This is a genomic window from Corynebacterium sp. HMSC077G07 (assembly GCF_001809225.1).
In the GTDB taxonomy this organism is placed as follows: domain Bacteria; phylum Actinomycetota; class Actinomycetes; order Mycobacteriales; family Mycobacteriaceae; genus Corynebacterium; species Corynebacterium jeikeium_D.
In genome coordinates, this window is the sequence record NZ_KV796529.1 from 1 (window position 1) to 57,671 (window position 57,671).

Consider the following 57,671-nt stretch of genomic DNA (forward strand, 5'->3'; position numbering starts at 1 on the left):
AACTCACACAGTTTCACATTTGCAGCCCGTAAATTTTGCGTTAAGTAGCAAGAAGCGTGTCCAATCGGCGTGCACCGGGGTCTACTTTTCTCTTAACCCCCGGTTTTTCGGCCGTCCCGCACGAGCCCCGCACGAGTCCCGCACGAGCCCCGCACGAGTCCGGCACTACACCATCCACCAGCTCGCCAGCAGCCGCACGCATCAGCCTCGCTGATCACACCCTCATTTCGCCAACCAAGCACAGGCCGCTACAACGATTGCCTCTGCTCCCCGGTCAAGAGTGGGTTGGAGGTCAGGGGCGAAAGCTGGGTTGTGGTTGCCAACAGCGCTGCTCTCATCCGCGAAACCGCCGAGCCCCCAGTACGTATATGGCACGCCAAGCGCATCGGGGATGATTGAGAAATCTTCAGAGGCGGGCACTGCGTCCAAGTCGGAGACTTCTTCACCGAAGTACGCGTCGAATGCCTCACGCACAGTATTCGTGGCATCCCCGTCATTATTCGTGAGGGGATAGCGGTCGTAGTAAGTGAACTGCGGGTCTTGAGGGCTGCGGGCAGCAACGCACTCTGCTCGTACAATGCGCTCGATTGCCTCTTTGAGGTGTTCGGTCACGGCGCTGTTGTAGGCACGAGTGTTGATGAGCAGCTCTGCGGAGTCAGGAATGATGTTGGACTTAGTTCCCGCTTGAATCGCACCAACGGTCACCACTGCGGTCTCGGTGGCCGCTACCTCACGCGAGACAATGGTCTGAAGGCGCATCACAATGGTGGATGCCAAGACAACGGGATCGACACTGAGCTCCGGCATGGATCCATGGGAGCCATTACCGTGCACAGTGACTTTGACCGAGAATGCAGAGGAGAGAACTGGCCCGCGGCGAGTTCCCACATAACCGCCGGGCAAGCTAGCTAGTACGTGTTGACCGAGATAAACGTCGGGACGCGGAATAGCCCTCTCCAGATCTGCCGCCAGCATTGCGCGTGCACCTTCGGCGGTTTCTTCAGCGGGTTGGAAAATACCGATGAATGTGCCAGACCACTGATCAAGGTTTTCGTTGAAAGCCTGCAGCGCTGTGAGCAAAGACATCAGGTGGAAGTCGTGCCCACAAGCGTGGGCGACGGGGACCTCTGTGCCGGTCTTTTCATCAATCTGCGTTGCCGTGGAGGCGTAGTCTTTGCCGGAAGTCTCCTTCACCGGTAGCGCATCAATGTCTGCGCGCATAGCTACAATCGGCCCGGCACCGTTCTCAATAATGGCAACGATGCCGGTGTCTCCGACGCGATTTGTGGAAATACCTGAAGATTCGAGCTCCTGAATAATCCGGTCTGCAGTGCTGTGCTCCTGCATGGAAAGCTCAGGGTGCCGGTGGAAATATTTGTACAGTTCCTCGCGCTGGGATTGGGTGGACGCGAGACCATTCAGAATCTTTCTGGCGCTCTCAGTATTAGTGGGCATACCTAAAATGTACGCCGACCTAAAGCGGACGGTGGAGGCCCTGGAAGGCATCCCCGTCCCGCCCCAAACCTCTAAGAGCTGCCTACGTCGTCACAAAGAACTTCTGGTTACGCTCGCCGCGGTAGGACTGGGCGGTTGCAGTTGCGGCGATGATAGAGGCAACAATCAGCAGGCCAGCTGTAATCAAACCGAGCGCCGACGAGTCTCCGGAGCGTACCTGGGAAATCGTTCCGACCAGCGTCATTGATGCATTAATGACAAAAACTGCCGCCGCCACGGACAGCACCGTGCGCGCTGCAGTCGATCCTTCAAGGAGTTTGCCAGCAAGCCACCAGCACGCAATCGCCGTTGCCGTCTGCGCGAGAATCGCAAACGCGAAGCTCACGGCCAAGCTGGTCTGTGCAGCAGAAACCTCGATGTTGTTGGCCTTTGCCGCTTCCGTAACAGTCGCGTCCCATTTCAATAGGGAACTGACCACGGTGAGGATTAGCGCTGGGACGTAAACATATACCGCGAGCCGCCACCACCTAAAGGACTGCGCCGCATGGAAAGGAACGTCTTTAGCCGAATTGACTGCCATAATTCCATACTCTAAACCACGCTGTCGCGGCGCGAAACGTCACTGCTAGGTTGAACTTATCGCTTGCCGACGAGCAGATAACCGGCAACCACCACAAAAGCTAACTTTTATACAGCGCTGGTGCGGTGCGGGTCGGTGAAGTCGACACCTTGGGTTTCCCACACGCGACGCAGTTCGTCAACGCCCTTAGCCCGAGCAAGGGCAAATTCGTTGGTCGTGGCCGGGACCGGCTGGAAGATTGTGACTTCGGTTTCCTCCACCGCGACCGGCGGGATTTCTGCCTTGAACAGCACAAAACCGGTGAAGCGCGACTGATCCCACAGTGGCTGGCCGAAGTCAATAAGTGCCCCCTCGGTCAGGACGAGGCCTTCGATGCTTGGGGAAGCGGCAAGAATACCCAGCGGGCGGATGACTTCGTCCAGTCCACCACGAATAGGCAAGATGAGTTCGGCACGCGGGCCAGAGTTGGTGTCCACCACCATTGCGGACGGATCTTGCATCGCCTCGGCACTGCAACCCAGTGTTGCATAGGTGACAATCCGGTCTGTGTCAGGTCCGAAGCGCAGCATCTTCAGTGGCGCAGAGCCAAGGAAGGTCAGCTGGGCTTCGCCGGGGTTGGACTCTTCAAAATAGGAGGTAAATGCTGCTCGGACTGCTTTGATGATCGCATTGCTGTCAGGACCGGCGGGAGGAATGGGGCCGGTTAAGTTATCGAACACGGGCGGTACTCCTTGTTGAGGTGGTCATTTTAGGCTGCGGGCGAAAGCTCGACAGCATCAGCCCACGTCGCATCGAGGTTCAAAGTCTGCATCCACGTATCAATGTTGTCACCGTGTGCAGCGATTGCGGCGCGCGCAGTCAGCGTGGTCTCGATAGCGAATTCGGTGAGTTCATCGCTAATCAGCCCTTGGGTGTGGGCCGCGACGAGCTCGTCGACATCTTCAACGCGAATCTGTGTGGTCGCATCGACAGGTAGGGGAGCTATGGCCTCAGGATCGGTCGGTGCCTGCAGGATGTCGAGATACAAATCGGTCATACGCCAGCACTGCGGATCAGTCCGGTCGATGCTGACAATATCGACGTAACGTTGGTGTTCCACCTTCACGCCCGGGCGGAAGTGATAAATGCTGATGCGCAACCCCTCGTCGGCAAGCAGGAATGACTCTAGATATCCAAACTTTGGATGATCCATCCCACGGCGCATATAAAGGCGGCTGGGTGTGAGAGTTCGGAACTCGTCGACATTGCGCTGAAAGCCCTTGGGGTCGGTGTTGACCATTTCACGTAGGTCAAAGGTCTCGACTTTCGGAGGATGTGTGTCCTGACTCGAGCGAATTGGGGAGAGCGCAGGAGCTGCCGCGGTCGAAGCCGAAGTGGCCGGTGAAGTGGACATGCGAATACCTTAACGTGTAGGGGTTGCCTTTTTGGGCATAGAAAAGCCCTTTCTGCATACGTGATGCAAAAAGGGCTAGGGGAGAACTAGAAAAACTTAGTTCAGGCCGACCGGGAAGACACCGGCGGTCGGGGTGTAGCTGCAGTTGGTCGGACCAGGCTCTTCCTGAGTGGTGATACCGCCCTGCATGACAGCGATGACCACGCCCTTGCCCGTGTCAGCGGTGCCGTTGACAGCACCCGGGCCCTCCTCGGCGTTGATGCCGTTGTTCTCCAGGGTGGTCTTGCCGTACTTGCCGTTAGCAACGTTGACCCAGTAGACATTCATCTCTGTGTCCTGCTGCTTAGCCAGCTGCTTGGTGCCCAGGCCAGTGAAAATGAAGCCAAGCTGGTTTTCTGGAACACCTGGCAGAGGCAGGTCTGCCGGGCCCGGAACGGTAGTGGCCAGGCCGAAGGAACGACCTTCGCCGCCGATGCACTTGTCGGCAACAGTAGGCAGCAGGAACTGGTTGGTCTTCGGGGCACCTTCCGGAACCTTGAAGCCCGGCTCGCCCTCGCCCTCACCAGTCAGGAAGTCAATTCCCTTGTTCAGTGCGCTGGAAATTTCCTCAGGAACGCCTGGGGAGTTAATGATGTCGCGCGCGTTGCCGTAGAGATTCGGCGAAGCGATGTTCAGGGAGTCCAGCGACGGGGAAGCAGAAGCGGCGGGAGTCATGCCCGCAGTGAGAATTGCAGCTGCACCCAAGGTCGCTGCGGCACGGCGCAGGAAGGAGCGTCCAGTCGAAACCACGGTGAAGAACCTCTCATTCGTGGGCTATTGGAGTCGGAATCAAAATTTCGGAATCGTTGCTCATCTTAGAACGACTCCAACGGGAATTGGAAAGATTTGAAAAAGAAATGTTCAGAATCTTCTCAGGAGATTAACGCACGGATTCCCGCGTGTCGCAAGTTAATTAGAGTGATTTTTGGTGTAGAACGAGATGATTGTGAAAATTGTGACGTCATGTATGCCTGTGGTGTTAATGGTGTTTCGCAGCGCGTAAGCGGGTGAAGTCAAGTCTCATCCCGTGGGGTTACAACTATGGCATTTGGTCACATGTGTCACATGGCGGGCTGAGAGATTGCCGTCGTGAAGCGTTGTGGCGTTGGCGGATATGCCGTTATGACTGTCGGTAAAGCGGGGGTGCAGTAAGGGGGTAATTTATCCCTAAGGGTGGCGCGGCAGTGCCACTTTGCATGACGGATAGGTGCTCGGGGTTGTGAGAATCTCTGCCAGATGTGCAGGGCCATTAAGAAGGAGTACACTGTAGAACGCTTTATTACGCGTTGATGCGGGGCGTTAAAGGCAGTCGTAAAGACAGTTCTTTAGAGCAAGGCCGTATCTTGTTTCTTTTAGTCCTCTTAGCTTGTTAGGAGCTATCCGCCTGTGAGCGATACCGAGTTCCGTAATGTCGCCATTGTCGCACACGTCGACCATGGCAAGACCACTCTCGTGAACGCCATGCTGGAGCAGTCCGGCGTTTTCAGCGACCACGAAGAAGTTGCAGACCGAGTGATGGACTCTGGTGACCTTGAAAAGGAAAAGGGCATCACCATCTTGGCGAAGAACACCGCTATTCGCCGAAAAGGTGAGGGCAAGAACGGCGAAGACCTCATCATCAACGTCATTGACACCCCTGGTCACGCCGACTTTGGTGGCGAGGTGGAGCGCGCACTGTCCATGGTTGACGGTGTCGTGCTGCTGATCGACTCCTCTGAAGGTCCGCTGCCGCAGACCCGCTTCGTCCTGGGCAAGGCGCTTGCTGCCTGCATGCCGGTGATTATCGTGGTCAATAAGACTGACCGCCCAGATGCACGTATCGACGAGGTTGTCGAGGAAGCACAGGATCTGCTGCTCGAGCTAGCCTCCACCCTGGAAGACCCGGAAGCTGCTGAGGTCGCTGAGCGCAACCTTGAGCTGCCGGTTCTCTATGCCTCTGGTCGTGCCGGTAAGGCTTCTACCGAGAACCCGGGTAACGGCAACTTGCCGGAGTCTGAGAACCTGCAGCCGCTGTTCGACGTCATCACCGAGGTGCTCCCGGAGCCGTCCGCTGAGATTGATGCCCCGCTGCAGGCGCAGGTTACCAACCTGGACTCCAGCTCCTTCCTCGGTCGAATTGGTCTGATTCGTATCCATAAGGGCCGTATCCGCAAGGGACAGCAGATTTCGTGGATTCATTACGACTCCGAGGGCAATGAGCATGTCAAGAATGCGAAGGTCGCGGAGCTGCTGCGTACCGTCGGCGTGACCCGCGTACCTGCTGAAGAGGCCATTGCTGGTGACATCGCCGCTATCTCCGGTATCGACGAGGTCATGATCGGTGACTCTCTCTGTGATGCCGAGCATCCGGACCCGCTGCCGCGCATCCTGGTCGATGAGCCGGCTATTTCTATGACGATCGGCGTGAACACCTCGCCACTGGCAGGCCAGGGTGGTGGCGATAAGCTGACCGCTCGTATGGTCAAGGCCCGCCTGGACCAGGAGTTGATTGGTAACGTCTCGCTGCGCGTGCTGCCGACCGAGCGCCCGGATGCCTGGGAGGTGCAGGGCCGTGGTGAAATGGCGCTGTCCGTTCTGGTTGAAACTATGCGTCGTGAGGGCTTTGAGCTGACCGTCGGTAAGCCGCAGGTTGTTACCAAGACCGTCGACGGCAAGGTTCAGGAGCCGTACGAGCACCTGACCATCGATGTTCCAGAAGAGCACCTGGGTGCTGTCACTCAGCTGATGGCGGCTCGTAAGGGGCGCATGGAGCAGATGGGTAACCAGGGCACCGGTTGGGTGCGCATGGAGTTCCTCATTCCGTCCCGCGGTCTGATTGGCTTCCGCACTACTTTCATGACGGAGACCAAGGGCACCGGTATCGCCAATCACTACTCGGCCGGTTACGGCGAGTGGGCAGGCGAGATTAAGGATCGTCCGACAGGATCGTTGGTCGCTGACCGTACTGGCCAGATCACCGCTTACGCGCTGATTCAGCTTTCTGACCGCGGTACCTTCTTCGTCGAGCCGGGTGACCAGGCTTACGAGGGCATGGTCGTTGGCCAGAATCCGCGTGATGAGGACATGGACATCAACATCACCAAGGAAAAGAAGCTGACGAATATGCGCGCAGCCTCGGCTGATGCGACCGTGACTCTGGAGAAGGCGCACAAGCTTTCCCTCGATGAGGCTATGGAGTTCTGTGGCGCTGACGAGTGTGTTGAGGTCACTCCGGAGGGTATCCGCGTACGCAAGCAGATCCTCAGCGCTACCGATCGCGCTCGCGCTCGTTCCCGCGCGAAGGCCATGAATAAGAAGTAATTCGGGTTGCTAGGGGACTGGACCACCTGAAAACCAGTCTCGGGGTAACTGACTCGGCCAGGTGTCGAGTAATCTCGTGGATATGTTTATTCGCAGCCGTCGTCACGCAGCTTCTCGTCGATTTTTCGTAGCATCGACACTCTGCGTGACGGCGGCTTTGGCGTCTTCGTGCATGGCTCGCCCGTCGGACGCTCCGACTGTGCCCGGGCAGCAGGAAGTGCCGGTGCAGCAGGAAGACACCGCTGACCAGGCTAAAAAGATGCGTGAAGTCACGGTCGGTGTCGACGAGTTTGTCGAAGGTTTCAATCCGCATTTGCTTGCCGACGTCTCCCCGGTGACCAGCCTGGTAGCGCGACTGACACTGCCTAGTGTTTTTACCCCTGCGCCGGTTGAGGGCGAGGCTGGTGACGCTAGTGCCTCCGCGCAAGCTCCCGGAGTGGTGGATAACGCTGCCAATGCTCGCTCGGCAGGTGCTCCCCAGTGGCTACTCAACTCCGACTTGCTGGATTCCGTGCAGGTCATCGAGAGTGATGACAGCAAAGACGGTGACGCCAGAAACGGAGCTGGAAACGGAAAAGCGGCCGATGTTGACATCACGGATCCGACGGTAGCGGCAGAGCATGTCCGCTACCGCATTCGAAAAGGGGCGCAGTGGAGCGATGGCACGCCAATCAGTGGCGAGGACTTCCGCTACCTATTTTCCCAAGTCACGTCCACGCCAGGATCGCTGGATACGGCGACTTATGAGCTGATTAAATCCATTGATGTCTCCGATGGTGGCCGTCAGATTGATGTGACGTTCACTCAGCCGATTACGCATTGGCAGCGCCTGTTTGCACATCTCTTGCCAGCGCATTTGATGCGGTCGAACACTGATGGTTTTTCCGAAGGGCTGGCCAGCCGTTTCCCGGCCTCCGGTGGGCAGTACACCGTCGAGTCGATGGATGTCGGCCGCAACATCATTCGACTGGTTCGAAATGACCGCTACTGGGGTGAGCAGCCAGCAGCCTCGGAGGTTATTACGCTGCGTGCCATGCGTAGTGCCATCGATGGTGCGGAGCAACTGCGTTCGAAGCAGATCCATGCCGTGCAGGTCCGTCCGACGGAGACCTCTGAGCTGACGTACGGTCTGGTCCCCGGTGTTGCTGAGTTCTTCCATGAGCCGAACCGGGAACTGGTTTTCAGTACCAATCTCGCGTCGAGCAGGCTTGCCGACGAGTCCGTCCGCCGGGCCATTCTGCGCACCATCAACGTTGCAGAGGTCTCAGAGGTGGCCACCGGGCGCCGAATTGCGGGTGGTTCTGGTGACGGTGGTGGCCAGGAGAAATCCGAGGCACCTCAGGCCGGATTTACCGAGGACAATCCGCTACGAATCGGCATCATTAGCGACGGTATAGCGGCACGCGCTGCGGCTTTTGCGGTCGCTGACCAGTTGACTGCAGCTGGTATCCCCGCCACCGTTGTTTCGTATTCTCCGGCGGACATGCTGCGGTCTTCGTTGCCCTACGGAACCGTCGATGCCGTGGTGGCATGGGCAGAGCAGCCCAATTCCGTCCAGGCGGCCCGGGAACGCTATGCGTGTACGGAAGGCTCGGTGAGTTCGCTACCGCCGAAGGACTTGGATGAAGCAGGCGCAGAGTCGGCTACCGAGTCTGAGTCAGAATCCGAGTCTGAGTCTGAGGGCGTTGACAGTTCGACAAAACCTGCACCAAGTGAAGACCGGAGAAAGAGCGCTGAAGAGCAGAGCTCGCTGGACGGGACGACACCGTCTGAACGGTCCAAATCTTCTACCTCAGCGGAACCGGCTGACCTAAATGGAGTACCTGTCGCTCCGAAATCGGCTGCTCGGAGCGAGAATCTTTCCGGCCTTTGTGACCCGCAGGTTGATGAGCTGCTCGCTCCCGACAGTTCTGCGTTGCCCGCTGAACTCGCCGATATCATTGCTGGCCACAGTATCGAGCTGACCTTGGTGAAAGACGGCCTGCTGACGGTCGTCAGCCCGGAAATTACAATTACCGGGCGGAAGGACTCTTCGCAGTGGACTGATGACCCAGTGTTGGGTCGCCTCGGTGTTCTGGGCGAGGTTCGCCGAGTCTCGACGCAAAGCGGGACTCGAGAATCGTCTGAGAATTCTCAACCGGGAGATAGTCCGCGCGAAGATACTGAGCAGGACGGTTCGGGTCAGAACCAAGAAGTCCGCGATAACGCCGACCAGGAGAACAAGGGGAAGTAAGAAAGCCCGTGAAGTTACTTTTTGTTCACGCACATCCAGATGACGAGTCCATTTGGACAGGTGGTTTGATTGCGGCTGCCGCGCGCTCCGGAGCGTCGGTAAGCGTAGTGACCTGCACGATGGGCGAGCTGGGCGAGGTCATCGGCGCGCCGTACCAGGGGCTAGTTGCTGATGAAGCTGACCAGCTGGGCGGTTTCCGCGTCGCCGAGTTGCGCTCGGCGCTGCGTGCGCTGGGGGCCAATGGCCCAGACAATGCACCGCGTTTCCTCGGTGGTGCCGGGCGTTGGCGTGATTCCGGTATGGCAGGGGACAAGGGCAATGAGCATCCCCGTGCGTTCGTGAACTCGGGTGATGAGGCGGTCGCCCAGCTTCGCACCATCCTCGATGAGCTGCAGCCGGACCTGGTCATTACTTACGATGCCGATGGTGGCTATGGGCACCCGGACCACATTCGCGCACACGATATCACTGTCGCGGCGTGCGGAAATCGCTTTCCGACGCTGTGGGCGGTCACCGATCGTGAGGCAATGGCGGCGGGGCTGGATGCCATTACCGTGGTGCCGGAGAGCTGGCAGGCGTGCGATGTCGACGACTTCGCCACCGTGACCGGCCGTTTCGAGGTTCAGCTGGATGATGCCGCTGTGGCTGCCAAGGTTGAGGCCATGCGCGCGCATGCGACACAAGTGTGGTTCGCCGATGGTTCCGTCAGCGAGGTCAATCCAGATGCTGTCTATGGGCAGACCGACGGCTCTGGTCATGCGCGAGCCGTCTGGGCGTTTTCCAATTTGCTGTGTCAGCCGGTGACGCCGACTGAGGCATACCGTTTTGGTACGGCGACTGCTGCGTCCCTGGAAGAGCTGGGGGAACTGGTGAATGTCCGATTGCTGCAGGACCCGGCAGCAAGTGCCGGCTCAGTGCCGAGCGCGGACCTGGCAGTGGAGGGGAGCGCGGACGATGAGTAACCCTCAGCCTCACGAAAGCGAAGACTTGATTAACGCTGCTGGCGGAAAGTTGAAGAACGAGCGCTTGAGTATTGAAAAGCGCACATTCGGGGATGAGCGCTATTGGGGCGACCCGGAACGTTCGCAGCCACGCGAGAATTTCCATCAGGGTGAGGTCACGGTAGCGCTGGTCTGGCTGTCACTCGCTGCGTTGGCGGCGCTGGTGATTGAGGTAGTTTTCCTCGGAGCGTGGATTACCATGGGCTCGGTTGCTATTCCGTTGCCGTGGACTATTCCGCTGGCCTATATTGCCAATCTGATCATCACCAACACAGCGTTGCTGTGGACACGTGATCGCTCCAAAGCTGCGATTCCGACTGTCATCTGGGTGCTGGGCTTTGCCGGCATTTTGCTGTGGGCAGTGCTGCCCTTCGGTGGTGATTTGGCAATGGGGCAGTGGTTGCGAACAGTGCTGCTGCTTGTTTGCGGTGTGCTGGGCGGTGCCTGGCCGTTGCGCCATCTGCGGGCACTCTAGCGGAAACTGCAGTAGACGGTGAGGAATTGATGCAGGGCAAGCCTGCATCAATGTGGCCCTTTCTGGAGCCAGTTGATAACAACACCCACGTTGGGTGTAGACTCCAATCTGAATATACCGCTCTGTCTATTTTGCTCTGTTTCTCGTCGGAACGGCATAATCGACAGATAGCGAAAGCCTCATCCCATATCTTGTGAGAAAGGTTCTTAAACCTAAAACCATGACTTACATCATTGCCCAGCCATGTGTTGACGTCCTCGACCGTGCCTGTGTTGAAGAGTGCCCGGTTGACTGTATTTACGAGGGCAAGCGCATGCTCTACATTCATCCTGATGAGTGCGTGGACTGCGGCGCTTGTGAACCGGTCTGCCCAGTCGAGGCCATCTTCTACGAGGACGATGTTCCGGATGAGTGGGTTGAATTTATCGATGCCAATGTCGACTGGTTCGATGAGCTGGGTTCCCCGGGCGGTGCCGCCAAGCTCGGCCCCCAGGACTTCGATGTGCCGTTCGTGGCAGCGCTGCCGCCGCAGGCAGAAGACTAAAACCACAGAGGACTAAACCTATTTCTTTTCCCGGGAAGGACTTCATCACCGCTCATGTCAGCTGCTCGTAAGCGCGTAACTCCCGGTTCTCTTTTGCCTCAGTTTCCGTGGGATTCTCTCACGCAGGCGAAAGCCACTGCGGCTGCGCATGAAGAGGGCATGGTGAATCTCTCGGTCGGCACACCGGTCGATGAAGTCGCTCCGATAATCCGGCAGGGCCTTTCCGAAGGCTCTGCCGCACCGGGCTACCCACAGACCGTCGGCACGCCTGAGCTACGCGCGGCGATTGTTGCAGCAATGGCGCGGCGCTACGGCGTGACGGGACTGGAGTCAGCGGTCAACGGCGGCAATGTGCTTCCGGTCATCGGCACCAAGGAAGCGATTGGCTGGCTTCCCTTCCTCCTCGGCGTAGGCGCGGGGCATACCGTCGTCATCCCCGAGCTGGCATATCCCACCTACGAGGTCGGCGTGCGCATCGCAGGCGCTGAGCTGCTGCGTGCGGACTCGCTGACGCAAATCGGTCCCGCCTCGCCGACGCTGATGTTCATCAATTCCCCGGGCAACCCCAACGGCAAGGTCCTCGGTGTTGAACACCTGCGCAAGGTGGTTGAGTGGGCGCGTGCTCGGGACGTCATTGTTGCCTCTGACGAGTGCTACCTGGGGCTCGGCTGGACTGAACAGCCAGTCAGTATTCTCGACCCGCGAGTGTGCGACGGTGATTTCACCAACCTGCTGGCTATCCACTCGCTGTCCAAGACGTCGAACATGGCGTCGTACCGCACCGGCTGGTTCGCCGGCGATGCGGACCTTATTGCCGAGCTGGTTTCCGTGCGCCGTCACATGGGGCTGATGATGCCGGGGCCCATCCAGCACGCCACGATCGCCGCGCTTAACGACGACTCCCACGAGGCTGAACAAAAACAGCGCTACTGTGACCGCCGTGAGATTCTGCGCGATGCACTGGTAGCCGCAGGTTTTCGTATCGACGACTCCGAGGGCGGGCTCTATCTGTGGGCTACGCGCGGGGAAGACTGCTGGCAGACGGTTGATTGGCTGGCCGAACGTGGCATCCTGGTCGCACCGGGTAGCTTCTACGGCCCCAAGGGTGCGCAGCACGTGCGGGTGGGGCTCACAGCAACGCTCAACGACATCGAAGCGGCCGCAGCGCGTATTCGTGGCTAGCCCCGGCCAGATGTGCTGGCTCTAGTAGGCCGAATGCTGCAAACGGTGCCGACATCGGCATAGGACCAAATCATGAAAAAGGGAGTGCGCCGTGGGACGTGCCGCAGGTAACCGAGATGCTTGGTGGGGCCTTGAGAAGAACTGTCAGACAGCGCAAGTCGATGCTGCCGCTCACGAGCGCGAGGAGTACATCCCCTTTGAGCCGGCAATTGTGGCCGACACCGATGAGTTTCTGGTCGTAGACAAGCCACCTTTTCTGCCCGCAACCCCCAATGGCCGCATCGTGGCCAATACCGTTCAGGAGCGACTGCGACGTAGTCTCGGGGAACCGGAGATAGTGGCCGTCCACCGCCTGGATCTGCTAACCAGTGGGCTGCTGTTGCTTTCCCGGAATCCGGCTACCCGTGCGCGCTACCAGCAGCTTTTCCAAAACCAGGAAATCACCAAAGAATACGAATGCCTCACCGTGATGCCCGATGATTGGCATGTGGGGGAAACCAGGGATGTCACGCTTCTGCTCGATCCCAACCCTGCGGGGCGCGGAGTAAATGTCGTGGAGACCGACGATTCCGCTCGCGCTGCCGCGAAGAATCCCAAGTTCAAGCTCGCACGCACAACCGTGACCTTCCTCGGCCAGGTAGCCGCGGACATCGGCGATGTGCTGGCGAGCAGCAGTGGCGGTGGCGGTGGTGTGACCAGCGCCAGCGTTCCGCTGCACGCAGTCGGCTGTGGTTGTGGGCATTGCGGCAGCCGCATGCAGGTGGGGCGCTGGCGGCTACAGCCCCATACGGGCCGCACGCATCAGCTGCGGGCGACGTTGGACTGGCTAGGCTATCCCATTCTCGGTGAGGATACCTATGGCCGGGGAGCGGGGGCGCAGGGGCCGTCGGCAAGCGCGAGTGGCGTGCCAAAGTACACGCCGCAGTTGCGATTGACGGCGACCGCGCTGGCCTTTGTCGACCCCGTCACTGGTGAGCGACGTGCCTACCGGAGCGCGCGGAATATCGCGGCCCCGGCAGACGTGCCGACCACCTCTTAGTTAGAGTGCAGCTCCGCGCTGAGCTTCACCTTTTCGGCAGCCCACGGCACAACCTCGACTGCACCAGAGAGCGAGTTGCGGCGGAAGAGCATATTCGATCCGCCCGAGAGCTCGCGGGCCTTGAGCGTCTTCTTCACACCGTCTAGGGCAACGAGGCACTTGGTGCCGGCAGTGATGTAGAGCCCGGCTTCGAGTACGCAGTCATCGCCGAGCGAGATTCCGAGTCCAGCGTTCGCACCGAGTAGGCATCGCTTGCCGACGGACACAACTTCCTTACCTCCACCGGATAGTGTGCCCATGATGGACGCACCACCGCCGATATCGGAGCCGTCGTCGACGACGACCCCCTGAGAGATACGGCCTTCCACCATGGAGTGTCCAAGCGTGCCTGCGTTGAAGTTGACGAAGCCCTCGTGCATGACTGTGGTGCCCTCTGCGAGGTGGGCGCCCAGGCGCACGCGGTCAGCGTCACCGATGCGAACTCCGGTGGGAGTGACGTAGTCGACCATGCGGGGGAATTTATCGATGGAGTAGACGGTGACAGGCCCGCGGCGTGACAGCTTGGCTCGGGTTACCTCGAAGCCTTCGACAGCACAGGGGCCAAAATTCGTCCACACCACATTGTTGAGCTTGCCGAAGATGCCGTCCAGGTTGATGCTGTTGGGGGTGGCCAGGCGGTGGGACAGCAGATGGAGACGCAGGTAGGCATCGATGGTGTCGACTGGTGCGTCATCGAGTGAAGCGATGGTAGCTGTGACCAGACGGCGGGTGGTGCCACGGTCCGCATCGGCTACGGCCAGATCTGTGAGGTAGGTGAAATTTTCGGGCAGTGCGTCGGCGTCGATGGTTCCGGTCGTGGTGGAGGTTGCCACGCCCTCTTCGATGAGCTTGGGGGCGGGGAACCAGACGTCGAGAACAGTATCGTTGTTAAAAGTGGCAATGCCGGTAGCTTGTGCTCCAAATTTCATGGAAAACAGGCTACCGGCATATCCCTATCTATGAAAAGTGTTCCGCAAATGTGTAGCAAGGAAATGTTCGGATAGGGGTAGCAGGGTGGTTAGGCCCTGCAGCCAGTTGCTAACGGCTAGTTGCTATCGCTGGACTCGAGAGCCTCGCGGGCCGCGGTGCGGCTCTTCTTAGTCAGTGCAGCGAGCACCGCGAGGAACGCAGTGACACACACAACGGCGATAACCTGCTGGCGAGCACCAGAATCGGTGAGCATGCCAACAGCGAGGCCCAGAATCAGGATGACCGCTACCCAGGACAGTGCCGGGTAGGCCCACATGCGAACGGAAAGCTCGTTGTTGGCCTCCATCTGCGGGCGCAGCTTAATCTCAGACAGGGCGATGACCAGCCAGATCACCAGCAAGCAGCCGCCGACAGCGTTCAGTAGGAAGACCAGGACACTCGAGCCGTCGAAGACAACCTGCAGGCCCACGGAGACGAAGGCGAAGACCATCGACATGATGACCGCACGGTTCGGAACTGCGCCTTCATTGGTGTGGGCGAAGAAGCGCGGTGCCTCACCGCGGGTGGACATCGAGTAGACCAGGCGAGAGGTTGCGTAAATCTGAGCGTTGAACGCGGACAGCAGCGCCAGAACGATAATGGCCTCCATGAAGCCAACGGCACCCGGAATGTTCGCCTGCTTCAGAACCTGGGTGAACGGCGACTCAGCTGCGGAGTCAGCGCCGTCAATCTGGGAGTACGGCAACAGCAGGATGATGACGGTCACGCAGCCCAGGTAGAACACAGAGATGCGGAAGATTACCGAGCGGACAGCAGCAGCGATGGAGCGCTGCGGATCTTCAGCCTCAGCAGCGGCAATTGTGACAATCTCGATACCGCCGAAGGCGAAGGCCACGGCCAACAGACCAGCGGCAATGCCGGACACGCCATTCGGGAGGAATCCGGACTCGGCAATATGCGTCGTACCGACGAAGCTGGTGCCTGGCAGCAGACCGAAGAAAAGAAGAACGCCAATGACCAGGAACGCGATAATCACCGCGACCTTGATGAACGCGAACCAGAACTCAAACTCGCCGAAACCGCGCACATTCGCCAAATTCACTACAGCGAAGAAGACAACACAGATCAGGCCTGGAATCCAGCCCGGAATACCGAACCACGCACCCATGATGGCACCGGCACCGGTAATTTCAGCGCCGAGCACCATGATGAGCATGAACCAGTAGAGCCAGCCGAGGACAAAGCCAGCCGAGGAACCAAAGGCCATCTCGGCATAGGTGGAGAAGCTACCCGGTGTCGGGCGGGCAGCGGCCATCTCGCCGAGCATCTGCATGACGAGGACGACAATGAAGCCAGCGATGACATAGGAAACTAGAACACCCGGGCCAGCTGCCTTAATGCCGACGCCCGTACCAAGGAAAAGACCGGCACCGATTGCGGAGCCAAGACCCATCATGGTCAGGTGTCGAACCTGCAGCCCCTTGCCCAGCTGAGCTGTCTCGCCGGAGGTGGAGGTAATTTGCGATTCGGTCATGTCGCAAACATTACCTCGCTGATAACAGGGGCAATAACCGTATTACGGGTTTACCCCCATTCACCGTTTTGGGGTCAACTAATGTGCCTTCACGAGCACCGAAAGTAGGTTATCCGGCCAGCTCATCCGGCACGTCGGCAAGCTGAGCGAAAGCAGCGGCACCTTCGTCATTGCCCGGGCGTTCCGTGCGGCGGACGCACACCGCCGAGTGGTCCGGGTGATGGTAGAAGTGCATGTTGTCGCGGCCCGAAATTTCCCATGCCTGAATACGGCGGTTCTCCGCGGGGACATCGATGGGCGTATCGGGGGCAATGAGGATGCTTCGGTCAATAATGCAGTCATTACCGAGGCTGACGCCGACGGTGCCGGCCGCGATATCGATGTGGCAGCGCTCGCCAACCGTGAGCGGCTTACGCTGACCGGAATCGTCATGAGCGGCAATGATGGAGGCCGACAGTCCCACCTTCGTGTGCGCGCCAATGACGACACCGGAGGATAGACGTCCCTCAATCTTGCATGGGCCCAGAGTACCCGAGTTCAGCGAGACAAATCCCTCGCGCAGTACGGACGTACCCGGTGCCAAGTAAGCGCCCAACCGCACGCGCTCGGCCTCTGCAATGCGCACACCGGCGGGCAGCACATAATCGACCATGCGCGGCATGCGGTCGATGGCGTAGACGTGAATCAGACCGCGGACGCGCAAGTGGGTGCGCAGTTGCTCGAAGTTGTCCGGCAGACATGGCCCCTTGTTGGTCCACGCCACAACATGGAGCAACTCGTAGAGGCCCTTGGTGTTTAGCTGGTGCGGCTTGACCAGGCGGTGGGAGAGCAAATGCAGGCGCAGGTAGGCATCGTGCGGGTCGACAGCAGGCTTGGACAAATCCTCAATGGACGTGCGCACTGCCACCTGCTCCACGCGGCGATCCTCGTCCAAAATCACCTGACGAAGCAACTGTGGGGTCAGATCAGCGGCGCCGAGCCGGTGAGTGCTCGATTCTACGACCTCATCGCTTAACTGAGGTGCGGGAAACCAAGTATCGAGAACTGTACCGTCCATTGCGATATTGGCGATTCCCGTAGCGACAGCACCAGATGTAATCATGATTCTTAATATTAGTATCCCTTTAAGGAATCTTCGCGGAAGGATGAACTATGCCCCTAGCTGGCCTTGAAAGCACACAGAAAATGAAGCAGTGGTTCTTAGTTAGCCTCATCATTGCTGTCAGTGTGCTCGGACTCGGCTTCGTCCTGTCCCTGCCGGTGGTCTTCTATGTCGGATTCGCACTGCTGAGTGCTTGGATTCTCGCCGTAGCCAGCTTCTTTGGTTTCGTTTTGCCGCCGCGAGCAATGCCAATTGGCGCAGTCGGTGTGGCTATCGCCGCAGTGGTTGCGCTCATTGCGCCGAACCGTCTTGTGCTGGTTATCGCAGTTGCCATCGCGGTGGGGCTCGGCGGTGGCATGATTGCCCGCCTTTTGCTGGAGCGCAAGAACCGCGATCAGCAGGCACGCATCGATGCCCTGCCGATGTGGGAGCGCGATGAGCTGGGCGATGTCGCCGAAACGCTTCGTCCTGCTTATCGACGAGACATCGATCCCACCCCAGTGCAGCTGCCACATGCAACGGCCAAGATTGTCGCGGCCGTCTGTAAGCCGCTGGCCGGTTCTACGGTGATTGTCAGCACGAATGAGCTGCGTCCGGTGATTGCGGTCTATGGCTCCCGCGTGGCTGTGGTCTATGGTCCCGGCGCGGGCGTTGTCGAGGAGGATGGCGGAAACGGAGAGGCGACCGATTCTGCGGGGGAGGAGCGGGCGCCGGGGTCGTCGACAAGCGAAACTCCGGAGGCAATCATTGCCCAAACTCTCCCGGAAGGAGCGAAAACCCTGGTCTTTGAGGTGGCTGATGGGCTTAAGCGCCCGGCGGAGGGGAGAATTGGTGTGACCTCCGCCGAACCGCATGAGCTGGCGCTGTTCCTCGGTGGTGGCGCGCCCGCCAATGGGGATGCGATCAATGGTCGTGCGGCGCATATTCATCACAAAATTCTGGTTTCGCTGGCGCACAATGGTTTGTACGCTTAATTGATGTGAAATCGAAGTTAAATCTGCTCCAAGATCCTGTAGACCTCACGGCGGCACTGGTGGACATCGAATCGGTGTCCCACAATGAGACCGCGATTGCGGATGCCGTCGAGGCGGCATTGCGTGAGGTCGCGCAGGCAGATGAGTCGATTGAGGTCCTGCGCATTGACAACAACGTGATTGCGCGGACCCATCGGGGGTTGCCGCAGCGCGTGATTTTGGCAGGACACCTGGATACGGTGCCGACTGCGGACAATGTGCCCTCGACGCGTGGGGTAGACGCGCAGGGGCGAGACACACTGTTTGGGTGTGGAACTGTGGACATGAAAAGCGGTGACGCGGTCTACCTGCATGCTTTTGCGACGCTGGCGGCAAGCCAGGAGTTGCAGCGCGACCTGACACTCATCATGTACGAATGCGAAGAAATCGCCGCGGAGTTCAACGGGTTGCGGCACTTGAGTGAGTCGCATCCGGAGCTCCTGACTGGCGATGTCGCTCTGTTGGGCGAGCCCAGCGGCAATGTCATCGAAGCCGGCTGCCAGGGCTCTATTCGCCTGCGTCTGACCGCGCACGGCACACGTGCACACTCGGCTCGGGCATGGCTCGGCGACAATGCCGTGCACAAGTTAGCACCTGTGCTGTCACGTATTGCCGCCTATGAGCCGCAGACTGTGGATATCGACGGCTTGGCCTACCGCGAAGGGCTCAACGTCGTCTGGCTGGAGGCCGGGGTTGCCACCAATACGCTTCCCGACGAGGCGGTGCTGCGAGTCAACTTCCGATTCGCGCCCAACCGCAGCGCCGATGAGGCCATGGAGCACTTCCGAGAGGTGCTGGGGCTCGACGAGTTCGCGGCCGAGGATCTCACCGTCGATGTCGAGGATGTGAGCCCTGGGGCACTGCCGGGACTGCATGCGGCTGCTGCGAAGGAGTTGGTTGCGGTCGCAGGCGACGTCGTAAAGCCCAAGTTTGGGTGGACCGACGTGGCGCGTTTTTCGGCGCTCGGCATTCCTGCGGTGAACTTTGGCCCTGGTGACCCGGCGTACTGCCACAAGAAAGACGAGCAGATTCCGGTCGAGTGCATTACGGCACTGTGGGAGGACCTGCGGCGGTACTTGACCACCGCGCCGGTGGCTGAGTGAGCTTAGAATCACACCCTGCCCTCGCTGAGCGGGTGCGCGTATGTCATTGCTGGCATACATTGTGAGGTTATGAAACCTGTACGTACTCCGTCCCCAGCTAAGCGCCGTGCACTCCGCGGCCCAATCGCAATCCGACAGGCGGGCGAACCGCAGGCGTCTACGACCGACCGCAGGCTGTTGTCACACAATCCGAACACGGACTGGCTGCACAACGACACCTGGCGTGTGCTGCGCATTCAGTCGGAGTTCGTTGACGGCTTTGGTGCGTTGGCGGAAATCCCGCCGGCGGTGACGGTATATGGTTCGGCACGTCTGCCAGAGGACAGCCCTTACTACCAGTGGGGCTTCGACCTGGGCAAGGCGCTGGCGGAGGCGGGTTACGCGACCATCACTGGTGGCGGCCCGGGCATCATGGAAGCCGCCAACCGCGGCTGCTACGACGCCGACGGCCTGTCCATTGGGTTGGGCATTGAGCTGCCGCACGAGCAGCACTTGAATGACTGGGTCGACCTGGGCATGAACTTCCGCTACTTCTTCGTGCGGAAGACCATGTTCCTGAAGTATTCGCAGGCGTTTATTTGCCTGCCGGGTGGTTTCGGCACGCTCGATGAACTTTTTGAGTCACTGGTGATGGTGCAGACCGAGAAGGTGGAAAATCACCCAATCGTGCTGCTCGGCACTGAGTTCTGGTCGGGGCTGGTTGATTGGATGCGTGAGAAACTAGTGGCCATGGAGCTGATTTCTCCGACTGATATGGACCTTTTCCTGGTCACCGACTCCATTGAAGAAGCGGTCGAGTACATCGAGGCCGCGCACGAAAAGCTGATGGAAGAGTGTGAGCCGACCCCCGACGTTCCCGAAAAGCTCCGCCGAGTCCGTCGCTTCAGCGAGAGGTAAGACGCTGTGTGGAGTTTTTATCAGGACTCCGCGGTGCCGACGGTGATGGCCATCGTCAATCGCACCCCGGATTCCTTCTATGACCGTGGCGCAACGGCTGCGGAGGAGGCCGCGCTTGCTCGCGTGGACGAAGTTGTTGCGGCAGGCGCAGGCATTATTGACATCGGCGGCGTCAAGGCCGGTATCGGTGCAGAAGTAACTGTTGCCGAGGAGATCGAGCGTGTGGTGCCGACCATCGCGAAGGTCCGCGAGCGCTATCCTGACCTGCACATCAGCGTCGACACCTGGCGCGCCGAAGTCGGGGAGGCCGCCATCAAAGCTGGCGCTAACCTCATCAACGACACTTGGGCAGGCCATGACCCGGAGCTGCTGGAAGTCGCGGGCGCCCACGGGATGGGTTACGTTTGCTCGCACACCGGTGGAGCACTGCCACGCACCAATCCGGTTCGCGTGCGTTACGACGACGTCGTGGACGATGTCATCTCAGAAACCGGCAAGCTCGCCCAGAGGGCAGTGGACGCTGGCGTGCCGGAGGACCGCATCCTTATTGATCCCACCCACGACTTTGGCAAGAACACCTACCACGGCCTCGAGCTTCTGCGGCGCTGCAATGAGCTCGTGGCTACAGGCTGGCCGGTGCTCATGGCGCTGTCGAATAAGGACTTCGTCGGTGAGACTTTGGACCGCCCTGTCGAGCAGCGTGTGCCCGGCACCTTGGCTGCGACCGCCCATGCGGCAGCTGCCGGTGTTGCGGTGTTCCGTTCGCATCAGGTGTCCGAAACTCTTGATGTTTGCCGTATGACTCTGGCTATTTCCGGTGATTTTGCGCCACTGCATCCGGTGCGTGGGCTGGTGTAAGGGGCGTAGTTTGAGGCGCTTCACCCATGCCGCTGCGTGAAACAAAGGACTATGATGAAGAGAAGTAGTCGAAAATGCCGACAGGGATTCTAAACCGGGATCTTGAGCCGGGGTCTTAGACCGAGGTCTTGAACCGGGATTGTCAATCTCCTGGCTACCACAGCCGAGCTGGGGTGGCTGGTCGTCTCCTGCATCGACATTGTCTTAGAACGAAGGAGTTCACATGGCAGCAATGAAGCCGCGTACCGGTGATGGTCCGCTGGAGGCAGTTAAAGAGGGCAAGAAGATTGTAATGCGCGTCCCCGCAGATGGTGGTGGGCGCCTGGTGGTGGAACTGTCCCCGGAGGAAGCCAAGGAGCTCGGTGCAGAGCTCGTGGCAGTAGTGGAGTAGCAGAGTAGTAGGGTATCGGGTAGAGGCCGGGTAGTGGCCGGGCCTGTCCGGTTTTGACCCAGCGGCGACCTACACAGGTGGTGTAGGTCGCCTTTTCTTCTTCAGGTGATAACGGCTCGAATGAGGGGTTATGAACAAAAAGTACGGGCTGCAAATGTGAAACTGTGCGAGTTTATGACACTTTCAAGCCAGTTTTCGGGCAATTTTTGTCATAAACGTAGTCAGTAACTCGCATTGGAGTTACTTGGCTGAGCTCGTCACGGGCTAAGATAGTGAAAATTATTTTTCTAGCTCAGTTTGAGGAGTGACCGACGTGCTAGCTGACATCATTGATGTGCTTGCTGACCCCATCGATGGCACTGATTTGAAGTTTGGTGATGCCGAACGAATGACTCTGAAGTCCGAATCCGGACATAGCTATGATGTCGCCCGCCAGGGTTACGTTACGCTCGCCGGAGGGGCTGGTCTGCGCTACACCGGCGATGACGCCAAGATGATTACCGCCCGCGAGGAGTTCCTCTCTGGTGGCCACTATGCTCCATTCGTTGAGGCAGTTACAGGCAACGTCCAGGACGTGCTTGACGACGCCAACGTGTCCGAAGCCGCCAGCCCAGTCATCTGCGAAGTCGGTGCGGGCACTGGTTATTACCTCGCACACACGCTGGACAGCATTCCCAATTCTCGTGGCGTAGGCATTGATGTGTCTGTGCCGGCCGCCAAGCACCTGGCCAAGAGCCACCCGCGCCTCGGTGCGGTTGTGGCCGATGCGTGGGCACGGTTGCCGCTGCGTGATGGTTCCATCGATGCGCTTACTGTTGTCTTCGCACCTCGCAACGCTGAGGAGTTCGCTCGCGTGCTCAAGCCGGGCGGCCAGGTTGTGGTTCTGACTGCCACCACTGGTCACTTGGGTGAGCTTCGTGAGCCACTGGGCATCATCGATGTCGAGCGCGGCAAGGTCGAGCGCATGATTTCCCAGGCAGAGGGGCACCTCGTGCCTGTTGGCGACCCGGAGCTGGTGGAGTTCGGTATGAATCTCAACCAGAGTGCAATTGCCGCTCAGATCGGTATGAGCCCGTCGGCACGCCATATTCACCCGGAGGTGCTGCAGGAACGCATTGCAGCGCTACCTGCAGAGATGTACGTCACCGCCCGTGCCTACGTCACCCGTCTGGGGCGCCCGGGCGACTAGCGCCTACTCCTTGACCTCGGTTTTGTGAATCTGTTCATCCAGGTCTTCCGGATCCAGGTCAGCATCCGAGAATTCCGCCGTTAGCGGAAGGCGAAGCTGCAGGTCAGTGCCCGGGCACAGTTCGATAGTGCCCGAGCGCAGCTTAAAGTCCAGCACATGCCCGCCGCCGGTGCCGCCTTCCGCAAGGAAGTGCACGTGACAGCCGGGCACCGAAATTCCCTTCTCGTACACCGGCGTGCGGAAGCCCGCAATCGTGCCCCGCAGGTTCTGGAAATCAACCGACGCGTCTTCTTCCGTCGCATCAACCATCTTCTGGTACGGCTTTTCCTGCTTTACGACGGTTCGAGTCTTCACCCACTCAAATTCGCCGGTAATCCGCAGTGCGTACATAAAGTTTTGGCTCGGCACCAGGGAATCGATGATGGGGCTAATTTCCTTGCGAGTCAGGTTTTCCGGCGCATCCATCACCGTGTGAGGAACGAAGTTGGTGACCACCGTGTAGGGGCTGCGCTGATCCATGGTGGCCCGGGTCGCGGAGCCGTCGTGACGCACCTGCCAGCAGACACCGTCGAGGATTACCATTTCGCCATCGAGACCGTCGAAGGTGCCGATGCCGAAGTTTCCATGACCAAGGATTTCGCCAATGGTCATCTCGCCGTCGTAGATGCCATCGAGCAGTGCGGACATCAGTGAGTTTTGGAAAATTGTGTGTCGGACCGTTGGAAAATTCTCGTGAGTGGTCATGGAAGCCATTATATTCGCGGTGCTTGTGGCTCAGTTTGTTCGGCGTTTTCGGTCCGATGGTGTGGGAGGACTCTGCGGCACGAAGAACGCCCTGCGGAAAAATCCACAGGGCGTGATTTGGTGAATCGAGCGGTTGGTTCTACTTCGGCTGGATGGTGACTGATACGTGGTCAGCAGTGGAGACGATATGAACCGTCTGGCCATCGGCAGCGACAGTGGCGTGGCCACCCTCGACATTCACTGTGAACCCATTCGGGAAGTTGATTGAGGGCACAACGAGCTCGCTGGTGGAACCAGGTGCGAAAACTCCGGTGCCGTCGACGCGGCTATTGTTCCAGCTGGCCTGGTAGACACGGGTGTCGTGGTTCCAGTCAGTAGCTTGCGGGGTGCCTGCGACCGCCCGCAGGTGTGGAGCGGCGAGGATGGTCATCTTGTCGCGGTTGAAGGCATCGGCACCTACGGGTCCTGGAACAGTCGGGTCGAAGACCATGCCCTGTTCCTTCTGGTTCTGCGTCGTCGGGTCGTCGCATCCGCAGTAGGACCAGTACTGCCAGCCGACCATGTGGCGGCGGGCAAGCGAAATTACGCCATTGAGGGTATCGGCATCGTCGGTGGCGCCGAACTCGGAAAGCAGTGTGGCCGAGCCGTTACCGGATGAGACGATTTCCGCATTGTCGAAGGTACGACCATCGAAAAAGTCACAGCCCGTGTAGGTGTTGAACAGGGCATTCGTGGTGCAGTAGACATGCCAGCTGAGAGCCGTACCAGCGGTTTCAGGAACCTTCGGGGCTGCCGGATTGGTGTTCAATCCGGTGTTCCACATGGAGTAGGGCTCGTAGTGGACAATAGCGTCCTGGTCCTTGGCGACAATCTGCTTGGCAGCCTTCTGGTGCAGTTCATCGAGCTTTTCCTTAGCCGGGCCGCAGTCGCCGAGAGCCAAATAGCACAGGGGGTATGCCGAGCCTGGCCACGGTTCATTAATGATGTCGTAGCCCATCAGTCCCGGCATGTCGCCAAGGCGTTTGGCGACATGGCCCCACATGGCTGCGTAACGCTCCTGCAACCCAACACCGCCCGGCCCTTCGCGGTTATTCAGGAAATTGTCGTATGCCCTAATGAGGCCGATATTGAGGGCCTGGTTAGCGGGGAAGCCAACCTTCAAGAGGCTGGGAACGCCGTCGTCAATGACAGCCCAATCCGGGGCAAATTCGCCTTCGAACTTCTCGTTGTACATGTCCTGGTGGGCATCGACCAAGACCGCGATTCCACGCTCAGTGAGCATGGAGATAGTGCGGGCAATGGAATCCAGGTATTTGTCGTTGTACTCGCCGGGCTCTGGCTCTACTGCTTTCCAGATAATGCCGACTCGCATGGAGTCGAAGCCCTGCTGCACGAGCCAGTCAGCATCGTCCTCGTTAAAGCCTCCGGCCTCTGGGGTGTAAGGATCGTGCTTGTAGACGATGTTCGACCCCTGAGTGAGGAAAGCTCGGCCGTCACCATCGGTAAACCAGCGACCGGACTGCCCAAGGGGACCACGCTCGGTGATGGTAGCGGTACTAGGGGATGGTGCTACTTCTGTAGCGAGCGCCTGATGCGGTACTGCACCCGCTAGCGCTATGGCAATGGCGGCACCAGCTGCTGCCACCTTCTTAGTGAATCTCATACTCAGGATGCTATTGACCAGTAATGATAAATTCAGCCAAAACTCAAATTAGGTTTAGAAAAGTGGGCAAGGGCATAAGTAAATGTCCTGAACGGGGTTAGTAAAAAGGCTAAGAAAGGCCCACCGCTTCCTTCTCGGAAGCGATGGGCCTTATGAGGAGACTCCGTCCACCGCGCATCCGTGGCGTCTCGCAGACAGCCAGCTACATCAAAGACTTATAAACCTCAACGGTCTGCTGAGCGATGTTCTCCCAGCTAAACACATCTTCAGCACGCCTCTTACCCGCCTGGCCAATCTTGGTAGCGCGGTCGCGGTCGGCGACCATGTTGTTAACCGCGGCAGCGATTCCACGCTCGAAGCCCTCCGGATCAGACTCGTCGTAGTGAACCAAAGTGCCGGTTTCGCCATCGACGACAACCTCCGGAATGCCGCCGACATCAGAGGCGACAACGGCGGTGCCACAGGCCATAGCCTCAAGGTTAACGATGCCCAGCGGCTCGTAGATGGACGGACAGACGAACGAATCCGCGGCTGTCAGGATCTCCTGGATCTTCTCCTTCGGCAGCATGTCCTGCACCCAGAAAATGCCATCGCGCTTCTCCTGGAGGTCATGGACGAGCTGCTCAGTCTCCTTCGCGATTTCCGGGGTGTCCGGAGCGCCGGCGCACAGAACGAGCTGCACACCGTCGTCGAAAAGCGATGCGGCCTTGACCAAATGAGCGACACCCTTCTGACGGGTGATGCGGCCGACGAACGCGACCATCGGGCGAGACGGGTCAACGCCGAGCTCCTCCAGGACAGACCAGCCGTTCTGTTCCTTGGACTCTTCCCACGTCGGGCGCGGGTACCACAGCTCGGTGTCGATACCGTTCAGGACAACGTGGACCTTGTCGGGGGAGATACGCGGGTAGGCATCCAGGATGGCGTCCTTCATGCGCGCGGAAACAGCAATGACAGCGTCTGCGTACTCCATAGCATTGCGCTCGGACCAGCTGGAAACGTCGTAACCGCCGCCAAGCTGCTCGCGCTTCCATGGGCGGTGCGGCTCCAGTGAGTGCGCGGTTGCCACATGCGGAATGCCCTTGAGCAGACCAGTGAGGTGACCGCCCAGGCCCGAGTACCACGTGTGAGAGTGGACGACATCAATGTCGGTTGCCGCGGCGGCATTTGCCATGCGCAACCCCGTGGACAGCGTCTTAATCGAGGCGTTGGCATCCTTCAACTCCGGGTCAACGCCGTGGACATATACATCCGCCTCATCGCGAGGAGCACCCATGCAGTGCACATCGACGTCAACGCCGTCGAGGCCGCGCATGAAACGAGTCAGTTCAGTTACGTGAACACCTGCTCCGCCGTAAATCTCCGGAGGGTATTCCTTGGTCATCATGGCAACACGCATAGTTCCAGCGTAACCAGATTTGACAATTTCCGTCGCTTGATATGCCTGGGTGTGGGTAGCGGGGAGGGGAGACTGGCAGCGAGGAACGTAAATCGCATATAGGTTGGTTGGTGTGAGGAGTCAACCACATGTTTTGTCCATTGTCCTTGCCGGTGGCGAAGGCAAGCGTCTCTTCCCGCTGACGGAAGACCGCGCTAAGCCCGCCGTGCCTTTCGGCGGTAGCTATCGGCTTATCGACTTCGTGCTGTCGAACCTGGTCAACGCAGGTTTCTTGAAGATCTGTGTGCTGACCCAGTACAAGTCCCACTCGCTCGACCGTCACATTTCGCAGGCGTGGCAGCTGTCTGGCATCACCGGCCAGTACGTCACCCCGGTGCCGGCTCAGCAGCGTCTGGGTAAGCGCTGGTTCACCGGTTCGGCGGACGCGATTCTGCAGTCGCTGAACTTGGTTTACGACGAGGATCCGGAGTACGTCATCGTCTTCGGTGCCGACCACGTCTATCGCATGGATCCGCAGCAGATGCTGGAGGCCCACATCGAGTCTGGCGCTGGCGTGACGGTCGCTGGTATCCGCGTCCCGCGTTCTGAGGCCAGCGCATTCGGTGTCATCGATGCCGATGACAACAACCGAATCACCGAGTTCCTGGAGAAGCCGGCTGATCCGCCCGGCACCCCGGATGACCCGAACTCGACGTTCGCGTCGATGGGTAACTACATCTTCACTACCTCCGCGCTTATCGACGCTATTAAGCGTGACTCGGAAGATGAAAACTCCGACCATGATATGGGCGGAAACATTATTCCGATGCTGGTAGAGGAGGGCGAAGCTTTCGTCTGGGACTTCAAGGACAGCTACGTTCCGGGTGAGACCGAACGTGACAAGGGCTACTGGCGTGATGTCGGTACCATCGATGCCTTCTACGAGGCCAACATGGACCTGATTTCCGTCCACCCGGTGTTTAACCTCTACAACAAGAAGTGGCCAATCCACACCTTCTCAGAGGAGAACCTGCCTCCGGCCAAGTTTGTCCAGGGCGGTATTGCTCAGGCTTCGATGGTCGGTGCTGGTTCGATTGTCTCCGGTGGTACGGTCCGCAACTCGGTGATTAGCACCAACGTTGTGGTCGAGGATGGCGCGACGGTGGAGGGCTCGGTTCTCTTCCCAGGCGTTCGCGTCGGCCGCGGAGCAGTGGTTCGCCATGCGATTTTGGACAAGAACGTTGTAGTTTCCGACGGCGCCATTATCGGTGTCGATCCGGAGAAGGACGCAGAGCGCTTCAAGGTCAGCGCTGGTGGCGTTGTGGCCGTTGGTAAGAACCAGGTTATCTAGACTGTCTGAGTCCGACCGGCTGAAAAGGCACGTACCGTGGGGTACGTGCCTTTTGCCTTTAACCCTTTTTGCTACCTAGTTGCTACCTAGCCCCAAAACTGGCAGCCCTAAAAGTTGCGGGCTGCACCTGTGAATATGGGGTGCGCATGTGAATACGGGCATGGGCTGCAAATGTGAAACTGTGTGAGTTTATGACACTTTCAAGCCATTTTTCGGGCCATTTTTGTCATAAACGCAGTCAGTAAGTCGCAGTGGCCCACCGCTGCCGCTAGCCGGCCGGCCAACAGTAGAAAACTACTTCTTCACCAGCACAGTGGTGCCAGCTGCTAGAGGTAGGCGCATCACGTAAGCGTCGTCAAGCTGGAGCATATATTCGTCGGCTTCGCGGGCAGCGACGGTGTCACGGTCAGTGCGTGACGAGTCAGCGACAGTGCCGTCGAGGAGCGCGCCGGTCAGGACGAGCGCGCCACCGGAGCGAAGCAGCGGCCAGGCCTTTTCCTGGGCGGCGCGGAGGATCGCCGGGGCGACGTCCAAGTAGACCAAGTCGTAGGAGTCGGCGGCCAGTCGATCCATGACCTCCAGCGGCTGCGAGGGCAGGAAGCGCTGTCGGTTGGGGCGGATGCCTGCGGCTCGGAAAGCGGACTTTGCCAGAGACTGGTGCTCGAGCTCCGGGTCGATGCAGGTGAGAACGCCGTCATCGCCGAGGCCGGCGGCCAGGTGCAAACCGACTACGCCTGCCGCAGGCGATGCGATGACAGCGGCGGGGTGACCGTCGCGGCGGGCACTGGTCAGAGCCATGAGCGAGGTCAAAGCGGCGCCGGTCATCGTATCGGGGACGGCAACTCCGTATTCGCGAGCGCTCTCTCGGGCGCTTTCAAGGGCCTCGGAGACTACGGTCGTGTTGTTGACGTGCTGTGCAATAGCGTCACGTGCGGATAGCGGGGTAGCAGAAGAACTCGTTTCGGACACGTTCTATAGCGTAGGAAAAAACTTCGGGCAGGGTAGCGGGGCGCGCCGGTCAGTGCCGGACTAGGTGGGTAAACAAGCCTCAAGTTTGTCTGGACTCTCAAACTATTTTCAGGGTAAGGTCACTACAAACCTAAGGTTGGTAAGGAACACTGAACCTCATGCCCGAACGAGTCAAGTCCGAACGAGTCAGCGTAGGCGCCAGCCGCGAGGACGCCGCGTCCGCTGACGTAACTGAGCAACTGTCCGGCACCGCGGCTTTTGACGCAGGTGTGGGGGAGATGCCGTCGTGGTCGGAGCTGGTTCAGGCCCACGCGGATAGTGTTTATGGGCTCGCATATCGGTTGACTGGTAACCAGCAGGACGCGGAAGACCTGACGCAGGAGACATTCATGCGTGTGTTCCGCTCGCTGAAGTCATACCGTCCCGGCACTTTTGAAGGCTGGCTGCATCGGATTACCACTAACCTGTTTTTGGATATGGTCCGGCACCGGCAGGTCATCCGGATGGAGGCATTGCCGGAGAACTACGACCGCGTCCCGGGTACGCTGAAGACCCCGGAGCAGGCCGTCGATGACGCGATGCTCGACCCGGATTTGGAAATCGCGCTGGCTGAGCTGCAGCCGGACTATCGCGCGGTGGTTGTCCTCTGTGATGTGGTGGGGCTGACCTACGAGGAAATTGCCAGCACCCTTGGGCTCAAGATGGGCACCGTCCGTTCGCGTATTCACCGGGCACGTTCCAGCTTGCGGGCGACGTTGGAGCGCCTGGAGAAGGAACGACAGGAGCTGCCGGAGTCGGTCACCGCAGGCTAGATTTCCCGCACTCAATCCGCGGGAGCGGCTATTGTGGGGCTAGTTAAATAGGTGCGATTTCTGGAGGTGCTGCAGTCTGTGATTCAGCAGGGCGATGACAAGCGTTTTTTGTCAACGGAGCATCTCGGCACCGAGGCAATTGCCGCTTTTGTTGACGGCGAGTTGTCGGTCGTAGCTGAGCGTCGTGCGCAGGCGCACCTGATGGCATGCCCGGAATGTCGCCGGGAGGTCGCGAAGCAGCGGCAGGCGGCCAAGCGTCTGCGTGATAGCGCGCCCTTGCACATTCCAGCTGAGCTGCGCGCTCGTATTGCTGATTTCGCAGGCAGTTGCGAGGACTCAGAGCCCCATCGGTCGGCGCGGCATCTCGCGCACCGTCCGCCGGAGTCGCTGAGTGCCGCGTTGGAGCAGATTGTTCGCGGTTTTCGTAAAGGTGGTAGTCACTAGTGGGCAAACATCGCTCTTTCGATGATTCCGCGTTTGCCCCGGACTCCGATCGTGCCGCCGCAACTGGCGGGTTACAGCGTGCTCCAGGGCAGAAGCTTGACGACGACACCAGTGCCACCGCCCAAGAGTATTCGCCGTGGCAGGATTCGTCGTCACGCATGACGACGGGGCGTCCAGCCCGCAAACCCGAAGCGAAAAAGAAGCCTCGCCCGAAGACGGCTCCCCGCGTCAGCGCGCGGGAAGTGATTTTTGGCCGCGAGGTGCCGTGGCGTGTGATCGCGGCGTCGTCGGCCGTGGTGCTGCTCATTGGCGGTGTTGGCGGCTTTGTTGGCGGTTGGGCTGGCAAGACTTTCCGCTCGGACTACCAGCGTGTGGAGCTGCAGCAGATCGAGGGGCGGCCGGGCAACGGTGATTTGACTGAAATCGGCAAGGTGGCGGAGGCTCTTCGTCCCGCGGTGGTGTCGATTGCGGTCAGTGCCGGTGAGGTCTCGGGCGTGGGCTCGGGGTTTGTCATTGATGGTGACGGTCATATTTTGACGAATAACCACGTCGTTTCGGCGGTGGCGGACCGGCAGGATATGCAGGTCTCCGTAACGTTTTGGGACGGCGGCAAGCTGAAGGAAGTGCCGGCCAAGATTATTGGCCGCGACCCGAAGACCGACCTCGCCGTAATTAAGGTCGAAGATGTTGCGGGGCTGACCGTGGCGCAGCTTGGTGATTCCAACGCGGTTGCGGTCGGTGACACCGTGATTGCGATGGGCTCGCCGCAGGGGCTCGGCGGCACGGTGACCTCGGGAATTGTCTCCGCGCTTAATCGGCCGGTGCGCCTGGCCGCTGAGGGGACCGACACGGACGGCTACGCCGATGCGATTCAGACCGATGCCTCCATCAACCCGGGTAACTCCGGTGGTCCGCTGGTGGATATCCGCGGTGCCATTATCGGTATTAATACGGTGATTTTCAGTAGCTCGGGTGGCTCACAGGGGTTGGGCTTTGCGATTCCAATCAATTCAGCCGTTGCCATCGCTGAGCAGCTCATTGCCGGTGAGCAGCCGGTTCATCCTGGGATTGGCGTGACAGTGCGCACGGTTTCCAATGGCGCACTGACTGGTGCCGAGATTGCCAGCATCCTGCCGGGAGGCGTTGCCGACCGGGAAGGCCTGCAGGAAGGCGATGTGATTACGGCTGTGGGAGACCGCGCGGTATCGTCCGCAGATGAGCTCACGGTGGCGCTGTGGACTGTTGGCGCTGGTAATGAGGCGGTATTGAAGATCGTTCGTCACGGAGCCGAGCTGGAGGCGAAGATCACGCCGGAGTAGGGGGCGCTGGTTTCGGCCGGTTTCGGCTGGTTTCTGCGGACTTAGCAGATTTGGTGGATTTGGCCACGCAATGCTGCATGCGAGGTGCACTGTAACTAAGGTGGTATAACGTGTTTTCTAATGTTGGCTGGGGCGAGATTCTTGTCCTCTTTATCCTCGGACTAATTCTCATCGGACCTGAGCGGTTGCCGAAGGTAATTGAGGACGTCCGCGCATTGCTTCTGGCTGCGCGCACCGCAATCAATGACGCACGCGATAACCTCTCGGACGAGTTCGGTGAAGACTTCGATGATCTTCGCAAGCCGCTGCAGGAGCTCAACGATCTCCGTCGTCTCAACCCGAAGACCGCCATCACCAGGACGCTTTTCGACGGCGATGACACCTACCTGGACATGCTCTCCGGTAAGCCCGCAGCGGGTGGTGGCGGAACTGGTGCAGCCGGAGCTGCCGGAGCCGGTGGATCCTCTGGAGTAGCTGGTGCGGCTGGAGCAACTGGTGTCACAGGCCAGCAGTACCAGCAGCCCAACATGAGCCAGCCAGTGCAGCCGGCTCCGTCGCAGCAGCCGGCTCCGTCGCAGCAGTCGGCTCAGCAGCCCGCCCAGCAGCCAGGAACGTGGCAGGATCCAGTTGCCCAGGCCCGCCAACAGCAGGCACAGCAAACACCACAGCAGTCGCAACAGCCGCAACAACCTCAGCAGCCCCGTGGGGTGCAGGCCTGGGTCGACGACGACAACCTATAGAGGTGGCAAACCGTTCCCGATCGCAAGTTACTGACTAGGTTTATGACACTTTCATGGCAAAAATTTTGCTCAAACTGTCATAAACCTAGTCAGTAAGTGCACGCAGCCGCGTCGGCGGATACACCGCCCGCACCGCCCGCAAACCCCGGACCACCGAAAACACCTACACCACCGAAAACACCTACACCGCCGAAAACACCCAAACCACATACGCCCCAGACACTGCAGCCACAATGAGCAAAGGCCCCCTTCCCGGCACTGAAAATACCGGGGAGGGGGCGTCGCTATGATCGTCGTAAAGCGAAGGACTACTTCGGCGTCACGCCCAAGCCTAGCGACTTGCCTGCGAGCGACTCGCGACGAACAACCAGCTTGTCGGCGATAGCGTTCAGGGCCTCGCCCGCGCCCGAATCCGGCTTGGATAGGACAATCGGGGTGCCCTTGTCGCCGCCCTCGCGGAGCTCGGTGTCCAGCGGCACCTGGCCGAGCAGCTCGACCTTACCGCCGGTGATCTGGGTAAGACGACGGGCAACGGTCTCGCCGCCGCCTGTGCCGAAGACCTCCATCTTGGAACCGTCGGGCATTTCCATCCAGCTCATGTTCTCAATGACACCGGCGATCCGCTGGCGGGTCTGCAGCGAAATGGTGCCGGCGCGCTCGGCAACTTCGGCGGCGGCCATCTGCGGGGTAGTAACAATCAGTAGCTCAGCGTTCGGTACGAGCTGCGCCACGGAGATGGCGATGTCGCCGGTTCCCGGAGGTAGGTCGAATAGCAGGACGTCCAAGTCGCCCCAGAACACGTCCGCGAGGAACTGCTGGATAGCGCGGTGCAGCATTGGCCCACGCCAGACAACCGGTGCGTTGTCGTCGACGAAGTGTCCGATCGAAATCAGTGACACGCCGTGTGCCTGCGGAGGCATAATCATGTCGTCGACCTGGTGCGGCTTGTCCTCGGAGCCCATCATGTGCGGAATGGAGTGTCCATAGACATCGGCGTCGAGCACACCGACAGATAGACCCTTCGCAGCCAGCGCGGCAGCGAGGTTCACGGTCACAGAGGACTTACCAACGCCACCCTTACCGGAGGCGACGGCGAACACGCGGGTGCGGGAGTCCGGCTGGGCGAATGGGATCACCGGCTCGGAGGCGGTACCGCGGACGGCGTTGCGGAACTCGCGGCGCTGCTCGTCATTCATCACATCGGTGGTGACGGTGACGTTGCCAACGCCCTCGAGACCGTTGAGCGCGTCTTCGGTGCGCTCGATGATGGTGTTTTTCATGGGGCAACCGGCGATGGTGAGGTAAATCTCCACGGCCACGTCGTTGTTGTCCGCCACCGAGATGGACTTGACCATGCCAATCTCGGTAATCGGGCGACGTACCTCAGGATCTTCGACCTGCGCCAGGGCGGTGCGAACTTCAGCTTCAGTAATCGTAGACATTATGTAGTGAATCTTATCGTGAGACCCCGTAAGACAAAGAACTACTGACAAAATCAGCAGTTTTCCGCTTTACGACGGTTACAGCGCCCAACCCTTCCGACAAGCGCGGTGGCAGTGGAACTGGTGGCGGGCCAGACGGCGGAACAATTGGAAACTGTCAGGCGTTGTCCTTGATAGAACGCTTTTTAGCGATAGTTTTAGCAATATTTTCAGCAACTGAGTCACCAATTGCTGTGACAACAACTGCAAGGGAACGGTGAAAGTACCGATGGCAAATGGGGAAGCGAACAGCGGCTGGGGGAGCGGCCGGGAGCGGAGCATGAAGTCCCGGTTGCCTCAGCGGCAGGTGCCCGAGGGGGGGCCGGGGGGGAGCTTCACCAACTACGCCGATGCCCAGGCCGCGGTGGATTCGCTCAGCGATCGCGATGAGTTCCCGGTTTCCGACCTCACCATCGTCGGCGTTGACCTGATGCAGGTGGAGCGCGTCGTAGGTCGGTTGACCTGGCCGAAAGTGCTCGGTGGTGGCGCGCTGTACGGCCTATGGATGGGCCTGTTCTTCGGCCTGATTCTGGGGCTTTTCCAGGAAGATTGGGTTAGCCCGTTGATTGTTGGCCTCGGGATGGGCGCCATCTTTGGCATCGTGCTGGCCGCAGTCCCATACGCCATGCAAAACGGCAAGCGGGATTTCTCCACCACCACGGAGATTGTTGCTCGTCGCTACGACGTCTTGTGCAATCCCCGCAATGCCGAGCGCGCCCGCGACCTGTTGGCGCAGCGGGCTCTCGGTGGGAACCGCGGGTAGGTTGTTGTACTCGTCGTAAAGCGTTGCCTGCCAGAAGCGGAAACTACAGCCACTTGTTGCGGCGCAGGAGCCACACCAAAAACGCCACGATGATGAACATGATGGCGAGGACGAAGAAGTAGCCGTATTCCCAGTGCAGTTCAGGCATGCGGTCGAAGTTCATGCCGTAGATACCGGCCAGGGCGGTTGGCACGGCGAGAATAGCCGCGTACGCCGAGATGGTACGCATATCCTGGTTCTGCTGCAGCTGGATTTTCACGGCGGCGGCGTCGATGAGGGCGGAGAGTCGTTCGTCGAGTCCGGAGACGAGGTCCGCGGCGGCGAGCTGGTGGTCGAGAACATCGGAAAGATAACGGCTGACGTCCTTAGGCATGATGTCTTCCCGCAGATTCATCAGGGAGCGCAGTGCCGGTGTCAGCGGATCGATCGCGTGGCGCATTTCCAGAATCTCTCGTTTGAGGATGTAAATGTCCTCAATATCCGAATCCAAGTTCGGCTCGAAGACTTCGTCTTCCATGATCTCCACGCGATCTTCCAGCTGCATAGCGATGCGCAGGTACGCATCGACGAGGTTGTCCGTCAGTGCCCACAGCACGCCCGCGGGGCCGTAGTCGATGGCGTCGGTGGTGTTCTCCACGCGTGCGCTAATGCGCTGCATATCCGAGCTAGGCATGCCCATGCGAATGGTGATGACGTACTCCGGGCCGATAACAATCATCAGCTGGCCGGAGCGAATAATCTCATTTTCGTCATCCGCGAGACCTTCCGGGGAGTAGTGAATCGAGCGAATAACAAAAACAACGTGATCATCGTGGATCTCAATCTTGGGGCGCTGGCGGTTAGTCAGTGCGTCCTCCACCGTCAGCTCATCCAGCCCGTAAAGCTCAGCGATGGCATCCATCTGTGTCGCGTTGGGGCGCGACAACGACAGCCACGTGAAGCCCTCGCCAAAATTCCGTACCTCGGACAGCCCGGAGAAGTGGTCGTAGGTGCCGGGCAACCGCTTGCCGCCGATGTAGACGCCGCAATCGCGCAGGGCATCGCGCACCGCCCTCGACTGTCCTGTTCCTGTGCTTGACGACGAGCCGTTGGTGCGCGTCACCTTCGAGACAGCCGACTTCGCTGCGGATTTAGCCGCATTCGTCGCCCGAGCGGTTTTACCGGGTTTTCCTGTGGCCGACGGTTTTTGGCTTTGACTGGCCGAGCTAGTTCGCGGATTGCGAGCCTTCGCCGAAGCGCTGATGTTGCGGCTTTTCTCTTCGCCCATTCTGGGTGACCTCACAATCCGTTCGTAGGTTACGCTGGTGTCGATGATTGATTTTAGACGTGCGAACGCCGGGTTCCACTTTCGCATCCGCTCAATGGGGTGCAAGGGTAGCTCCACGGCTACTGCGTGCACTTTTACCGCCCTGGCATTGGTCACTGGGGCGACGGGGTTCGGTCTTGCCGCATGTTCTGATTTGGATCCGCAGATGCCCGTTCCTCCCGAGCAGGAGGCGGTGGTGACTGTCGGGGCAGACCTACGCAACCCTGAGCAAGCAGCTCTTGCGTACGTGTATGCGCAGAGCTTTGAGAGGATAGGGCGGCAAGCGGAGGTCGTCGGCATTCGCGATGCTGACGACCGGTTGCGGGCCGTACGCAATGAAGCGGTCCTGGTCTCCTTCGGATGCACAGGTGAGCTACTCGGCCTGAGCGACCCTGCGTCGGCGGCTTCACTGGCGGAGGAATACGCGGACGACTCCACCCCGGACAAGCAGTTCAGCGGCGAGTGGCGCGACCGTGTGTACGACGCATTTTCGCGGTCGCTGCCGGGTGAAGTTATGGCCACCGACGCGGGCATGGCACAGGGCTGCGCGGATGTGTCAGCTGACAATGCTGGGGCTGACTTGCCGCAATGGCTTGTGCCTTTCTACGTCAAGCCAGCGTTGGACCGAGATGATCGAGTCCGCGTGCTCAATGAGATTGCGGGTTCGCTGAGCACTGAGGACTTGAAGCTGATGACCCGGGCTGTGGCTGGTGGCGCCAGCCCTGAGTTGGTCGCTCAGGAGTGGCTGGACAAGGCGTAGTCGGGGCGGCGGGGGCTAGTTGTGGCGGTATCTGACGCGTATCTGCTGTTGGCTGCCGCCAAGTTTGTTGAATAACCCATGAATGCGGGCTGCAAATGTGAAACTGTGCGAGTTTATGACACTTTCATGCCATTTTTCGGGACATTTTTGTCATAAACGTAGTCAGTAACTCGCATTGAGGACTAAGTAGTAAATGGTGCCGACCCGGTGGCACGCCGACCGGACACGCTTTTTGACTATTCGCCCTTGATGCCTGGCAACGATCGCCCAAGCAACAGGAAAGGGGCTCCAACCGAACGGTTGGAGCCCCTTAGCGTTCACACGCTAACTGGTGAAGACCAGTCAATGAGACCTACTTGAGAGCCTCTTCCAGCAGAGCCTTCTCCTCAATCTGGTGTACCTTAGCCACACCAGTTGCGGTGGAGGACTGTGCACGGCGGGAAACGCGGGTCAGCTTCGGCATATCCGGCAGAACCTCTGGGAGGTTCAGTGCCAGGAACGGCCATGGACCCTGGTTAGCCGGCTCATCCTGAACCCAGCGGACTTCCTCAAGATCCGGGTAGGACTCGAAGATGTCGCGGAGGCGGTTGTGCGGCAGCGGGTGCAGCATCTCCAGGCGAGCGATTGCAAGATCGTCGCGCTTGTCCTTCTTACGCTTCTTCTCCAGCTCCCAGTAGATCTTGCCGGAGCAGAGCAGCAGGGTCTTGATGCCGGACTTGTCCTTGGACTCGAAGTTCGGGTCATCGATGACTGAGCGGAACTTGTTCGGGTTGGTGAAGTCCTCGACAGCAGACGCTGCCATCTTGTTGCGCAGCATCGACTTCGGCGAGAACACAACCAGCGGACGGTGCAGGTCGGACAGGACGTGGCGACGCAGCAGGTGGAAGTAGTTAGCCGGCTCGGACGGCTGAGCAACGGTGTAGGAGCCCTCGGCTGCCAGCTGCAGGAAGCGCTCGATACGTGCCGAAGAGTGGTCCGGGCCCATGCCCTCGTAGCCGTGCGGTAGCAGCAGGATCAGCTTGGAGGTCTGACCCCACTTGGCCTCGCCGGAGGAAACGTACTGGTCAATGGTGGTCTGAGCGCCGTTGGCGAAGTCACCGAACTGTGCTTCCCAGAACACTGCTGCGTCCGGGTTACCCAGGGTGTAGCCGTACTCGAAGCCCATGCCTGCGTACTCGGTCAGAGCCGAGTTGTAGATCATGAAGCGGCCGCCGTTCTTGGACTTACCGTAGGCGTCGATCGGGTTGTATTCCGAACCGTCCTCGGAGTCAATCAGAACTGCATGGCGAGAGGTAAAGGTACCGCGGCGGACATCCTCACCTGCGAAGCGGACGTCGATGCCAGCACCGGTGAAGGAGCCGATTGCCAGCAGCTCGGCCATACCCCAGTCGATGCCACCTTCCTGAGTCATCTCCGCGCGCTTCTTAGCGACCGGCGCAACACGCGGGTGAATCTTGAAGCCCTCAGGGAGGTTGACGTAGGACTGACCAATCTCGACGATTTCAGCCTTGTCGATGCCGGTCTTGAGACCGTGCGGCAGCGGCTGAGAACCGGCGATACCGGTCTGCTCGCCCGGCTTTGCGTCCTGAGCTGCGCGAACCTCGTTGAAGACCGCTTCCATCTGGTCGTGGAAGTCTCGGCGTACTGCTTCGTACTCTTCCTCGGAGATGTCACCGCGACCGATGAGGTCCTCGGTGTACTGAGCACGAACGCTTTCCTTCTCGTCGATGATCTTGTACATCAGCGGCTGAGTCATGGACGGGTCATCGGCCTCGTTGTGGCCGCGCTTGCGGTAGCAGACCAGGTCGATGAAGACGTCCTTGCCGTAGCGGTTACGGTACTCAACAGCCAGCTGGCCGACCCAGACGACAGCCTCCGGGTCGTCACCGTTGACGTGGAAGACCGGGCAGCCGTATGCCTTGGCGATGTCGGTTGCGTAGTAGGAGGAACGACCGGAGTCCGGCGAAGTGGTGAAGCCAATCTGATTGTTCACCACGATGTGGACGGTACCGCCGACCTTGTAACCACGCAGGGACATGAGGTTCAGGGTCTCCTGGACAATGCCCAGGCCGGCGAAGGATGCGTCACCGTGCAGCAGCAGCGGCATGACGGAGTAGCCCTCTTCGCCCTTGTTGATCTTGTCCTGGCGTGCACGAGCAAGACCCTCAACGACCGGGTTGACGGCCTCGAGGTGGGACGGGTTCGCAGTCAGGGTGACGTCAATCTCGCCCTCGCCGAACATCTGGATGTGACGGCCAGTAGTACCCAGGTGGTACTTGACGTCACCAGAACCGCCGACCTGTGCCGGGTCGATGTTGCCTTCGAACTCGGTGAAGATCTGGCGCAGTGGCTTGCCGACGATGTTTGCGAGCACATTCAGTCGACCGCGGTGTGGCATACCGATGACGACCTCATCCAGGCCAGCGCCAGCAGCGGTGTCAATGGCGGAGTCCATCAGCGGAATCAGCGACTCTGCGCCCTCAAGGGAGAAGCGCTTCTGGCCGACGTACTTGGTCTGCAGGAAGTTCTCGAATGCCTCAGCGGCGTTCAGCTTCTGCAGGATGTACTTCTGCTCAGCGTGGGACGGCTTTGGCTGGCCGCCCTCAATGCGCTCTTCCAGCCACTCGCGCTCTTCGCGGTCGAGGATGTGAGCGTACTCGGAACCGACCTTGAGGCAGTATGCGTTCTGCAGGCGCGAGAGAACCTCGCGCAGCGTCATCGTCTCCTTGCCGCCGAAACCACCGACGTTGAAGGTACGGTCCAGATCCCACAGGGTCAGACCGTGCTCCTCAATATCGAGGTCAGCGTGGTTCGGAGCGGAATCATTCGGCTGGTCAGAACGCAGCGGGTCGATATCAGCCAGCAAGTGACCGCGGGAGCGGTAGGCCTCAATCAGACGCATAACGCGGGTGTTCTTGTCGATACCCGTGTTCGGCAGATCCTGTGCCCAACGGATTGGGGTGTAGGGGACGCGCATGGTCTGGAAGATGTGGTCCCAGAACTTGTCGTCGACGAGCAGGTTGCTCATCGTGCGCAGGAACTCACCGGACTCTGCACCCTGGATAATGCGGTGATCGTAAGTAGAGGTGATGGTCACCAGCTTGCCGATGCCCATCTCTGCCAGACGGTCAGCGGAAGCACCAGCGAACTCAGCCGGGTAATCCATGGAACCGACACCGATAATCGCGCCCTGGCCCTTGGTCAGGCGCGGGACGGAGTGGCGGGTACCGATGCCGCCCGGGTTGGTCAGGGAAATGGTGACACCCTGGAAGTCCTTACCGGTCAGCTTGCCGTGGCGAGCACGAACGACGATGTCCTCGTAGGCGTCGACGAACTGCTTGAAGGTCAGGGTCTCACACTCGCGGATAGCGGCAACTACGAGCGAGCGAGAGCCGTCCTTAGCTGGCATATCAATAGCCAGGCCGAGGTTAATGTGCTCCGGGGTAACCAGAACTGGCTTGCCGTCAACCACCTTGTAGTTGTTGTTCATGTCCGGGTGGAGCATGACAGCCTTCACCATGGCGTAACCAATGATGTGGGTGAAGGAAATCTTGCCACCGCGGGCGCGTGCCAGATGATTGTTAACCAGGGTGCGGTTTTCAAACATCAGACGTGCCGGCATATCGCGAACCGACGTAGCGGTCGGCATCTCCAGGGAGACATCCATGTTCTTAGCGATAGCCCGTGCGACGCCCTTCAGAGGCTCCTCGCCGGATTCAACAGCCGAAACCTTGGCTGCTGCATCCATTGGGGACTTCTTTGGCTTCGGGGACGCCGGCTTGTTCGGGGTCTTAGTTGGTTCGACCCCCTTGGATTCACGACGTCCGGTTGCCTTAGCTTCCTCCTTCGTGGCTGCTGCTGGCTTTGCCATATTGGAAAGGTCCTCGCCCTTTTGGGACGGGGTGTGGGTTGCGAAGAATTCGCGCCATTCCTGACCCACAGATTGTGGATCCTTCTGGAATTGCTGGTACATCTCGTCGACCAGCCATTCGTTCTGGCCGAAGCTCATGTCGCTGCTCACGGCAGGTACTCGCCTCTTTTCGTCTTAGTTTTACTAACTCACGTTTATTCTAATTAGCGCAAGTGTCAAAGTGTCATTCAAGGATAACGAAAATTCTGAATTACTACACCGTCGCGCTCCCCATATGGTACTTGCTCCAAAGCTCTGCGTATTGGCCACCCGCCGCTAGGAGCTCGTCATGGGAGCCGTCCTCGACAATACGCCCGTGGTCAAGTACCAAAATCCGGTTGGCCCGAGCCGCTGTAGCCAGGCGGTGGGCCACAATAATTGCCGAGCGTTGACGCGACGCACGGTCAGTGGCTTCAAGGATTGCCGACTCTGTTGCAGGGTCGAGTGTCGCGGTGGCTTCGTCGAGAAGCAGCAGTTCAGGACGCATCATTTCGGCACGAGCGAGTGCGATGAGCTGACGCTGTCCGGAGGAGAGCCCTCGGCCATCTGGGCCGACGGGGTGGTGGAAGCCACCGGGCAGGCTGGCAATGGTGCTGAGGGCACCGACGTTTTTCGCGGCCTGCTGAATTTCAGCATGACTGCTGTCCGGTAGACCGTAGGAAATATTTGTTGCTACTGTCCCCGAAAACAGGTGTGATTCTTGGGGGACATAGCCGAGGGTGCGTCGCCAATCGTTAAGAGGGAAGTCGCGGATGTCAGTTTCGGAGGCTCGCACCACACCGTCAACTGGATCGTAGAACCGAGCAAACAACTTAATGATTGTTGATTTTCCGGCGCCCGTGGATCCGACAATTGCGACTGTTTCTCCGGCAGGAATCTGCAAATCGAGAGCATCGAGAACCTGCGGGCGTTCGTGCTCAGAGTCGGCGGCGGAGTAGGAGAAAGTTACCTTGTCTAAGCGCAGGTCGCCAGCAGCTGCGCGGGACGCGCTGTCAGTAGTGCCGTGATCTGGCATGGGGGCGGTCTGTAGGAGGTCATCAATGCGATTGAGGCCGACCTTCGCCTGCTGGTAGCCGTCGAAAACATGGGACAGCTGCTGAATCGGGCCAAAGAGCATTCCTAGGTACAGCGTGAAGGCGACGAGTACGCCGGGCGTCGTGGTTCCCGAAGCAACCTGTTGGGCACCGACAGCCAATACCGCGGCTGTTGCCAACTCAGAGACGAAGTTGATGCCGGGGAAGAATAGAGCCACGGCCAGCTGTGCTCGCTGACGAATTGCGCGGTACTTGTTGGATTCCTCGGCAAAGGAAGATTCGATATCGGCGACGCGGTGGTACATCTGAATCTCGCGAAGCCCACCAATAGTCTCCTGAAAATCAGCGTTGACCAAGGAGAGTTGCTCGCGTGCAGCCTTGTATAGGCGCGAGGAGATCCGGCGGAATACCAGAGTGGACACCACAATGATGGGAAGCGATGCCAACGCCACCGCGGCGAGTGACACCTGTGTGGCAAGCAACAGCGCCGTGACACCGAGCAGAGTAAACGCGGCGATTGCCCCCTCTGCCAGTCCCGTTTGCAGGAAAGAGGAGAGCGCATCGATGTCGGTTGTCATCCTCGTCATGATGGCGCCCGAGCGATTGGCCTCGAAGTAGTTAATGCCAAGCGACTGCAGGTGACGGTAGCAGCGCACACGCAGGGCATAGAGCAGCCGCTCACCAGTGCGCGCAGTAATAACAGCATTTGTGGCTACGGCAATCCAACTGATGAGGACTGTCGCCAAGCCACCTGCGGCGCAGCCCCACAGCACGGCCTCATTGTGCTCACTGATGCCGTGGTCAATGGCGTAGCGCACGAGCATGGGGAACGCCAGATCGGCAACGGCAATGAGGGCGAGCAGCGCAATGACACTTATAAATAGGCCGCGGACATAGGAGAGCAGTCGGCGCAGAGAGAAAGTCTCGGAGTTGTCGAGTGCCGCAGCGGGCACACGCGGTTTTTCGGTAGCGGGTGGGAGGTTTCGCACGCGCTCGAGTAGCTCCGGCGTCGCAGGCGCATTGGCGAGAGCCGCCCCCATGCCACCACGACCGCCGCCGCGGCCGCCTGGACCTCCTCCGGCTCGGCCAACCCCGCGGCTCATTTGAGAAGTGGCACCTCCGGGAAGCCGCGCAGCGGTGTCTGGCGTGGAGTTGTCGGAGGTTGGCGCGGATTCGTCGGGCCAGAGTTCCTCGGGGCTGGGGTCTTCGCTGTCGATGGGGTCGAGAACAAGGTTTTCGATTTCGGGGTAGGCGCTCTGGTCGATGTCCATCAGCTCGGTGAAGCGCGGATGAGAAGTAATCAGTTCGGCCTTGGTGCCAATGCCGGTGATGGCACCGTCTTCGAAAATGGCGATGTGGTCCGCCTGCTCGAGAGTGGAAGATCGATGCGCCACGATGACGATAGTCGTTTCCGCCAGCTGCGAGGTCAGCGCGTTGAAGATTTCTAACTCTGTTGCAGCATCGATTGCTGAGGTCGCGTCGTCGAGAACCAAAACTCGAGGACGGGCGAGGAATGCCCGTGCTAACGCGACGCGTTGAGCTTGTCCGCCGGAGAGATTATGCCCGCGCTCGCCGATGGCTGTGTCCCACCCCTGAGGCAGGTCGTCGACGAAGTTGACCTGGGCGGCGGTCGCTGCGGCGACAATCTCTTCCTGGGACGCCGCGGGATTGGCGAATGCGATGTTCTCACGCAATGTGCCCGCAAATAGATAAGGAGTGTCCGGAACGACAGTAATAGCGTCATATACGTCGCTGGAGAGAATGCGCGCGGTATCTGTGGATGTGCCGTGGCTGGGCGCATCGATAGTGATAGTTCCCGAATCCGGCAGATAGTGACGGCCGAGCAACTCCGTGGCGATAGTCTTTCCGGACCCCGGTGGGCCAATCAACGCTAAGGTCGCCCCTGGTGCGACGGAGAATGAGACATCGTCGATAAGCGTGCGTCCGCCACGGCTGTGGGTGACGCGGTTGAAGCTGATGCCAACGGGGCCGTCGGGGAGGGGGAGCGCGTCGGTGGGTTCGGGGTTGTCTGGTCGGGCGTCGATGACATCGGAAATGCGGTCGATGCTTGCCGACGTCAGCTGTATCGAGATGACCATGTTGGAGACCAGACGCGACAGGGCAGTCAGGCTGGTGAGATACGTGGCAAAAGCCACGAATGTGCCTAGGGTGATGTGTCCGTTAATCGCGAGCCAGCCACCGACCGCGATATTTCCGACGAGGGACAGTTGCGGCAACGACTGCAGCGCCGGTTGGAATCGAGCGCTGAGTTTTGCCGCTCGCAGGCGTAGGGAAAAGAGCAGCGACGAGTTACGCTCCATCTTCGCAACTTCGTTGTCACCCTGCGCAAACGCCTTGACAACGCGGATGCCGGAAACGGTTTCCTCGACTTGTCCGGCGATCTCGCCTGCTTGCTGTTGGGCAGCCCAGGTTGCGGCATGGAGTTTGTCACGCGAATTCACTGCAATGTAGACAATCGCTGGCACCACGGCGAGGCCGACCAGTGTCAGGGGCAGCGAGAGGGCGAGCATGATGCCGATTGTGATGAACAGCTTGACGACGGATCCCAGCGTCAACGGCAACATCGCCAGTAGTCCGGACACTGCCTGGAGGTCAGAAATTGACCGTGACACAACCTGGCCGGTGTTGACTCGGTCTTGTGCTGGACCATCGAGGTTTTGTAGGGAGCGAAGGATCTTTAGTCGCAGGTCGTGCTGAACATCAATGGAGAGTTTGCCGGAGAAGAATCTGCGCCCCATCTGGGCGACGAAGCGTACTAACGCGATGGTCAGAAATACAGAAATGACTGCCTGCAGGGGAGTTAGGGAAGGCAGTAGGCGTGCGGGGACACCGCCATCGGAAGTGCCCGTTGCCACATCAATGGCATCTCTAGTGAGAAGTGGAAGTACGGACTCCAGCCCGACAACGATTAGCGCTGCGACAACGACACCATAGAGCGGTAGTGGCCTGTGAAGAGACTGTTTCCACAAGAACTTCATGGGAGAGGTTCTGAGGGGTTTGCTCTGGGCCATGGTGGGTACCGCTCTTCCATTGAAAAACGTCGCTGAAGGGTAAGTCGCTGAAGGGTAATCGGGTAAGAGGAACTACTTATTCTTCTTTTTCTTCGGCCACTTCAGCGCCGAGGGGATAGAGAACCTCGATGACCTTGAGCCCTTCTTCGAGTCCTCAGAGGTGTTGGATTTAGCCGGTAGCTTTCGTTCAAAGTCCGACCAATCCTGGGGAAGCGGGCCCAGAGATGCGCGAGTGGAGCTGATAAGAATGCCACCGAGCTTGCGGTTTGCGGAGGCCCCAACCACGGCGCCAATTCCAAATGGCAAAATCTTACCGATGATGGCCAGACGAGCGTTCTTCATCAAGCGCTTGCGTGCCTCGCGAATCAGCAGGCGGTTTGCTGCACCCAGCTGCGGAACGCCAAGCCGTGGCAGTAGGGAATTCACGGAAGTTTTGGTCTGCTTCCGCAGCGATTCCTCGCCAAGAAGAGAGGCCATAATAGCTGTCCCTTCAGAACCACTCATGGCCGCAAGAATCAGCGTGCGACGGCGTTGTGGATCGGTGATGTCAATATTGCGCAGGGTCGCTGAGGCCAGTGTGTACCAGGCTGATGCTTCCAGGAACAGCAGTGATTCACCGGTAACCGCAGCCAAGCCCGTAATCATGCCGACGCCGGGGAGAACCGCGCTGCCGCCGGCGGCACCACCGGTGCCGGTGACCAGGTTGAGGTAGTGGGAATCAATACGTTCCTGTACCTGCGCCGGAGTTTCATCTTTTTTGCGCTTGTGTAGGGAACTGACGTACCCGGTGATGGCAGACGACTGCCAGCTCATGGTCTTATCCAGGGTTTGGATAAGAAGGGTTCCCAGTTTTCCGGCATCACGTTCGATCGCTTCGGGGGTTGAGTTCACCGCATCAGTTACTGTGCGAGTTGAATCCTTCTTCGTCTTTTGGAACAAAGTAGTAGACCTCCTAAACGGGTCCGTTGAGAGCCATATGCCCATATAAACACTACTGAGCTGTGGGGAAATTCCGTAGTCGGTGGAAAAATAGACAGGTGTACGGCGATTAACACAGTCGATAGAAGGATGAGACTGGTGAACGATGTCACGCGGGGTGCCGCATTGCCTCCCGAGTACTCCCAGCTTTTGGCGGACTTTCCTCGGTTTTCCGCAGATGTTATGCCTCACGACGGCGCTGCCGAGTGGCACCTTTCTACCGAAGCTGTAGCCGCCGGAATTGAGGCTGGGAGAAAGCTGTTTCCCATGCCCGAGGTTGCGGGGGATACCCGTTTCCAGGCCCAGTTGTGGTGGTGGTCCATGTGCGGAGCATTGGTAGGGCCATCGCTGGCATGCGTGTTGGTGTCCGATCGAGTTCCGGTGTGGCAGTGGTCTTCTTGGTTCGCCTTTCTCCGAGATGACTATTGGGTTGGGTTCCAAGCTCAACAGTTTGAAAGCATTTCCGCTGAGGATGCGGATGAGCTGAAGGATTCCGGCGAAGCACTGGCTCATTTCTTGGATCCGTTGGCTCAGGTTGTTGGAGAAGTCGGGGAAATCAAGCCTGCCCCTCTTTGGGCCGTGGCTGCCGATGCCGTAGCTAACGCCGCAATATCCGCCGGTAATGAGCTGATGGAGCCCTGGCGCGGAGCGCTTATTGGCAAACATGTCGTTGAGGGAATACAGCGAGTACATCGGGTCCCTCTTCCTCGTTTCATGGATTCCTGCGGAGGCGAGGTGCTCCCCTGGGATGAAGCTGCTGCTGAGGCGGGAGAAGAACCGGACTTCGATGTAGTTACTCACCTGGAGAGAGCTACTTGCTGCATGATTTATCACAGCCCAGATGCCGATCTGTGTGTCTCCTGTCCAAAACGTTCTCGTGAGGAACGCCATCAGCTCTGGGCACGCTACTGAGCGCTCTGTTTTCGAGAATCGACAGCTGGCGGCCTGCTCCTCAACCGACCGCGTTGGCGGCTTTGATGTAGCACGCACTCTGCCGGCGCGATCTTTCGCAGCAATTGCCGGGGGCATGAGCCACCCCATGATTGCGCGTTTGTCGCTACGATTGGCTGCGGGTAGAGGCCAATTATCTTTCAAGGGAGGATTCCACCCATGAGCTTTTTCGAGCAGATTGCTGCGGCACTGGACCGCGAGGGCATTGAAAGTCGTGTCAACGATGACACCCTCTTCGTTCCCATTACCTCTGACCTGGAGGTTCAGTTCGTCACCATTGATGAGGACATCCCGGCTGCCGAAGTTTACGTAGCCGCTGCCGATGTGGATGATGAGGACGACGAGTTCGAAGCTGTTCTGGTCTCCGCTGTATTCTCCGTCGAAGACGCCGTCGCGGCAGTCGCCCACCATGTAGCTACTGACCAGGTTGTTGGCCTGCTGCGCACTCTGCTCGATGGTGATGATGACCGCATTGCTGACCTGGAGTTTGAACAGGACCCCGAAGAGGCAACCTTGGTCACCTCCGAAGTTGGTACCTCCTCGTTGGTTCAGGTTTTGGTAACTGCCCACAACAACGAGCCCAGCGCACACGTCCGCTTCATCTCTCAGGACGCGAACTTGGACGACATTGTCGACCAGGCCATCGCAGAGTTTTGGGACTCGGACACCGAAACGGTTCTCACCGATGATGACCGTCGCAAGATGTTCGCTGACCTCTACTCTGACATCCAGACCTTGCGCAATGAGGTTCTGACGCTGGGCACCTTCAAGGACTTTGACAAGCTGATGGATGTCCTTGCGCTCGTGGTAGACCGCGCAGAGGAATGGGAAGATCAGCTGGCACCCGTCGATGACGGGTACGCGGAGTATATCTACTCTGATCACGTTGCCTCCTTGGACGGGGATGATGATGACGATGACGACGATGATGACCTCTATGACGATGGCGACTATGACGACGAGGACGACGAAGAAGGCGACGACAGCGAGTAGCCGTACTGTGGCAGCACTGTGAACAGTGCTAAGCCGCTGATGGGCGAGAAGAAAAGAGCTCGTTAGGACACGGCAGTGGCCGCGCGTCCCTGGTGCCAATCCAGCTATAACGGCGCCCGGGGAGTGCGAGGTCAGTGCCGTTTTCGTGTATCTTGCTGCAGTCCTGCGCACGATGGAGTGCCTCAGCCACAGCCCGAGTACGTCGGCGGTTTTCTTCCCGCGTCCGATTCGAACCGCCAATTCCGCGGAGGACTACCTCCGATGAGGATTCCACCTTGACGGAAACGGAGTACATGAACATGGGCTCATCCTTCAGGATGAAGTATTCCGCGTGCACGTCGGCAAGCTGAGAGACCAGTGCGCGAGGAAGCGCTATCCGTGACGCGCGGACGGTGACCACAGGCCCGTCGGGAAGCGAGAAGGTGTGATCTAGCGCGCCGGGCGAATGCCTACGGCCGATGGTGGGGTGGCAGAGGATTGTGCGGATGAGGTCGAGGTCTTCGAAACATTCTGCACGGTAGGTAGCGGATAGTCGGGGAAGAGCTAGGCGGCGATGAATGGGAAACTCGTCTGCTGTGTTCATGGCTCACAAGTTATCGAACACCCCGGACTCACATTTTCGAACATATAGAACTAATGTTCGAGATATGTTTAGCATCAATTGGCTACCCAAGTGGGGGTAGTCAATTGGCTAGGTGCCTGGTGTTATTGCAGGGACATGTGGGGTTGTGGAAACGATTCGATAACGACTTTTGTAAAAGCCCAAGAGTCTGAGAAAACACTATTTCTGGGGGTGGGGTGGTGGATTAGTGTGAGTGGTGGCCCTAAAGAAAAACTAAACATTTGAAAGATTCGTCTCAATGAAGCACGCAAGAAGTCGACTGGCGGTAGCGGCTTTCGCAGCACTTTTGTCCTTGGTGGCCCCGGTCGCTGCACATGCTGTCGTGGTTGGTCCGGGTGACCCGATTCGAACTCCCATGGAGGGAAGTCCGTGGGATGGGTATCGAAATATCAACTCGCCGATGTGTTCGGCGGGTGTTCCGGGGACGGTGACGGACCGCAACGGGGAGAAGCATCGGGTCATGTTGACCGCAGGGCACTGCCTGAATGATGCTCCGGATGTGGGTCTGCCAATCGTCACTGGTGAGGTGTATGTGCCAACCACTGAAGGTGATAAGCGCATTGGTACCGCAGGTGCCCATCGTTGGGAATTGCCGCAGGAAGATGCCGGATTGGAGTCGTTGCCGGCAGGCTTTAATGGCGCGGACTACGGAATAATCAACCTGGATCCGGACGTAGAGACTACCGGGGCAAGTTATTCCATTGATGAAAATGGTCAGAGCTACGGGGAGCCGGTAGTGATGACTGGCATTCAGGACAATGAAGACCTGCCGCGTGGCGAAGTCTCCTTCGATAATCTTGGCAAGCCTGTCTGCAAGGACGGTATGCGCACCGGACGGGCCTGTGGATACCAGGTATTCCGAGCTCGAAACGGCATCTGGACGGTTGGTATTGGCGTTGATCACGGTGACTCTGGCGGAAATGCCTACGACCCGACCACAAATGAAGTTATTGGCGTGAATTCGATGACCTTCGGTCCGGTCTCGCGTGTGATGCCCGCGGATATTGCCATCCAGGAGGCCTACGGTATTCCCGACGGTCAAGTAAGCGACCACTTTGAGGTATCGGATTCCACGGCTCAGCGCGACTCCACCTATCGCACCCTCAACGAGGATATGGCGGCGGATCAGGAGTATGCCCGGGCGCAGGATTCGCAGGATTCACAGGAAGGTTCTGTACCGCAGCTAGTCGATCTCGTGGACCAGCTGCCACAGTTACCGCAAGTCCCTGAGCTGCCACAATCGCCCCAATTACCACAATTGTCACATCTGTCTGAGTCGCCTCAGTTGGCAGAAATTCAGCTTCCAAGCTTTGAGAGCTAGCACCAGTCTGAGAATCTGACAAAAATCACCCCCGAACCGTTAAGAGAGCCAGAATCATCCAAGGCGGATGGTTCTGGCTCTTGCATTGCTGTTGAGCAAACTTTTTGATGTCTAATGAGTGTGAAATGAAGGCGAATCACCGGTTCCTCGACTGAGAATTTCACCCTAGGTTTCATTTTTGGAGAGCTTTGTAAAGGTGTCCCTAATACACTGAGTGGGACAAGTTTTCTGTACAGAAATGGAGTAGCGCACACTATGGCCAGTTCGAAGAAGGTCGCCACACTCACGGCTGCACTGTCGGTAGCTGTAGGTGGCTTTGTGCCCGGAATCGCGGTAGCTGAGGCTGCACCGGCAAACTCGGATGTTGTCATCGGCCCGGGTTCGCCGTTGCGAATGCCGTTCCCGAGCAGCAAGAACATCGACGGACGTCATGTTCAGTCCCCGATGTGTTCTCTGGGAGTTCCTGGCACCGTTGTGGATCAGAATGGCGTTTCGCATCGTGTCATCATGACTGCCGGTCACTGTGTTGTGGCGAAGGATCTGGATACTGGTGAAGAGGTCACCGGCCAGTTCTTCATCCCAACCAAGGATGGCGACAAGCTGGTCAACAAGGACTACATGGGCACCGATGTCATGCCGGAAGAGAGCGACTTCGACGAAAACACCACTATGCCGGAGTTCTTCAACGAGCTCTTCAATAGCGGTGACTACGGCATCATTGAGGTTCAGGACGACATCAAGACCACCTCTATGTCCCACTCTGTGGATGAGTTCGGCAACGTCCATGGCGAGCCGGTTCAAATCGTCGGTATCGAGGACAAGCGCACTCTCGACCCGATGGAGATCTCCGTCGACAACTTCGGTGAGCCCGTGTGCACTGACGGTTCCCGTACTGGCCGCGGTTGCGGCTTCCAGGTCTTCCGTGTCCGCAACGGTGTCTGGGCCATCGCTCCGATTGACCACGGCGATTCGGGCGGAAACGCCTACAACCCAGAGACTCGCGAGGCCATCGGCGTTAACTCCATGGGTATTGGCCCGCTGAGCCGCTTCCAGCCGATTGACGTTGCTCTTGAAGAGCAGTACGACATCCCGGACGGCCAGGTTAACGAGCGCTTCAAGGTAGAGACCTCCACTGAACCGCAGTCTGAGTTCCGCACGATTGACGAGGACGTCCAGTACACCAACCAGCACGTCCCGCAGGAAGAGCCGGATCTGGGGCCGATTGGCGAGCTGCTCCCAGAGGGCGTTGAGGTCCCACCGGAAATTGCTGACATCATCTCGGAGAGCCCAGCTCTCCCGGAGCTGCCGATCCCGGAGCTGTCTGGTGCGACCGCTCAGGCAACACAGGCAGCCGACAGCATTTCCTCGCAGGCGAACCTGCCGAGCCTGTTCTAATCAGGTCACTGCAGTCTCGTAGATAGAGCGTTCGCTTTACGACGCTCCGTTTAACCCCCTATTCCGCCATGGTGGCGGGGTAGGGGGTTTTGCTTTCGTTAGTCAATCGGCTTTGCGTGAAGGTACTCGAAGAATGTGTCGGGAACGGGATGTTCAAGGTGAAGCTTCATTGTGACAACATTTAATTCTTTGTCTTTTAGCCCCTTCATTGTCGTTTGTTGTGGATCGCTGGGAGTCACTTCGCCAAGGTAGGTGAATCCTTCATCTGGTAAATCATCCCTACGCACAAACAAATGGATTGGGAACTTGTGTTGGATGATGCTCTGGACCTCTTGGCTCTTGAGGGTCCTATTTGAACGTGTAAACCAGCGTATCGTCGAACGGTCAATGAATTCATCTTCGTAGGCAATGCTCGGAGCAAGCCCCTTGTGCTTACGGTAGTTCACGAAGATTGGGATCGTCTGCGAGTGGGAATCAATCTTGTAGCCATTTAGCGTGCCTGTTTGATCCGACCGAAGCCTCAAAAGACGAGAAACATCCTTTCTGGAATAGCGTTGATTGCGGCGAAGCACACCCGCGAAATAATCATTTTCGAGGGACAGGAAAAGACCAGTTTGAATGATGTCATCCACATGCTCTCGAAAGCTATTTGGATATGTCGAATCCCACTTGTTGTACAAAGTCAAAAATTCCTCAGTCAGACTGTAACGTGAGGTTTCGTCATCGTACCGGACCAATCTAATTTCTTCGTAGGCCCGCTTCGGGTAAAACTCGAGGTTGAGCACTCGTTCGACAACAGAGAGATCCAGCTCGCTGTGAGAAACAGCTCTTGTGTCGAGAAAGCCAGAAAACTCTTCACGTGTGATGGAACCGTGCTTAATAAGCTGGTCAAGTAGAAGTAACTCTTGGGGTTGCTTTCCGGGAAGTAGCTCGCGGGACAAAAACTTCAAGTATTCACTCTGCTTATCCGTTGGTCCTGTTGCTGCTTTGTCTACTCGGTGGAGGAGTTCCCAATAATTCTTGGTACGCCTGGTCGAGATCACTGCAGGGTCAACGAGGTTGAACCGAGCAAAATCCATTAGTCGTGGTACACGATTCAGTCGGTACTGGAGAAGTTGAATATCCTTTTTAAATTCAGCAATCGTGTCTACCGAGGCTGTATCGATGGCTTTAAGGATCTTCTCCTTAGCAATTTCATCAAAGCTCACAGTGGAGCCCGATGGGATATTGGAGGGATCAACGACTTTGCTCTTGAGCTTCGACTTATTTCTAGATGAATCGCCGAAAAGAGCCATCGGGATCATGTAATTGTTCTTGTAGTTTCCAATAAAATCAATTACTCGGAGGTGGTCTTTTCCTGGGGCTTTGCGAAGACCACGGCCCAGCTGCTGGGTAAAAATGATGTTTGACTCGGTGCCGCGCAGCATCACTACTTGATTTACTGCCGGAATGTCGATGCCCTCGTTGAAAATATCAACGGTGATGATGTAGTCGAGTTCGCCTGCAGATAACTCCGCAACGACAGCATTTCGTGTCGATATTGAGTCTTCACCTAGAAGCACCTTCGTCCGTAGCTGCCGGCCAAAGAGCTGCTTTTGGTTGAGCTGCTCCGACAGCGCTTTCGCTTCGTCTTTCCGACTGCAAAACATGAGCCCCTTAACTCTCTCAGGAAACCCGTAGACACGGAGCTTCTCCAGGAGATAGTCGATACGATCTTCAGCGACGAGAGCATCGATGGATGCAGTCTTATCACCGATCGCTCGAACTCCATCATCAAAATCGGTGACACCGAAATAATGGAATGGTGCGAGCATGTCGGCTTCAAGAGCGGCTTGCAGTCGGATTTCGTAAGGAACGTTGAAATCAAAGAGGCGAAAGATGTCCCCTGAATCTGGACGCTCGGGAGTTGCGGTCAACCCGAGGACAAACTCACTGTTGAAGTATTCAAAAACTGGCTTGTAGGAATTAGCAGCGCCACGATGAACCTCATCGATAATGATGAAGTCAAAGGCATCTGGAGAAAAGGTTTTGTAAGTCGATTGGGAATACAAGGATTGAACTGAGGCAAAAAGGTATCGTGCATCAGTTTCTTTTTTCCCACCAACCAAGAGTCCAAAGTCGGCGTCCGTAAGCTCAGAACCGGAATAAGCAAGCACCTTTTGGAACTCACTCTTAGTCTTTTCCAGAATCTGTTCCCGGTGGGCGACGAACAAGACGCGCTTGGCCTCTGCTTCTTTAACTGCTAGCGCAGCAAGGATCGTCTTCCCCGTGCCGGTAGCGGAAATTATGAGGCCTTTCCGCTCGCCTGACTGCCTCAAGTCAGCGATATTCGACAGCGCTACCTGCTGCATTTGATTGGCGATAACTGGACCCTCGGGCAGCAACTTTGTGTGCGTGTTTTTCGAAACTGGAGGTACGCGGTTCTGTTCGTACTCATCGACCCACTTGTGAGTTAGTGGGATGCAACGGTTACGTTGCATATCGATGGCCGTCTCAATTTGGAACGTGATATCACCATTCTGGTGACTGGAAAAGTGTAGATTCCACTCTTCGTTTTCCTGGAGCGCCTTTTGCGTCAAATTTGCGCTGCCGACGATGGCTGAAAGCTCAACCTCTTTGTAAAAGAGGTATCCCTTTGGATGAAAACCCCGGTGATGATCCTCGGGGTAGATGTAGACGTTCAGTCCCTTAATTTCAAGAAGCTCTCTGAACATCGATGGTGAATTGAAATCAAGGTAGTTCGACGTGATGATCGTCATTTGGCCAGAAAACTGAAGGAGATCCTCCTTCAACATGGCAAGAGCGGCCGGAGAAATAAATGCTACTGAAAATATGAAACTCGTAGCGGTGCGTAGCTCCTCGCGGAGCGCATTGTACATAGTGGCCGACTCATCGTTGCGAATGAGTCGGGGATTGTATTTTTTGTCGGCAACGATGTTTTTATCGATGAAGCCGTAGCGTAGGTCTCCGACCAGGGAATTCATCATTGTTTTAGCATACTAAATGCACGCTGCGTCGATTGTATTGATTACTGTTCGTTTACAAGAATATCGACTGTAGGGATGTCTGCTGGCGCCCAATCAACGGAATAAAGTTCGGCCGGTTCTAACCAACGATATTCAGTGTGCTCCGTTAGCTTGATTTCGGGAGAAGAAACGGAACAAAAGTATGTCGCAAGTGAGATAACGGCGAAGTCATACTCATGGTCGACAGTGAGAATGTGGTTCCCAATCTCAGCGTCAAGTTTTAGCTCTTCTCTTAGTTCACGGGCTAGAGCCTCACGAGGGGACTCGCCTTCTTCGATCTTTCCACCGGGAAATTCCCAATAGTTTTCCATCGAGCGACCTGGGCCGCGTTGGGCGGCGAAGATTTTTCCTTCATAGGTAAGAACCGCACCTACAACTTCGATTCGTTTTTTCATCTCAACTCCGCGTTCTGTCATTGCGCCTCATTCTAGTAATCGTCACTGTTTGCAGATCGGGCTATGGTGAACTCTTGGGCTTCTTATTTTCTCTTTTGCACAGTAGAAAGGACCGTTACCTTGTCAGCTTCCCGTTCGCGCGACCTGCTTCGTCGTAAAGCAAAGTGCGAATCTCAGCCGGATATCGCATCGGAGGTGGGAAGCAAACCACAAGGTCGGGATTCTTGGCAGGGTGAATTAGACGGGACTAAACAGCCGATTCCGCGAGAGATTTGGATTCTGGTCAGCGCTGCGTTCATCATTGCGCTGGGCTTCGGTCTGATTGCACCGATCTTGCCGCAGTACGCGCGCAGCTTCGATGTGGGGGTGTTCGCGGCCAGCTTCGTGGTCAGTTCGTTCTCCATTTTCCGGCTAATCTTCGCGCCGGCATCGGGCTCACTGGTAGAGAAGCTCGGATATCGACGCACGTACCTAACCGGCATCAGTATTGTCGCGTTCTCGACTTTGCTTGTCGGTGTTGCGCAGACATATTGGCAACTGCTGGCGTTTCGTGCGCTCGGAGGCATCGGTTCGACGATGTTTACGGTCTCGGCAATGGGGCTGATTGTGCGGATTTCACCGCCGGAGATCCGCGGTAAGAGCTCGGCCGCCTACGGCACAGCCTTCCTGTTGGGCAATGTCTTTGGACCAATCATTGGTGCTGCAATGGGCGCATGGGGCATGAGGGTGCCGTTTTTCATTTACGGTGGCGCGCTGATTGTGGCAACGATTGTGGTCGGTATGTCGCTGAGTGCAGAGCATCTTCGCCACGTAGTGCCCAAGCGCACAACCCCGGTGCTGAGGTTCTCCGAGGCAATCCGCGACTCGGCATATCGAAGCGCACTAGTCGGAGCTTTCGCCAACGGCTGGTCGAACTTCGGCGTGCGCGTCGCGATTGTCCCGTTGTTCGCCGCGGCAACGTTTTCCCATGTCGGCGCACCAGAACCGGGCAGCGATGGGGCAGTAGCCGCCACTGCCACAGCTGGTTTTGCGCTGACGGCCTTCGCACTCGGCAATGTTACGGCACTGCAGTTTTCCGGCCGTCTCTCCGACCGCATTGGCCGTCGCCCACTGCTCATCACAGGGCTGTTTATCAACGGCGTATTCACTGGCGCTATCGGATTTAGCAGCGGCGCCATTCCGCTACTGATTCTCTCCGTCCTCGCGGGTTTCGGCGCTGGCATGATCAATCCATCGCAGCAGGCTGTGCTTGCCGACGTCATCGGCGCCAACCGCCAAGGTGGAAAGGTGCTCGCCAATTTCCAGATGGCTCAGGACTTCGGAGCGATTTCCGGCCCGCTGATTGTCGGCGCAATCGTGGATGCCGCAGGGTTCAAGGCCGGTTTCTTTGTTTGCGGTGTCATTTCGCTGGTCGCAATGGTGGGCTGGATCTTCGGGCGCGAGACTCTACCAGCCCACTCGTCGAACAGCGGAGCCAAAGAAGCCGAAGCGAAAACAGCTTAAGCAGAGGCGGATTTGCTAGTTTCCTTGCCTTCATCGAGCTTTCGGCAAATAGCCACGTAGATAGCGCCAGTAGTGTTATGCACCACAGCGGCCACCGCGCCGGGAAGCGCTGCCTCCGGGGTAAAGAACTTCGCTGCCATACCGGAGGACAGGCCAGCGGACTGTGTACCGACCTCCACGGCCACCGTGCGCTTGCCCGCAGTCGGCATCCCCACCAGCTGGCCTGCAAAGAAGCCGAGCACGTAGCCCAGGACGTTGTGGATGATCACAGCCACAAACACAATCAGGCCAATGTTCGCCAGGCTCTCAGCGTTCTTGGCCACGGCACCGAAGACCACGCCACCGATACCGAGAATGGAAATCCACGGCAGAATCGGCAGGATCTTATTAATAAACGAGTCGGCCACAACGCGAATAACCAGGCCACCAACCACAGGCAGGAGGACTGTCTGGCAGAGGCTCCAGGCCATCCCGAGGCCGTCGACATCCGTGTGCGCGTCGGCAAGCACGAGCATAAGAAACGGCGTCATAATCGGCGAGACCAGTGTCGACACACTGGTCATGGCGACGGACAGCGCGACATCGCCACGCGACAGGTATGCGATGACATTCGACGAAGTGCCGCCCGGAACAGAGCCCAGCATGAGCAGACCAACAGCGAGTGCCGGGTTGAGTCCGAGGACTTTAGCCACGGCAATCGCCAGCAGCGGCATGATGACAAACTGCGCAATAACGCCGAAGAGAATCGCCAACGGGCGCTTAGCGACCTGCTTAAAGTCCGGGATGGTCAGGGTGAGGCCCATCGCGAACATGATGATCATCAGGAAGTACGTGATGTAATCCGTCAGCGGAGTAAACGGGGCGGGGAAGAAGAATGCCAGCGCCGAACCCGCCAAAATAAAGCCCGGAAATCCGAGAACCTCAATTATCGCCGAGAGCTTCGACGGTGCCTTATTTTCCTGCTTGCCATTCCCAGAAATCTCCTCGGGAGAATGTGGTTTTAGCGGGGACTGCCGGGGCGAAGACGGCTGCGTTTCTGGTGCGTTGTTATTGCTGGACATTCTCTAGTGACCTTGGGTTTATACGTTGTGAAATTGCAAAAATCCGCCGAACGGTGGGTGTTCCACGGCGGAAAATAGCTGATATGTGTACAAACGTGTAGGGAAAATGTTAACTACCTCACCCCAGGAAATTGCAAAATAGGTACCCCGAAGTGGGTGCAATGTGCTCGCTTGACGTCGGCCCCAGCGCCGGGCCTCATCCAAGAAATCGACCACCTAGTGTTGTGGCCTTGCTAACGGGAAATGGTTTTTTGACCGACGGTGGCGTAGTCTGGGCAGTCGGTGTGAAATCCTGACGACAATGTCGCAGAGAATCTGGCAGCGGTATAAATTCGCTGGTGAAACGCTTGAGAGTGCATAGTGCATGATGGGCGCCCCTCCTCGGAAGTAAAAGCTGAATTGGGTTTGGGCGCAATTTTTCGAAGTATGTGCAAGAGAAGCGATGTCATCGCAATTCCGACGTGAGAGCACTGAAAACAAGAACGTAAATTGGGCGGGTCATGTATGTGCGACCCAACTGTGAGTAATCAACTGTTGAATATTGAGTGTGCGGGCGAAAAGGCCCAGGAAGAGCCCCAAATGGCTAATAATGAAATGAATGGCAGCGTCGAGGAAAATCGCGAGGATCAGCGCGAAAACCAGCGCGAGGACGCAATTGTGAAGGCCGAGGATGTAGTGGCCGAGGAAGCACCGGTGGTCGAAGAGAAGGCCGCTGAGGAAAAGACCGAAAAGGCTGAGGTCAAGGAAAAGGCCGAGAAGAAGGCCGAAAAGAACAAAGACGACAACGGCGACGACACCGTCGGCTTCGATGAGCTTGAGCTGCCGGATGACATTGTCAATGCAGTTCGCAAGGTTGGGTTTGAGACTCCGTCCCCAATTCAGGCTGCTACTATCCCGACTCTGATGAGCGGCCGCGACGTCGTCGGCCTGGCTCAGACTGGTACCGGTAAGACCGCGGCGTTTGCGCTGCCGATTCTGGCTCGCATTGATCGCTCCGTCCGCGCACCTCAGGCTCTGGTGCTTGCTCCGACCCGTGAGCTGGCGCTGCAGGTTGCGGACTCCTTCCAGTCGTTTGCTGATCACCTGGGCAAGATTCAGGTCCTGCCAATCTACGGTGGTCAGTCCTATGGAGTGCAGCTGTCGGGTCTGCGCCGAGGTGCGCAGATTATCGTCGGCACGCCTGGTCGTGTCATCGACCACCTGGAGAAGGGCTCGCTGGACATTTCCGACCTGCGTTTCCTGGTGCTGGACGAGGCCGATGAGATGCTGCAGATGGGCTTCCAGGAGGATGTCGAGCGCATTCTTGCCGACACCCCGGATGACAAGCAGGTCGCGCTGTTCTCGGCTACCATGCCGGCTGCGATTCGTCGCCTGTCCAAGCAGTACCTGACGGAGCCGGAAGAGATTACCGTCAAGTCCCAGA

At 58.2% G+C, this 57,671-nt stretch carries 47 protein-coding genes (1 of these 47 running past the window's edge); 26 read left to right on the plus strand and 21 right to left on the minus strand.

Annotated features, from left to right (window positions below; translation table 11 throughout):
- Window positions 1–222: 222 nt before the first annotated feature.
- The 5 genes from HMPREF2562_RS03385 to HMPREF2562_RS03405 all read right to left on the minus strand — a co-directional run bounded on the left by HMPREF2562_RS03385 (window position 223) and on the right by HMPREF2562_RS03405 (window position 4,217).
- Window positions 223–1,455 carry an amidohydrolase gene (locus tag HMPREF2562_RS03385; protein ID WP_070437965.1) on the minus strand — a complete coding sequence of 411 codons (1,233 nt, stop codon included), beginning with the start codon at window positions 1,453–1,455 and terminating at the stop codon, window positions 223–225.
- Between the two features lie 82 nt (window positions 1,456–1,537).
- The gene (locus HMPREF2562_RS03390; RefSeq protein WP_048732907.1) at window positions 1,538–2,035 is read right to left on the minus strand and encodes a hypothetical protein; all 498 of its coding nucleotides are present in this window, start codon (window positions 2,033–2,035) and stop codon (window positions 1,538–1,540) included.
- A gap of 107 nt (window positions 2,036–2,142) precedes the next feature.
- Window positions 2,143–2,754 carry a suppressor of fused domain protein gene (locus tag HMPREF2562_RS03395; protein ID WP_070549611.1) on the minus strand — a complete coding sequence of 204 codons (612 nt, stop codon included), beginning with the start codon at window positions 2,752–2,754 and terminating at the stop codon, window positions 2,143–2,145.
- 29 nt (window positions 2,755–2,783) lie between these two features.
- Complete coding sequence (locus tag HMPREF2562_RS03400; protein WP_049172719.1) at window positions 2,784–3,428, minus strand: ribonuclease FAU-1 family protein; 645 nt, start codon at window positions 3,426–3,428, stop codon at window positions 2,784–2,786.
- A gap of 96 nt (window positions 3,429–3,524) precedes the next feature.
- Window positions 3,525–4,217 (minus strand): Rv1157c family protein, encoded by a 693-nt coding sequence (locus HMPREF2562_RS03405; protein WP_016422388.1) that lies wholly within the window; start codon window positions 4,215–4,217, stop codon window positions 3,525–3,527.
- A 636-nt stretch (window positions 4,218–4,853) separates the two neighbouring features.
- Here HMPREF2562_RS03405 and typA point away from each other — a divergent pair.
- The 7 genes from typA to HMPREF2562_RS03440 all read left to right on the plus strand — a co-directional run bounded on the left by typA (window position 4,854) and on the right by HMPREF2562_RS03440 (window position 13,241).
- The gene (gene typA / locus HMPREF2562_RS03410) at window positions 4,854–6,767 is read left to right on the plus strand and encodes a translational GTPase TypA (protein WP_016422389.1); all 1,914 of its coding nucleotides are present in this window, start codon (window positions 4,854–4,856) and stop codon (window positions 6,765–6,767) included.
- A gap of 82 nt (window positions 6,768–6,849) precedes the next feature.
- Entirely contained in the window at window positions 6,850–9,000 is a 2,151-nt protein-coding gene (locus HMPREF2562_RS03415) for an ABC transporter family substrate-binding protein (RefSeq protein ID WP_070549612.1), read from the plus strand.
- A gap of 8 nt (window positions 9,001–9,008) precedes the next feature.
- Window positions 9,009–9,962, plus strand: coding sequence for an N-acetyl-1-D-myo-inositol-2-amino-2-deoxy-alpha-D-glucopyranoside deacetylase (gene mshB, locus HMPREF2562_RS03420; RefSeq protein ID WP_070549613.1), 954 nt, complete (start codon window positions 9,009–9,011; stop codon window positions 9,960–9,962).
- The gene (locus tag HMPREF2562_RS03425) at window positions 9,955–10,476 is read left to right on the plus strand and encodes a hypothetical protein (protein ID WP_070549614.1); all 522 of its coding nucleotides are present in this window, start codon (window positions 9,955–9,957) and stop codon (window positions 10,474–10,476) included. The genes mshB and HMPREF2562_RS03425 overlap by 8 nt, the downstream gene beginning before the upstream one ends.
- Before the next feature lie 220 nt (window positions 10,477–10,696).
- Window positions 10,697–11,020, plus strand: a complete 324-nt coding sequence (fdxA, locus tag HMPREF2562_RS03430; protein WP_005509435.1) for a ferredoxin — start codon at window positions 10,697–10,699, stop codon at window positions 11,018–11,020.
- A gap of 54 nt (window positions 11,021–11,074) precedes the next feature.
- Window positions 11,075–12,202 (plus strand): succinyldiaminopimelate transaminase, encoded by a 1,128-nt coding sequence (dapC, locus tag HMPREF2562_RS03435; protein ID WP_070549615.1) that lies wholly within the window; start codon window positions 11,075–11,077, stop codon window positions 12,200–12,202.
- A gap of 91 nt (window positions 12,203–12,293) precedes the next feature.
- Window positions 12,294–13,241 carry a pseudouridine synthase gene (locus HMPREF2562_RS03440; RefSeq protein WP_070549616.1) on the plus strand — a complete coding sequence of 316 codons (948 nt, stop codon included), beginning with the start codon at window positions 12,294–12,296 and terminating at the stop codon, window positions 13,239–13,241.
- On the opposite strand, the gene dapD is transcribed toward HMPREF2562_RS03440, so the two are convergent.
- From dapD to HMPREF2562_RS03455, 3 genes are all read right to left on the minus strand, one after another.
- A complete protein-coding gene (gene dapD / locus HMPREF2562_RS03445) occupies window positions 13,238–14,209 on the minus strand; it encodes a 2,3,4,5-tetrahydropyridine-2,6-dicarboxylate N-succinyltransferase (protein WP_070549617.1) in 972 nt (323 codons plus the stop codon). The genes HMPREF2562_RS03440 and dapD overlap by 4 nt on opposite strands.
- 116 nt (window positions 14,210–14,325) lie before the next feature.
- Window positions 14,326–15,729, minus strand: a complete 1,404-nt coding sequence (locus tag HMPREF2562_RS03450) for an amino acid permease (protein ID WP_172620259.1) — start codon at window positions 15,727–15,729, stop codon at window positions 14,326–14,328.
- Between the two features lie 124 nt (window positions 15,730–15,853).
- Window positions 15,854–16,846, minus strand: coding sequence for a 2,3,4,5-tetrahydropyridine-2,6-dicarboxylate N-succinyltransferase (locus HMPREF2562_RS03455; protein WP_049193666.1), 993 nt, complete (start codon window positions 16,844–16,846; stop codon window positions 15,854–15,856).
- 83 nt (window positions 16,847–16,929) lie between these two features.
- Here HMPREF2562_RS03455 and HMPREF2562_RS03460 point away from each other — a divergent pair, with 83 nt between their 5' ends.
- The 6 genes from HMPREF2562_RS03460 to HMPREF2562_RS03485 all read left to right on the plus strand — a co-directional run bounded on the left by HMPREF2562_RS03460 (window position 16,930) and on the right by HMPREF2562_RS03485 (window position 22,297).
- Window positions 16,930–17,820 (plus strand): hypothetical protein, encoded by an 891-nt coding sequence (locus HMPREF2562_RS03460; protein WP_246816348.1) that lies wholly within the window; start codon window positions 16,930–16,932, stop codon window positions 17,818–17,820.
- Window positions 17,821–17,825: 5 nt separating this feature from the next.
- Window positions 17,826–18,962, plus strand: a complete 1,137-nt coding sequence (gene dapE, locus HMPREF2562_RS03465; protein WP_070549619.1) for a succinyl-diaminopimelate desuccinylase — start codon at window positions 17,826–17,828, stop codon at window positions 18,960–18,962.
- A gap of 69 nt (window positions 18,963–19,031) precedes the next feature.
- Window positions 19,032–19,859, plus strand: a complete 828-nt coding sequence (locus HMPREF2562_RS03470) for an LOG family protein (protein ID WP_049193669.1) — start codon at window positions 19,032–19,034, stop codon at window positions 19,857–19,859.
- A 45-nt stretch (window positions 19,860–19,904) separates the two neighbouring features.
- On the plus strand, window positions 19,905–20,717 hold the full coding sequence (folP, locus tag HMPREF2562_RS03475; RefSeq protein WP_070549633.1) for a dihydropteroate synthase: 813 nt from the start codon (window positions 19,905–19,907) through the stop codon (window positions 20,715–20,717).
- 223 nt (window positions 20,718–20,940) lie between these two features.
- Complete coding sequence (locus HMPREF2562_RS03480; RefSeq protein ID WP_005509573.1) at window positions 20,941–21,108, plus strand: DUF3117 domain-containing protein; 168 nt, start codon at window positions 20,941–20,943, stop codon at window positions 21,106–21,108.
- Between the two features lie 313 nt (window positions 21,109–21,421).
- The gene (locus HMPREF2562_RS03485; protein WP_069358883.1) at window positions 21,422–22,297 is read left to right on the plus strand and encodes a methyltransferase domain-containing protein; all 876 of its coding nucleotides are present in this window, start codon (window positions 21,422–21,424) and stop codon (window positions 22,295–22,297) included.
- Between the two features lie 3 nt (window positions 22,298–22,300).
- On the opposite strand, the gene budA is transcribed toward HMPREF2562_RS03485, so the two are convergent.
- The 3 genes from budA to glgA all read right to left on the minus strand — a co-directional run bounded on the left by budA (window position 22,301) and on the right by glgA (window position 26,103).
- Window positions 22,301–23,050: an acetolactate decarboxylase gene (budA, locus tag HMPREF2562_RS03490; RefSeq protein ID WP_083295693.1), complete on the minus strand. Its 750-nt coding sequence runs from the start codon at window positions 23,048–23,050 to the stop codon at window positions 22,301–22,303.
- Window positions 23,051–23,180: 130 nt separating this feature from the next.
- Window positions 23,181–24,704, minus strand: a complete 1,524-nt coding sequence (locus HMPREF2562_RS03495; RefSeq protein ID WP_070549620.1) for a glycoside hydrolase family 5 protein — start codon at window positions 24,702–24,704, stop codon at window positions 23,181–23,183.
- Window positions 24,705–24,906: 202 nt separating this feature from the next.
- Window positions 24,907–26,103, minus strand: a complete 1,197-nt coding sequence (glgA, locus tag HMPREF2562_RS03500; protein ID WP_070549621.1) for a glycogen synthase — start codon at window positions 26,101–26,103, stop codon at window positions 24,907–24,909.
- Window positions 26,104–26,215: 112 nt separating this feature from the next.
- Between glgA and glgC the strand changes: the two genes are divergently transcribed.
- Window positions 26,216–27,433, plus strand: coding sequence for a glucose-1-phosphate adenylyltransferase (gene glgC / locus HMPREF2562_RS03505; RefSeq protein ID WP_042388575.1), 1,218 nt, complete (start codon window positions 26,216–26,218; stop codon window positions 27,431–27,433).
- Between the two features lie 294 nt (window positions 27,434–27,727).
- Here glgC and HMPREF2562_RS03510 read toward each other — a convergent pair whose 3' ends face one another.
- A complete protein-coding gene (locus tag HMPREF2562_RS03510; protein WP_049193703.1) occupies window positions 27,728–28,402 on the minus strand; it encodes an O-methyltransferase in 675 nt (224 codons plus the stop codon).
- 158 nt (window positions 28,403–28,560) lie between these two features.
- On the opposite strand from HMPREF2562_RS03510, the gene sigE reads away from it, so the two are divergent.
- From sigE to tatB, 4 genes are all read left to right on the plus strand, one after another.
- Window positions 28,561–29,214, plus strand: coding sequence for an RNA polymerase sigma factor SigE (gene sigE / locus HMPREF2562_RS03515; protein WP_070429357.1), 654 nt, complete (start codon window positions 28,561–28,563; stop codon window positions 29,212–29,214).
- Window positions 29,215–29,265: 51 nt separating this feature from the next.
- Entirely contained in the window at window positions 29,266–29,658 is a 393-nt protein-coding gene (locus HMPREF2562_RS03520; protein ID WP_052317810.1) for an anti-sigma factor family protein, read from the plus strand.
- Entirely contained in the window at window positions 29,658–30,977 is a 1,320-nt protein-coding gene (locus HMPREF2562_RS03525) for a S1C family serine protease (protein WP_049189281.1), read from the plus strand. Before HMPREF2562_RS03520 ends, HMPREF2562_RS03525 begins: the two co-directional genes overlap by 1 nt.
- A gap of 110 nt (window positions 30,978–31,087) precedes the next feature.
- Entirely contained in the window at window positions 31,088–31,717 is a 630-nt protein-coding gene (tatB, locus tag HMPREF2562_RS11165; RefSeq protein WP_070549622.1) for a Sec-independent protein translocase protein TatB, read from the plus strand.
- A 308-nt stretch (window positions 31,718–32,025) separates the two neighbouring features.
- Here tatB and HMPREF2562_RS03535 read toward each other — a convergent pair whose 3' ends face one another.
- Window positions 32,026–33,159 carry an Mrp/NBP35 family ATP-binding protein gene (locus HMPREF2562_RS03535; protein WP_070549623.1) on the minus strand — a complete coding sequence of 378 codons (1,134 nt, stop codon included), beginning with the start codon at window positions 33,157–33,159 and terminating at the stop codon, window positions 32,026–32,028.
- Window positions 33,160–33,478: 319 nt separating this feature from the next.
- Here HMPREF2562_RS03535 and HMPREF2562_RS03540 point away from each other — a divergent pair, with 319 nt between their 5' ends.
- Window positions 33,479–33,961: a YflT domain-containing protein gene (locus tag HMPREF2562_RS03540; protein ID WP_070549635.1), complete on the plus strand. Its 483-nt coding sequence runs from the start codon at window positions 33,479–33,481 to the stop codon at window positions 33,959–33,961.
- 43 nt (window positions 33,962–34,004) lie between these two features.
- Here HMPREF2562_RS03540 and HMPREF2562_RS03545 read toward each other — a convergent pair whose 3' ends face one another.
- Window positions 34,005–35,228, minus strand: coding sequence for a magnesium and cobalt transport protein CorA (locus tag HMPREF2562_RS03545; protein ID WP_070549624.1), 1,224 nt, complete (start codon window positions 35,226–35,228; stop codon window positions 34,005–34,007).
- Window positions 35,229–35,271: 43 nt separating this feature from the next.
- On the opposite strand from HMPREF2562_RS03545, the gene HMPREF2562_RS03550 reads away from it, so the two are divergent.
- Entirely contained in the window at window positions 35,272–36,027 is a 756-nt protein-coding gene (locus HMPREF2562_RS03550; protein WP_070429353.1) for a type 2 periplasmic-binding domain-containing protein, read from the plus strand.
- 352 nt (window positions 36,028–36,379) lie between these two features.
- On the opposite strand, the gene HMPREF2562_RS03555 is transcribed toward HMPREF2562_RS03550, so the two are convergent.
- From HMPREF2562_RS03555 to HMPREF2562_RS03565, 3 genes are all read right to left on the minus strand, one after another.
- Window positions 36,380–40,048 carry a multifunctional oxoglutarate decarboxylase/oxoglutarate dehydrogenase thiamine pyrophosphate-binding subunit/dihydrolipoyllysine-residue succinyltransferase subunit gene (locus HMPREF2562_RS03555; RefSeq protein WP_048732838.1) on the minus strand — a complete coding sequence of 1,223 codons (3,669 nt, stop codon included), beginning with the start codon at window positions 40,046–40,048 and terminating at the stop codon, window positions 36,380–36,382.
- A 103-nt stretch (window positions 40,049–40,151) separates the two neighbouring features.
- Window positions 40,152–43,970: an ABC transporter ATP-binding protein gene (locus HMPREF2562_RS03560; RefSeq protein WP_168162073.1), complete on the minus strand. Its 3,819-nt coding sequence runs from the start codon at window positions 43,968–43,970 to the stop codon at window positions 40,152–40,154.
- Window positions 43,971–44,075: 105 nt separating this feature from the next.
- Window positions 44,076–44,894, minus strand: coding sequence for a hypothetical protein (locus HMPREF2562_RS03565; RefSeq protein WP_224433199.1), 819 nt, complete (start codon window positions 44,892–44,894; stop codon window positions 44,076–44,078).
- 177 nt (window positions 44,895–45,071) lie between these two features.
- On the opposite strand from HMPREF2562_RS03565, the gene HMPREF2562_RS03570 reads away from it, so the two are divergent.
- Entirely contained in the window at window positions 45,072–45,893 is an 822-nt protein-coding gene (locus tag HMPREF2562_RS03570; RefSeq protein WP_222867455.1) for a (2Fe-2S)-binding protein, read from the plus strand.
- Between the two features lie 198 nt (window positions 45,894–46,091).
- Entirely contained in the window at window positions 46,092–46,925 is an 834-nt protein-coding gene (locus HMPREF2562_RS03575; RefSeq protein ID WP_048732832.1) for a hypothetical protein, read from the plus strand.
- Window positions 46,926–46,953: 28 nt separating this feature from the next.
- On the opposite strand, the gene HMPREF2562_RS03580 is transcribed toward HMPREF2562_RS03575, so the two are convergent.
- Entirely contained in the window at window positions 46,954–47,508 is a 555-nt protein-coding gene (locus HMPREF2562_RS03580) for a hypothetical protein (protein WP_049194129.1), read from the minus strand.
- Window positions 47,509–47,785: 277 nt separating this feature from the next.
- Here HMPREF2562_RS03580 and HMPREF2562_RS03585 point away from each other — a divergent pair, with 277 nt between their 5' ends.
- Window positions 47,786–48,868 (plus strand): S1 family peptidase, encoded by a 1,083-nt coding sequence (locus HMPREF2562_RS03585; protein ID WP_224783717.1) that lies wholly within the window; start codon window positions 47,786–47,788, stop codon window positions 48,866–48,868.
- Window positions 48,869–49,123: 255 nt separating this feature from the next.
- A complete protein-coding gene (locus HMPREF2562_RS03590) occupies window positions 49,124–50,263 on the plus strand; it encodes a trypsin-like serine protease (RefSeq protein ID WP_070549626.1) in 1,140 nt (379 codons plus the stop codon).
- A gap of 98 nt (window positions 50,264–50,361) precedes the next feature.
- Here HMPREF2562_RS03590 and HMPREF2562_RS03595 read toward each other — a convergent pair whose 3' ends face one another.
- Together HMPREF2562_RS03595 and HMPREF2562_RS03600 are read right to left on the minus strand one after the other, a co-directional pair.
- Window positions 50,362–53,250, minus strand: coding sequence for a DUF3427 domain-containing protein (locus tag HMPREF2562_RS03595; protein ID WP_083295694.1), 2,889 nt, complete (start codon window positions 53,248–53,250; stop codon window positions 50,362–50,364).
- A 41-nt stretch (window positions 53,251–53,291) separates the two neighbouring features.
- On the minus strand, window positions 53,292–53,684 hold the full coding sequence (locus tag HMPREF2562_RS03600) for a (deoxy)nucleoside triphosphate pyrophosphohydrolase (RefSeq protein ID WP_048732825.1): 393 nt from the start codon (window positions 53,682–53,684) through the stop codon (window positions 53,292–53,294).
- Between the two features lie 120 nt (window positions 53,685–53,804).
- Between HMPREF2562_RS03600 and HMPREF2562_RS03605 the strand changes: the two genes are divergently transcribed.
- Window positions 53,805–55,187 carry an MFS transporter gene (locus HMPREF2562_RS03605; protein ID WP_070549627.1) on the plus strand — a complete coding sequence of 461 codons (1,383 nt, stop codon included), beginning with the start codon at window positions 53,805–53,807 and terminating at the stop codon, window positions 55,185–55,187.
- On the opposite strand, the gene HMPREF2562_RS03610 is transcribed toward HMPREF2562_RS03605, so the two are convergent.
- Window positions 55,184–56,248: a bile acid:sodium symporter family protein gene (locus HMPREF2562_RS03610; protein ID WP_141744764.1), complete on the minus strand. Its 1,065-nt coding sequence runs from the start codon at window positions 56,246–56,248 to the stop codon at window positions 55,184–55,186. The two genes, HMPREF2562_RS03605 and HMPREF2562_RS03610, sit on opposite strands and share 4 nt — an antisense overlap.
- A 579-nt stretch (window positions 56,249–56,827) precedes the next feature.
- Here HMPREF2562_RS03610 and HMPREF2562_RS03615 point away from each other — a divergent pair.
- Window positions 56,828–57,671: the start of a DEAD/DEAH box helicase gene (locus HMPREF2562_RS03615; RefSeq protein ID WP_083295695.1), read on the plus strand. The gene runs 1,328 nt beyond the window's last position; only the first 844 of its 2,172 coding nucleotides appear in the window; the start codon lies at window positions 56,828–56,830; the stop codon falls past the right edge of the window.

Excerpts from the sequence above, each read along its gene's own strand:
- dapC (WP_070549615.1), top strand. The coding sequence starts at position 11,075 with ATGTCAGCTGCTCGTAAGCGCGTAACTCCCGGTTCTCTTTTGCCTCAG.
- HMPREF2562_RS03595 (WP_083295694.1), bottom strand. The coding sequence starts at position 53,250 with ATGATGAATTCCCTGGTCGGAGACCTACGCTACGGCTTCATCGATAAA.
- HMPREF2562_RS03480 (WP_005509573.1), top strand. The coding sequence starts at position 20,941 with ATGGCAGCAATGAAGCCGCGTACCGGTGATGGTCCGCTGGAGGCAGTT.
- HMPREF2562_RS03550 (WP_070429353.1), top strand. The coding sequence starts at position 35,272 with ATGATTGATTTTAGACGTGCGAACGCCGGGTTCCACTTTCGCATCCGC.
- fdxA (WP_005509435.1), top strand. The coding sequence starts at position 10,697 with ATGACTTACATCATTGCCCAGCCATGTGTTGACGTCCTCGACCGTGCC.
- HMPREF2562_RS03455 (WP_049193666.1), bottom strand. The coding sequence starts at position 16,846 with ATGATTACATCTGGTGCTGTCGCTACGGGAATCGCCAATATCGCAATG.
- budA (WP_083295693.1), bottom strand. The coding sequence starts at position 23,050 with ATGGCTTCCATGACCACTCACGAGAATTTTCCAACGGTCCGACACACA.
- HMPREF2562_RS03460 (WP_246816348.1), top strand. The coding sequence starts at position 16,930 with ATGAAGCAGTGGTTCTTAGTTAGCCTCATCATTGCTGTCAGTGTGCTC.
- HMPREF2562_RS03470 (WP_049193669.1), top strand. The coding sequence starts at position 19,032 with ATGAAACCTGTACGTACTCCGTCCCCAGCTAAGCGCCGTGCACTCCGC.
- HMPREF2562_RS03545 (WP_070549624.1), bottom strand. The coding sequence starts at position 35,228 with ATGGGCGAAGAGAAAAGCCGCAACATCAGCGCTTCGGCGAAGGCTCGC.
- dapD (WP_070549617.1), bottom strand. The coding sequence starts at position 14,209 with ATGAAATTTGGAGCACAAGCTACCGGCATTGCCACTTTTAACAACGAT.
- HMPREF2562_RS03610 (WP_141744764.1), bottom strand. The coding sequence starts at position 56,248 with ATGTCCAGCAATAACAACGCACCAGAAACGCAGCCGTCTTCGCCCCGG.
- HMPREF2562_RS03535 (WP_070549623.1), bottom strand. The coding sequence starts at position 33,159 with ATGTCTACGATTACTGAAGCTGAAGTTCGCACCGCCCTGGCGCAGGTC.
- HMPREF2562_RS03425 (WP_070549614.1), top strand. The coding sequence starts at position 9,955 with ATGAGTAACCCTCAGCCTCACGAAAGCGAAGACTTGATTAACGCTGCT.
- HMPREF2562_RS03570 (WP_222867455.1), top strand. The coding sequence starts at position 45,072 with ATGAGACTGGTGAACGATGTCACGCGGGGTGCCGCATTGCCTCCCGAG.
- HMPREF2562_RS03590 (WP_070549626.1), top strand. The coding sequence starts at position 49,124 with ATGGCCAGTTCGAAGAAGGTCGCCACACTCACGGCTGCACTGTCGGTA.
- HMPREF2562_RS03415 (WP_070549612.1), top strand. The coding sequence starts at position 6,850 with ATGTTTATTCGCAGCCGTCGTCACGCAGCTTCTCGTCGATTTTTCGTA.
- HMPREF2562_RS03385 (WP_070437965.1), bottom strand. The coding sequence starts at position 1,455 with ATGCCCACTAATACTGAGAGCGCCAGAAAGATTCTGAATGGTCTCGCG.
- HMPREF2562_RS03575 (WP_048732832.1), top strand. The coding sequence starts at position 46,092 with ATGAGCTTTTTCGAGCAGATTGCTGCGGCACTGGACCGCGAGGGCATT.
- HMPREF2562_RS03580 (WP_049194129.1), bottom strand. The coding sequence starts at position 47,508 with ATGAACACAGCAGACGAGTTTCCCATTCATCGCCGCCTAGCTCTTCCC.
- glgA (WP_070549621.1), bottom strand. The coding sequence starts at position 26,103 with ATGCGTGTTGCCATGATGACCAAGGAATACCCTCCGGAGATTTACGGC.
- HMPREF2562_RS03390 (WP_048732907.1), bottom strand. The coding sequence starts at position 2,035 with ATGGCAGTCAATTCGGCTAAAGACGTTCCTTTCCATGCGGCGCAGTCC.
- HMPREF2562_RS03540 (WP_070549635.1), top strand. The coding sequence starts at position 33,479 with ATGAAGTCCCGGTTGCCTCAGCGGCAGGTGCCCGAGGGGGGGCCGGGG.
- HMPREF2562_RS03560 (WP_168162073.1), bottom strand. The coding sequence starts at position 43,970 with ATGAAGTTCTTGTGGAAACAGTCTCTTCACAGGCCACTACCGCTCTAT.
- HMPREF2562_RS03585 (WP_224783717.1), top strand. The coding sequence starts at position 47,786 with ATGAAGCACGCAAGAAGTCGACTGGCGGTAGCGGCTTTCGCAGCACTT.
- sigE (WP_070429357.1), top strand. The coding sequence starts at position 28,561 with ATGCCCGAACGAGTCAAGTCCGAACGAGTCAGCGTAGGCGCCAGCCGC.
- folP (WP_070549633.1), top strand. The coding sequence starts at position 19,905 with ATGGCCATCGTCAATCGCACCCCGGATTCCTTCTATGACCGTGGCGCA.
- HMPREF2562_RS03600 (WP_048732825.1), bottom strand. The coding sequence starts at position 53,684 with ATGAAAAAACGAATCGAAGTTGTAGGTGCGGTTCTTACCTATGAAGGA.
- HMPREF2562_RS03495 (WP_070549620.1), bottom strand. The coding sequence starts at position 24,704 with ATGAGATTCACTAAGAAGGTGGCAGCAGCTGGTGCCGCCATTGCCATA.
- HMPREF2562_RS03400 (WP_049172719.1), bottom strand. The coding sequence starts at position 3,428 with ATGTCCACTTCACCGGCCACTTCGGCTTCGACCGCGGCAGCTCCTGCG.